Origin of the sequence: Stenotrophomonas veracruzanensis (genome assembly GCF_032911525.1) — a bacterium.
Taxonomy (GTDB): Bacteria; Pseudomonadota; Gammaproteobacteria; order Xanthomonadales; family Xanthomonadaceae; genus Stenotrophomonas; species Stenotrophomonas africana.
Map to the genome: position 1 here is coordinate 1 of NZ_JAWJTI010000014.1, position 57,553 is coordinate 57,553.

Consider the following 57,553-nt stretch of genomic DNA (forward strand, 5'->3'; position numbering starts at 1 on the left):
TGTTGGTAGGTGTCGACCTTGGTCGACACGGTAGATCCACGCCATGCGTGGATGGTTCTCGATTCCAATTCGAAATATTCGATTCCGATGGAGATTCATCCACGCATGGCGTGGATCTCCTGCAGATCGCGGGAAGCTGTCGAAGGCGGGGTGGGTCCGGTTGCGGGGGCGTGAGCCGCACGGATGCGGCGACCGAGCCTACATGGACGTATTTACGGCGTCCCCCGCAACCGGACCCACCCCGCCTACCCACAGGAAGCCCGCTTTTGCTTCGGCTGTTGCTGTTGCTCCAGCTCGCAGCGGGTGCAGGGCTGCACGCCCTGCCGATAAACCCCCTCCTGCGACGGTTCGTCGCACGAGCAACCCTGGACCCGCATCTACACTAGCGGGGTGACCCGCCTGTCCCGCCCGCAGCGCCTTCTGCTCCAGCTCGCCGTCCTGGCGACGCTGCTGATGGTGCTTGCGCCACTGGTCAGTCGCGCGCTGCAGGCGCAGCCGATGGAGCACGTCGCGATGGCAGGCATGGACCACGCTGCCATGGGCCATGACATGCACGGCATGGCCATGGCCGGGCACGATCAACACGGGTCCTCGCCGGTAGCGCCTGACCGTCCGCCCGACCCCCACGCCATGCACGGCGAAGCCTGCGAATACTGCGTGCTGGCGATGCGCCTGCTGCCATGGCTGGCGGTACTGGTGCTGCTGTTACCGCTGCTGTGGCGGCCGCGCCTGGTGTTCCCGTGGTCTCAGCAGGTTCTGCCCGCGCTGCGCTGGCCGGCGCATGCCGCGCGTGGGCCGCCGCGTTTCTCCATCGTTCGCTGATGTCCCTATCGAATCTGCCGCACGACGCCTGACCGGCGCCGTGCGCGCGTGCGTACCTTGGAGCTGTTCCGATGAAAATGACTTCCCGCCCCGCGGGCGCTTGCGCGCGCCTGCCGGTTGCCCTTGGCCTGGCCGTGGCTGCAACGCTGGCCCACGCTGCGCCCGCCGAAGAGGCGCGTACCCTCGACACGATGGTGGTCACCGCCGCCGCGCCCTCGTCGCCACTGCACTGGGTGACCGATCCGCGCCTGCCGCGGCAGCCGGTACCCGCCAGTGATGGCGCCGATTACCTGAAGACCGTTCCCGGCTTCTCCGCCATCCGCAACGGTGGCACCAACGGTGACCCGGTGCTGCGCGGCATGTTCGGTTCGCGCCTGAACATCCTCAGCAACGATGGCAACCTGATCGGCGCCTGCCCATCGCGCATGGACAATCCGCTGTCCTACATCGCGCCGGAGAGCTTCGACCGGTTGACCATCATCAAGGGCCCGCAGAGCGTGCGCTGGGGCGCCGGTGCCTCGGCCGGCACCGTGCGCTTCGAACGCGATACGCCGCGCTTCGAGGAGCCTGGCCTGCGGGCGGACGCCAGTGCGCTGGTTGGCTCGCGCAACCGCAACGACCAGGTGCTGGACCTGACCCTGGGCAATCCGACCGGCTATGTACGCGCCAGCGGCAACCGTTCCGAAGCTGACGACTACAAGGATGGCCACGGTGATGTGGTGCCCTCGAAGTGGCGCAAGTGGAATGGCGACGTGGCCGTTGGCTGGACGCCGGATGCCGACACGCTGCTGGAAATCTCCGCCGGTGCCGGTGATGCCATCGCGCGTTACGCCGGGCGCGGCATGGACGGTGCCGCGTTCGAACGCACCAGCTATGCCGCGCGCTTCGAAAAACGAAATCTTCCCGGTGCGTGGGACACGTTGCAGGCCAACGTGTACTACAACGAGGCCGACCACGTGATGGACAACTACACGCTGCGCACGCCGAACCCGCACAGCATGATGCCGATGCCGATGGCGTCGAACGTGGATCGCCGTACCCAGGGCGGCCGGGTCAGTTCCGAGTGGCGCTGGCAGGACGTGCAGCTTGTGGCCGGTGTGGATGGCGAGGACAGCCGCCATCGTGGCCGCATGGGCATGGGCCGCGACACCTACCGACAGGCCGCCTGGGAGACCGATGCCAACTTCCGCCGCTATGGCGTGTTCACCGAGTTGACCCTGGGCGCCGGCACCGACCAGCGCTGGGTCAGTGGCCTGCGCATTGACCGCGCCAGCGTGCGCGATGAGCGGCAATCGATCCGCGGCATGATGGGGAACATGCCCAATCCGACTGCGGGCCAGCGCCGCAAGGAATGGCTCGGCAGCGGTTTCCTGCGCTACGAGCAGGACCTGGCCGACGGTCTGACCTGGTATGCCGGTCTCGGCCACAGTGAGCGCATGCCCGACTACTGGGAGCTGTTCTCGCCCAACCATGGCCCGGCCGGCGCGGTGAACGCGTTCACCGGCGTGCAGCCCGAACGCACCACCCAGCTCGACGTCGGCCTGCAGTACAAGGGACCGCGCGTGCAGGCGTGGGTTTCGGCGTACGCCGGGCAGATCCAGGACTACATCCTGTTCACCTACCACGGCAGCGGCATGATGGGCATGAGCCAGGCCAGCAACGTCGATGCGCGCATCGCCGGTGCCGAAGCCGGTCTGGAGGTGAGCCTGGCCGAACAATGGAAGCTGGGCGGTACGCTGGCCTATGCCTGGGGCGAGAACCGCGACCAGCAGCGTCCGCTGCCGCAGATGCCGCCGCTGGAAGCACGCCTGAGCGCGAACTGGGAAGGCGAGCGCTGGAGTGCCGGTACGCTGCTGCGCGCGGTGACCCACCAGCATCGTGTCGCCGATGGCCAAGGCAATGTGGTTGCGCAGGACCTGGGGCCGAGTGCCGGCTTCGCCACCTTCGCGCTCAATGCGGCCTACCGCTTCAGTTCGCAGCTGCAGCTCAGCGCGGGTGTCGACAATCTGTTCGACCGTGCCTACAGCGAGCATCTGAACCTGGCCGGCAGCGCCGATTTCGGCTTCCCGGCCGATCCGGTGCGCATCAACGAGCCGGGCCGCAGCCTGTGGATGAAGGTGAACTACCGGTATTGATCCGCCGGGTGTAAAAAAACCGGGGCCGGATCCCCGCCAGGATCCGTCCCCGCCCGACGCCCTCTGCCGGGCAGCTTCGACTCTACGATGGCAACGCCTGCGTTGCGCGGCTGGATACACCTCGACACACGCCGACATCGCCACGACCCGCCTTGCACGGAACGGATTCAGGGCGCTATCACGGCACTGGTTCCACGCTGGTAAACGCTTGGCACATACCGCTTTTGCGGGCCCTTGCCTACACTCGGCGGCCGTGGATCAATCAGGACCATTCATGTTGGCTCGTATCGCTTCGACCCTGGCCCTTGGCCTCAGCCTGGCCGTGCTGGCCGGGTGCGCAGGCAAACAGGAGGCCGCCGTGCGTCGGCAGGGCGAAGCAGTGCCGGTGACGGCGCAGGTGGTGCAGCCTACGCAGTGGAACGACACCCTGCAGGCACTGGGCACGGCCAAGGCGCGCGAGTCGATCAGCGTCACCGCCAAGGTCAGCGAGATCGTCGAGAAGGTGCACTTCGAAAGCGGCCAGCACATCGCCGCCGGCGCACCGATCGTGACCCTGCGCGGCCAGGCCCAGGAGGCTGCGCTGGTGCAGGCGCAGGCCACCTTCCACGAGGCCGACCAGCTGTACAAGCGCCAGCGCGAGCTGGCCTCCCAGCGGTTGGTGTCCAGCGCCACGCTGGATACGCAGAAGTCGATCCGTGATGCCGCCGAGGCGCGTGTGGCGCAGATGCAGGCGGATATCGGCGACCGCCGCGTGCGTGCGCCGTTCGCTGGGGTCCTGGGTATCCGCCAGGTCAGCCCGGGCACGCTGCTGACGCCGACCACGGTGATCGCCACGCTCGACGACATCGAGCACATGCACATCGATTTCCAGGTGCCGGAAGTGGAACTGGCCGCGCTGGGCGTCGGTGACAAGGTCAGCGCCACCAGCGTGGCGTGGCCGGGCCGCACCTTCGAGGGCGTGGTCAGCACCATCGACGCACGCATCGACCCGGCGACCCGTGCGGTGACCGTGCGCGGCGATTTCGCCAACAGCGACCACGCGCTGCGCCCGGGCATGCTGCTGGACGTGCGCCTGTTCCGCCCCGAGCGTCCGGCGCTGGTGGTGCCGGAAATCGCCGTGGTGCAGGTGGGCCGCGACACGTTCGTGTACCGCATCAAGAGCGACGACAGCGTCGAGCGCGTGGACGTGGTGACCGGTGCGCGCCGCGCCGGCGTGGTTGAGATCAAGCAAGGCCTGGAAGCCGGTCAGCGCATCGTGGTCGATGGCACCGGCAAGCTGCGCCCAGGCCTGAAGGTCGCGGCCAAGGATGCGGCACCGGCCAGCGGTGCAAAGCCAGCTGACGCCGCTGCACCGGTCGCGGCCGAGGGCCACGGCGGATGAAGCTGTCCGACGTCTCCATCCAGCGGCCGGTGTTCGCCGTGGTGATGAGCCTGTTGCTGCTGGTGCTGGGCGTGATGTCCTTCACCCGCCTGACCCTGCGTGAGCTGCCGGCCATCGATCCGCCGATCGTCTCGGTGTCGGTGGACTACACCGGCGCCTCGGCAGCGGTCATCGAAAGCCGCATCACCCAGGTGCTGGAAGATGCGCTGGCCGGCATCGAAGGCATCGATACGATCAACGCGCGCAGCACCAACGGCCGCTCGCAGGTCAGCATCGAGTTCACCTCCAACCGCGATATCGAAGCGGCGGCCAATGACGTGCGCGACGCGGTCAGCCGTGTCGCCGACCGCATGCCGGAAGAAGCGCGGCCGCCGGAAATCGCCAAGGTCGAAAGCGATGCCGACCCGATCATCTGGTTCAACATGGTCTCCTCGACCATGGACACGCTGGAGCTGAGCGACTACGCCGACCGCTACGTGGTCGACCGCTTCTCCAGCCTCGACGGCGTGGCCCAGGTCCGCATCGGCGGCCGCCAGCGCTATGCAATGCGCATCTGGCTGGACCGTGACCAGCTGGCCGCGCGCGGGCTGACCACCGGCGACGTGGAAACCGCGCTGCGCAACGAGAACGTGGAACTGCCGGCCGGGCGCATCGAGTCGACCGACCGTGATTTCACCCTGCGCGTGGAGCGCAACTACATCAAGCCGGAAGACTTCGCGACCATCCCGCTGGGCAAGGGCCGCGATGGCTACGTGGTGCGCATGGGCGACGTGGCGAAGATCGAGCTGGCCTCGGCCGAACGCCGCGCTTACTACCGCAGTAACGGTGAGCCGGGCATCGGCCTGGGCATCGTCAAGACCTCCACCGCCAACTCGCTGGACGTGGCGCGCACTGCGCGTGCCGAAGCCGAGCGTGTGGCGCTGTCGCTGCCCAAGGGCACGCAGATCTTCGTTGCGTTCGACAACACCACCTTCATCGAAGCCGCCGTGGACCGCGTCTACGCCACGCTGGTGGAAGCGATGATCCTGGTGCTGGCGGTGATCTGGCTGTTCCTCGGCAGTTTCCGCGCCGCACTGATTCCGGCGGTGACGGTACCGGTGTGCCTGGTCGCGGCGTTCATCGCGCTGTATGCGTTCGACTTCTCGATCAACCTGCTGACCCTGCTTGCTCTGGTGCTGTGCATCGGCCTGGTGGTGGACGATGCGATCGTGGTGGTGGAGAACGTGCAGCGCCGCATCGACCTGGGCGAGCCGCCGCTGGTGGCCTCCAAGCGGGGTACGGCGCAGGTCGCCTTCGCGGTGATCGCCACCACCGCCGTGCTGGTGGCGGTGTTCCTGCCGGTCGGTTTCCTGGAAGGCAACACCGGGCGCCTGTTCCGCGAACTGGCAGTGGCGCTGGCCGCCGCAGTGGCGCTGTCGGCGTTCGTGGCGCTCACACTGACGCCGATGATGGCCTCCAAGCTGCTCAAGCCGCATACCGGGCAGGCACCGCGCGGCCTGCACGGCTTCATCAATCGCAACCTGGAACGCCTGGCGGGTGCCTATGGGCGGGTGCTCGATCATCATGTGGATCGCACCTGGATCTATCTGCTGGTGATGGTTGCTGCGTTGGCGGCCAGCTGGTTGCTGATCAAGGTGCTGCCGTCGGAACTGGCGCCGGCCGAAGACCGCGGTTCGTTCCAGATCATGATCGATGGACCGGAAGGCGCCGGCTACGACTACACCGTGCAGCAGGTGCAGCAGGTGGAAGCGCTGCTGGCGCCGCACGTGGGCGCGGACAAGCCGATCGTGCGCGCCAACCCGCGCGTGCCCGGCGGCTTCGGCGCCAGCGAGGAAATGCACACCGGCCGCGTCAGCGTGTTCCTGCAGCCGTGGCGTCAGCGCAGCGAAGGCACGCCGGAAGTCGCCAACGAACTGCAGAAGGAGCTGGACACCATCCGTGGCGTGCGCGTGCGCACCCAGGTGGGTGGCGGCCTGGTGCGCAGTGGCGGGCAGCCGTTCCAGATCGTGCTGGGTGGCCCGGAGTACGCCGAGATCGCGCAGTGGCGCGACCGCATTCTGCTGCGCATGGCCGACAATCCCGGCCTGGTCGGCCCGGACTCGGACTACAAGGAAACCCGGCCACAGATGCGGGTGAACATCGACCGCCAGCGTGCGGCCGACCTCGGCGTGCCGGTCACCGCGATCGGTTCGGCGCTGGAAACCATGATGGGTTCGCGCCGTGTCACCACCTTCGTCGACAACGGCGAGGAATACGACGTACTGGTGCAGGCCGGTCGCGATGGCCGTGCCAGCCCGGCCGACCTGGCCGCGATCCGCGTGCGCGCCACCTCCGGCGAACTGGTGCCGCTGTCCAACCTGGTCACACTGAGCGAAGTGGCCGAGGCCGGCACCCTGAACCGCTTCAACCGACTGCGTTCGATCACCATCAGCGCCGGCCTGGCGCCGGGCTATCCGCTGGGTGAGGCCATCGCCTGGGCGCAGCAGGTCACGCGCGAAGAGCTGCCGCAGTACGCGCAGGTGAACTGGAAGGGTGAATCGCGCGAGTACCAGAGCGCTGGCGGCGCGGTGCTGCTGACCTTCGCGATGGCCCTGCTGGTGGTCTACCTGGTGCTGGCCGCGCAGTTCGAGAGCTTCATCCACCCGCTGACCATCATGCTGACCGTGCCGCTGGGCGTGCTCGGCGCGTTGGTCGGGTTGTGGGTGAGTGGGGGCACGGTGAACCTGTTCAGCCAGATCGGCATCGTCATGCTGGTCGGCCTGGCAGCGAAGAACGGCATCCTCATCGTCGAATTCGCCAACCAGCTGCGCGACGACGGAAGAACCGTGCGCGAGGCGATCATCGAATCGGCGATGGTGCGCCTGCGCCCGATCCTGATGACCTCCATCGCCACCGTCGTCGGCGCGATCCCGCTGGTGGTGGCCGGTGGCCCGGGTTCGGCCAGCCGTGGCACGATCGGCATCGTGATCATCTTCGGCGTCACCCTGTCCACCTTCCTGTCGCTGTTCGTGGTGCCGGCGTTCTACGCGCGGCTGGCCCCTTACACCCGCTCGCCGGAAGCGGTGAAGCGCGAACTGGAGAAGCAGGAAGCGGAATCGCCCTCGGTGGGTGGCCATGCCTGATCCAACCACTCTGCCGTGGGGCGACGGCTTCCAGCTGCGCCCCTGGCGCCCGGATGATCTGGAATCGCTGCTGCGCCATGCCAACGACGCCGAAGTGTCGCGGGGCCTGCGTGATCGCTTTCCGTACCCGTACACGCGCGAGGATGGCGAGGCCTTCCTCGCGGGCCGCGTGCTGGCCCCCGGCACCCTGAACCTGGCCATCGAGATGGACGGCCAGGCCTGCGGCAGCGTCGGTGCCCAGCAGGGCGTGGCCGAACGTGGGCATACCGCCGAACTGGGTTACTGGCTGGGCCAGGCCTACTGGGGCCAGGGCGTGATGACCCGCGTGGTCGGCCAGTTCGCACCGTGGGTAATGGACGAACTGCGCCTGTTCAGGCTGTAGGCCACCGTGGTCGACTTCAACCTCGGCTCGGCCCGGGTGCTGGAGAAGAACGGCTTCCAGGAAGAAGGCGTGGAGCGCTGCGCGGTCTACAAGCGCGGCGTCCTGCACGACCTGCGCCGCTTCGCCCGGGTACGCACGCAGCTGCCCTGAAGACGCGGGCTGGCCGCTGTAGAGCCGAGCCCATGCTCGGCTGCCCTCGGGGCCCAAGCCGAGCATGGGCTCGGCTCTACAAAACAGCGCTACCGCAGCGGCCTTCGATCAGGGAGAATCGACCGGTCCCTTCCAGCCGACGGGACGTCCTTACAACCCGCCGACTGGAGAGAGCGCGCGTGGAAGCTACCGTACATTTCATCAACAGCATCATCTGGAGCAAGGCGCTGATCTTCATGTGCCTGGCCGCCGGCCTGTTCTTCAGCCTGCGCACGCGCTTCATGCAGATCCGCGGCTTCTTCGAGATGTGCCGCCTCACCGTCAAGGGTGAGAAATCCGACGCCGGCGTGTCCTCGTTCCAGGCCCTGGCCATGTCGATGGCCGGCCGCATGGGCATCGGCAACATCGCCGGCGTGGCCACCGCCATCGCCTTCGGCGGCCCCGGTGCCATCTTCTGGATGTGGGTGATGGGCTTCCTTGGCGCGTCCACGTCGTACGTGGAATGCACCCTGGCGCAGATCTACAAGACCAAGGACGCCGAAGGCCGCTACCGCGGTGGCCCGGCGTACTACATCGAAAAGGCCATGGGCCTGAAGTGGTACGCGCTGGCCTTTGCCATCGCCACGATCATCGCCGCCGGCTTCCTGATGCCGGGCGTGCAGGCCAACGCCATTGCCGACAGCATCATCAACGCCTGCCGTGGCACCGCACTGTGCGGCCCGCTCGATGGCCAGGCCTTCGGCATGGAATCGGTGCAGGCGCTGAAGCTGGGCATCGGCATCGTGGTCGCGCTGCTGCTGGGCGTGGTGATCTTCGGCGGCGTCAAGCGCATCGCCAACTTCGCCGAAGTGGTGGTGCCGTTCATGGCCGCCGGCTTCATCCTGATGGCCATCGTCATCATGATCATCAACTACGACCGCGTACCGGAAATGTTCGGCATCATCTTCAAGAGCGCCTTCGGCACCCACGCCGCGTTCGGCGCGATGATGGGCCTGGCGGTGGAGTGGGGCATCAAGCGCGGCATCTACGCCAACGAAGCCGGCCAGGGCTCGGGCCCGCACGCGGCAGCCGCCTCGGAAGTCTCGCACCCGGCCAAGCAGGGTTACGTGCAGGCTTTCGCCATCTACTTCGACACCATGATGGTGTGTACCGCCACCGCGTTCCTGATCCTGGCCAGCGGCACCTACAACGTGTACTCGCCCGTGGCCGGCGCCGAGCCGATCTTCCAGGGCCTGGCCGGCATTCCGGAAGGCGCGGGCTACGCGCAGGCCGGCGTGGAAGCGGTGCTGCCGGGCTGGGGTTCGGCGTTCGTATCGATCGCCATCTTCTTCTTCGCCTTCACCACCATCATGGCGTACTACTACATGGCCGAGACCAATCTGAGCTATGTGAACCACAACAAGAAGCGCCCGCTGACCGTGCTGCTGCTGCGCCTGGGCATCATCGGCATGGTGGTGTTCGGCGCGTTCCATAATGCAACCCTGGCCTGGGCGCTGGGTGACATCGGCGTGGGCCTGATGGCCTGGCTGAACATCATTGCCATCCTCATCATCCAGAAGCCGGCCATGCTGGCCCTGCGTGATTACGAACGACAGAAGAAGCTCGGCCTCGATCCGACCTTCGACCCCGATGCCCTGGGCATCAAGAACGCCGATTTCTGGCGTCAACGCAAGCTGGAGTTGTCCCGTAGTGAATGATCCCTGGAAGAACGCCCGCCGCCCGTCGTCGCGACCGCCGCGGGCCACCCCGCTGCCACCGCGTGAGGGCGGCACCCCGCCGCCACCGGGGCGCGGCAACGACGAACTGCGCCTGTATGGCTGGAACGCCGTGCAGGCCCTGTTCGCCAAGCGCCCGCAGGCGCTGCGCAAGCTGTATCTGGTGGACGCGCTGATTCCGCGCATGCAGCCGGTGCTGAAGTGGTGCGTGGCCAACCGCGTGGGCTATCGCGTGGTGGAGGAGGGTGACCTCAACAAGCTGGCCGCTACCACGCACCACGAAGGCCTGGTGGCCGACGTGCTGCGCGCGCCGGTCGTGCCGCTGGCGCAGTGGCTGGAGGATCTCGGCGAAGGCCCGGCGCTGGCGTTGTGGCTGGACGGCGTCGGCAATCCGCACAACTTCGGTGCGATCCTGCGCTCGGCCGCGCACTTCGGCGTCAAGGCGCTGCTGCTGCCGGCTGGCAGCACACTGGCGCTGTCCGGTGCCGCCGCACGCGTGGCTGAAGGCGGGGCGGAGTCGGTGCCGCTGGTGCAGTTGCCGGAGACCGCAGAGGCGATGGCACAGCTGCGCAGCGCCGGTTTTGGCCTGGCCGCAACCCTGGTCGAGGGCGGTGATGACGTGTTCCGCGCGTCCCTGCCAGACCGGCTGGTGTACGTGATGGGCGCCGAAGGCGAGGGCATGGACCGTGGCCTGGCGAGCCAGTGCGACCTGCAGGTCTCGATCCCCGGCAGCGGCGCGGTGGAAAGCCTGAACGTGGCCTCGGCCACGGCCGTGCTGCTGGCGCAGTGGGCGAGCCGCCGCAATGGCTGATCCTTCGATTTCGTTGCCTAGCTGATGTCAGGACCCGGCCCTCGTGGCCGGGTTTTTTTTGCGCGGCCTAAGAGTGCACGCAGTGCACGCGCAGCAAACTGGGTCATTTGCGCCAGCTTACGTTGCTTCAAACACGCTTGATGGGTAGGCAAGCGATTTTAGTATTTGTCTCATTGCTGGGCCGTTTCCTGCGCTCCACGGTGGAGTTCCTTCCAACGTCGTACAGGAGTGGTTCCATGCATCGAATCCAACGCCGCACACGTCGCACTTGCCTGGTTCTGGCACTCGCTGCGCTTGTGGCACCCACGGTGCAGGCCGGAGAACGCAGCCTCGACGGTGTCAATTTCACAGGCCCGTTGATCACGCCCAATCCGGCCGGCCTGCCGGAGGGCAACTGGTACATCGAGCCTTATCTGGTGCGGGTCGAGAGTCGCGACCACTACGACAACAGCGGGGATCGTCACCGCAGCACCGAGCGCAGTGGCGCGTGGGCGACTGTCGTGCCAATCATCTACGGCTTCAGTGACCGGGTGATGGGCCAGGTCAATCTCAGCGCCTCGCGCTCCGAATCCGGCAGTGCGCGCAGCAGTGGTTTCCGCGCCGGCGACACCACCGCCCGGTTGCAGTACCTGCTGCAGGCGCCCAATGCCGATGGCACCCGGCCGGCGGTGTCGGTGGCACTGGTGCAGCGCTTCAGTACCGGCAGCCACGACCGCATCACCGGCAACCCGCTGGATGCACAGGGCGACGGCGTGCAGCGCACCACCGCCGCACTGGGCATGCAGCAGGTGGTGTGGTTGGGCAACGATCGCCCGCTGCGCTGGCGCGCCCAGCTCAGTGCCGGTCCTGCTCCATCGCGCACCGCCATTTCCGGCACCAGCGTGTATGGCACCGACGACAGCTTCCAGGGGCACATTTCGCGCGGCTCGGTACTGGGGCTGTCGGTGGGCGCCGAGTACAGCTTCAACTCACGCTGGGTGGGCGTGATGGAAATGGCCGCAAGCCGCGAGACCGGCCAGCGCCTGAGCGGCTTCGCACGCAACAGCAGTGGTGTGATCGAACGGATTGAAGAGCATCGTCCGGCCAGCCGCAACGTCAGCCTGGCGCCGGCCGTGGAGTACCACTTCAGTCCGTCACTGGGCCTGATCGCCGGCGTCGAATTCACCGTGGCCGGGCGCAATGCAGGCCGCATCATCAGCCCCCAGGTCGCCCTGGGCATGTTCTTCTGAGGGGCAACCGATGAACATCGAATCCATCGTCAACACGATCCTCGGCGTCGTCTGGAGCCCGTACCTGGTGGTGCTGTGCCTGCTCGCTGGTCTGTACTTCAGCGTGCGCACCCGCTTCATCCAGTTGCGTGCGCTGCCGGACATGCTGCGCCTGATGCTGCGTCATGAGCGCTCCGATTCCGGCGTATCACCGTTCCAGGCCCTGTCGCTGTCGCTGTCCAGCCGGGTCGGAGTCGGCAACATCGCCGGCGTGGCGCTGGCCATCGCCTTTGGCGGCCCGGGCGCGATCTTATGGATGTGGATCGTCGCCTTCCTCGGCGCGTCCAGTGCCTTCGTCGAATCCACGCTGGCGCAGATCTACAAGGACCGCGATGCCAAGGGCCAGTATCGCGGTGGGCCCGCTTACTACATCGAAAAGGGCCTGGGCCAGCGCTGGTACGCGGTGCTGTTCGCACTGGTAACCGTACTGGCCGGCGCGATGCTGGCCGGCACCCAGTCCAACGCCATCACCAGTGCGGTGAACGAAGCCTGGAACGTGCCGGTGATGACCACTACGACGGTACTGCTGGTGGTGCTGGGCGCGATCCTGATCGGCGGCGTGCGCCGCATCGCGCGGGTTGCCGAATGGGTGGTGCCGCTGATGGCGGTGGCGTATCTGCTGGTGGCGGCGCTGGTGATGGTGCTCAATGCAGAGAAAGTGCCGGAGGTGATCATGCTGGTGCTGCGCAGTGCATTCGGTGTGGATGCAGCGTTCGGTGCAATGATCGGTACCGCCATCCAGTGGGGCGTGCGCCGTGGCGTGCTGTCCAACGAGGCCGGCATGGGCAGCGGTGCGCATCCGGCCGCTGCCGCCGAAGTTTCGCATCCGGTCAAGCAGGGCCTGGTGCAGTCGTTCTCGGTCTACATCGACACGATGGTGGTGTGCAGTGCCACCGCGTTCCTGATCCTGTCCACGGGTCTGTACAACGTCTACGACCCGGCAGTGAATGGCATTCCGGATGAGGCGCGCCTGCTGCTGGGCAATCTGCCCGGCGTCGAGGCGGGGCCGCGCTTTGTGCAGCATGCCGTGGAATCCGCGTTGCCGGGCTTCGGCCGCTCGTTCGTGGCGCTGGCGATCCTGCCGTTCGCGTTCACCACCATCCTGGCGCTGTACTACATGGCCGAGACCAACATCAGCTACCTGTGCCGTGATCGTCCCGCGCCGTGGGTGATGGGCGGGTTCCAGCTGCTGTTCCTGGCCGCGACCGGCTACTCAGCGGTGAACAGTGCAACGATCGCGTGGTCGCTTGGCGACATCGGCGTCGGCCTGATGAGCTGGTTGAACATCATCGCCATCCTGCTGCTGCAGAAGCCGGCGCTGGCGGCGCTGCGCGACTACGAACAGCATCGCCAGGCGGGCAAGGATCCACTGTTCAAACCGAAGCTGCTGGGGGTGCGCAACACCAGCGTGTGGGACGGGTAGCAGGATCGGGGATCCCTCGCCAACCGCGAGGGCACTGATCCCACGCTCTAAATCCCGCACTTTGCGAAGCCGACTAACAGTCGGCTCTACCAGAACTGCGCCGGGTCATGCCCGGCGCAGTTCAATGACGGCCCGTTGAGCCGTCATTCGTTCGGCGGCGTGGTCGCCTTGGCCTCGCTGCCGAAGCTGCCATCGGCTTCCGCCGCCAGGTAGGCGAACACAGTGTAGGCGGCCACGTTCTGTGCCAGCGCCTTCGGGTCGATCTTGTCCAGCGTGTCGTCGGCGGTGTGGTGCAGGTGGAAGTAGTCCGAGCCATCCTGCGCCAGCCACGCCCACGCACCGCCCTTGGCGGCCAGCGGGCCGACGTCCGGGCCCGGGCCACCCTTGTCGGCCTGGTACTCGATGCCCAGCGGCTTCATCACTTCGGCAATCTGCCTGGTCGCTTCGCGCGAGCCTTCCGGGTTCGGCGAACCGGTATTGAAGGCGTAGATGCGGCCTGCGCCGAAGTCGCTCTCGGCGGCCAGCTGGTGCAGGGCGACGTCCTTCGCGTGCGCTTCGGCATAGGCCTTGCCGCCATACAGGCCCTGTTCTTCGTTGGCGAAGGCGATCACGCGGATGGTGCGCTTCGGAGCCTGCTTCAGCTGGCCGATCAGGTGGCCGGCCGCCATGGTGATGCCCACGCCCGCGCCATCATCCACCGCACCGGTGCCCAGGTCCCATGAATCCAGGTGGCCACCGATCACCACCACTTCCTTCGGCAGGCTGCGGCCGGTGATCTCGCCGATCACGTTGTACGAGGTGGCAGTGCCATCCCAGCCGCAGTCCAGCGCCACCTTCACCGTGGTACTGCCACGGGCCAGCAGGCGCGCCAGCTGGTCGGCATCGGGCACCGACAGCGCCGCCGACGGCACCGGGGTCAGGCCCTCATCGAAACGGGTGATGCCGGTATGTGGCACGCGGTGCGAGTCGGTACCGGCCGAGCGCATCAGGAAGCCCACCGCGCCCTTGCGGATCGCCTCGGACGGGCCCTTGCTGCGGATCGCGCCGCCACGGCCATAGTCGCGGCCATCGCGGAACGGCAGCATCTGGTAATCAACGAAGGCGATCTTGCCCTTCAGCGAACCGGCCGGTGCGGCCTGCAGCGCGGCCAGGTCGGCGAAGCGCACCACTTCGGCTTCCACTGTGCCGCCCGGGCTGCCGCCCAGTGCGGTGATCTGCAGCGGCTGCGGGTTCCTGCCGGTCACGGCGGCGTGTTCGCTGCGGCGCTCCCACTTCGGGAAGGTCACCGGTTCTTTCCACACCTTGTCGAAGCCGAGCGCCTTGAACTTGGCTTCGGCCCAGGCCACCGCACGGGCGTCGGCTTCGCCGCCGGCGATGCGCGGGCCGATCTCGGTGGTGAGCGATTCGACCACCTTCCAGCCAGTGTCATCGGTCAGCGCCTGATCGCGCAGCTGCGCGGCGGTGGCCAGCGAGGCCGGGGGCAGGGTGGTGATGCGTGGCGCCGCGAAGGCCGGGGCGGCAAGCAGGGCGAGGGAGGATGCGATGGCAAGGACGCGGCGACGCATGGACAACTCCGGGAAGGGACCTAAGCCTTGGAGCTTAACAGTCGTTCAGCCGCGCGCATGGGCGGGAGGTCATGGCTGGCGCGAACGCTGTTTTCCGCCACGTCCGGCAAAGCGAAAGCCCCGCCGGGGCGGGGCTTTCGTGTGCTTCTGTAGAGTCGAGCCCTGCTCGACTGATTGTTCCGGGCAGTCGAGCAAGCTCGACTCTACGCACGAAGGCAGCCGAGCGTGGGCTCGGTTCTACAGGAAAGCGGGGCGCCCGTAGGCGCCCGATACCTTATTTCTTCAGGCTGTCGCGGATCTCGCGCAGCAGCACCACTTCCTCGGCCGGCGCAGCGGGAGCGGCTTCCTTCTTGCGCGACAGGCGGTTGATCACCTTGATCACCAGGAAAATGGCGAAGGCCACGATCACGAACTGTATCAGCGTGTTGATGAAGTCACCGTAGCCGATCACCACCGCCGGAATCTCCTTGCCGTCCGGCCCGATGCGGGCCGGCGACAGCGTCCACGCCAGCTGCGAGAAATCCACCTTGCCGATCAGCAGGCCCAGCGGCGGCATGATGATCTTCTCGACCAGCGCGGTCACGATCTTGCCGAAGGCCGCGCCGATCACCACGCCGACGGCGAGGTCGATGACGTTGCCGCGCATCGCGAATTCCTTGAACTCGGTGAGCATTCCCATTGTTGTTTTTCTCCGGTGGGGAAGTGGACAGCGCGCAGGGTAGCGCAGGTGATGTCAGCCGGCGATCACGCCGTGGCGCTCGGCCACGTTTTCCAGGCGGGCACTGAAGCGGTCGCCGGGCTTCAGTGCAGCCACCCCGGACGGGGTGCCCATGAACACCAGGTCGCCGGCACGCAGCTGCCACAGCTTGGACAGCTCATGCAGGATCTCCGGCACGTTCCAGATCATCTGGTCCAGCAGCGCCTGCTGGCGCACTTCGCCGTTGACCTCCAGCGACAGGTTCAGCGCGGCCAGGTCGCCCACTTCCTCGGCGTGCACGATCTCGCTGATCGGCGCGGAGGCATCGAAGCCCTTGGCTGCATCCCACGGGTGGCCCTTGTCCTTGGCCGCGGCCTGCAGGTCGCGGCGGGTCAGGTCCAGGCCAACGGCGTAGCCGTAGACCAGCGCGTCGGCGTCGGCCACGGCCAGCTCGCCCGCGGGTGCGTCACGGCCGATCGCCACCACCAGTTCCACTTCGTGGTGCAGGTTGGCGGTCGCCGGCGGGTAGGGAATGGCATCGTCGTGGCCGACCACGATCGCATCGGCCGGCTTGCTGAAGAACATCGGGCGGCCGCGATCATCGGCTGCCGGCACCGTCGCGCCCATTTCGCGGGCGTGGTCGGCGAAGTTGCGGCCGACGCAGTAGATGCGGTGCACGGGAAAACTGCCGCCACCGGCTACCGGCACACGCGGCAGGGCTACGGCAGGGATCACATCGGAGACATCGGACATGCGGGCATCCAGGAAGGGCGTGCCCGCAGTCTAGAACGCATGGCGCCCGCCGTCAGCGGGCGCGGATGGTGCAGGTCAGCGCGAGGCCGGCAGCACCGGCTTGCGCACCACGCGGTACTCGCCCTCGACCACGGTCGGGTCGACCGGACGGGCGACACCCGGCTTGCGCGAAGCCAGCAGCTTCCACGCCAGGCCGACCAGGATCATCGCCGCACCGACGAATACGCCGATGAACACCATCGCGGCCAGGATCGCCAAGCCGAGCAGGCCCACGGCCACGCGCACCAGCGGGTGACGCGGCTTGCGCGGCGCGAACAGGGTGCGGAACTGGTTGAAGGCGGATGCGCGATTGAACATGGCGGCTCGATAGGCTGGGATCAGCGAAACCAGAGTATCGGGACGCGCCACTGTCATTGAGTGAAAAACTCGTTAAATATAGCCTGTACTTATTACGAATCAATGACTTGTGTTCATGTTGCAGCCAGTCACCTGAGTGGGCGTGCGACAATGCGGGTTTACTGTCCGAGCCTTCGCCATGACTGCCGCTGCTGCCCTGATCGCCCTTGATGCCATTGCCGATGGCGCGTTTGCCGAGGTCGAAGCGGTGGTTGATGGCGATGCCGAGTCGCTGGTGCTGTACCGCGATGGCGCGCAGGTGCGTGCGTTCCTGAACATCTGCCCGCACGCCGGCCGCCGCCTGGACTGGGCCCCGGGCCAGTTCCTGAAGAGCCGCGAAGGCCACCTGGTCTGCGCCGCGCATGGCGCTTCGTTCGCGCTGGACAGCGGCGACTGCATCGCCGGCCCGTGCAAGGGGGACCGCCTGCGTGCGGTGCCGGTCGATATCCGCGATGGGCAGGTCTATCTGGCTTGAGGCCAGAAGCAGTCGAGCACGGCTCGACTCTACAAAAGCCGTGTCGACCAAGGTCGACACCCACCAGCAGCACAGAATGCCGTTTCGACAGTTCGCGGAAAACTGTCGAAGGCGGGGTGGGTCCGGTTGCGGGGGCGTGAGCCGCATGGATGCGGCGACCGAGCTTACATGGACGTACTTGCAGCGTCCCCCGTAACCGGACCCACCCCGCCATCCCACGGAATGCCAGCCTTTGACGTTGACGTTGATTCTGCGGGTGCAGGGCGCAGCCCTGCCAACAAACCCAACCCTCAGAACATCAGGTTGATCATCAGCACCACCACGCAGGTGTAGATCAGCGACAGCGGGCCGCCGACCCGCCACATCTCGCGCGGGGTGTAGTTGGCCGGGCCGGTGATCATCGAGATCACCGGGTTCGACGCCGTCATCAGGTTGTTGGACGCCGACAGCGCCACGATCAGCGCGAACGCGGTCGGGTTGCCACCCGCCGCCAGCGCCAGGTTCACTGCAATGGGCACCATCACGATGGTCGCGCCCACATGGCTGATCACCAGCGAGAACGCCGTGGTCAGCAGCGCCAGCGCCACCTCCAGCACCCACACCGGGATGCCGGTGGGCAGCTTGTCGATGGTATGGCCGGCCACCCATGCCGCCGCACCACTGGAGTCCATCGCCCAGCCGAGCGGAATCAGCCCGGCCATCATGAACACCGTCTTCCAGTTGATCGAGGCGTAGGCCTCGTCCATGCGCAGCACGCCGGTCAGCAGCATGCCGGCCACGCCGGTCATCAGCGTCAACGCCACCGGCAGCTTGCTGGTCAGTGCGATCAGGATGGTCAGCGCGAAGATCGCCATCGCGATCTTGAACTTGTGCGGGCGTTGTTCGCCGGTCGGGTAGTCGGTCACCACCACGAAGTCGCGGCTCTTGGCGGCCTGCGCCAGGTCGGTCCAGATGCTGTGGAAGACCAGCATGTCGCCCGCGCGCAGCTGCACGTCGCGCGCGTCCTCGCGGATCACCTGCTTGTCGCGGTTGATCGCCAGCAGGCTGATGCCGCGCTCCTTGCGCAGGCGCAGGTCGGCCGCGCTCTTGCCGATCACGTTCGAGGTCGGCGGCACCACCGCCTCGGAAATGCCGGCACGGCTGGGGTTGAACAGGTCGCCCAGGTGCTTCAGCCGCGAAGACATGCGCAGGAACTGGTTCTGCGCGAAGTCGTTGATCTGCTCGCGCGGGCCCATCGCGCCGAGCACGCTGCCCACCCAGATGCGCATCTCCGCCGGCGGCGCCAGGCGGGTGTCGTTGCCGGTTTTCAGGGCCAGCAGCAGCGGCGCATCGTGCAGGTTTTCGGCCTCGCCCAGGGTCATGCCCACCAGCGGGCTTTCGGCGGTCACCACCAGCTCGAACACATCGCCTTCGATGCCGTAGGTCTTGGCGAAATAGCTCTCGGTGCGTGCCGGGGTGACGCCGTCGTTGACCAGGCTTTCCTCTTCCACCAGCTTGCGGTCGCCGTAGTAGCGGAAGTACAGCAGCGAGGCGATCAGCAGGGCCACGCCGATCGGCAGCGGCGCGAACATGCGCAGCGGCTCGATGGTGGCCAGGCCCGAGGGCAGGTTGTTGTTGGCCGAGGCCAGCAGATCGTTCAGCAGGATCAGCGGCGAATTGCCGACCATGGTCAGCGCGCCGCCCATCACGATCGCCGCCGAGATCGGCAGCAGCAGGCGCTGCATCGTCAGCCCGGTGCGCGCCGCCAGTCGCGAGGCGACCGGCAGGTACAGCGCCATCACCGACGGATTCTGCATGAAGGACGAGTTCAGGCCGGCGATGGCGGTGGTCATCATCAGCAGCCGCTGCTCGACACCGTGGCCGCGCCGCAGCAGCCAGGCCGCCAGCCGGTTCAGCGCCCCGGTGCGGTCCAGGCCCGCACCGAGGATGGTGGTGGCGATGATGCTCATCACCGCGTTACCGGAGAAACCGCCGAAGATCTCCTCCGGCGCGATCAGGCCGGTGACACCGAGCACCACCAGCACCACCAGCGCGACCACGTCGGCGCGGATGCGCTCGAACAGGAACATCGCCATCGTGAAGCCGACCAGCCCGAGCACGAGCTTCATGTCGTTGGTCAGCGTCAGCGCGGTATCCATGTGGGGCGCGGCGTCCTCAGGCGATCGTCAGGTGCGGTCGTACAACAGGTCCCAGACACCGTGGCCGAGCTTCTGGCCGCGGGTCTCGAAGTGCGTCTGCGGGCGCCAGTCCGGGCGCGGCACGCTGCCACGCGGGCCGGCGCGGTTGACCAGCCCGGCGGTGGCATCAAGCACGTCCCACATCTGCTCGGCGTAGTCTTCCCAGTCGGTGGCGCAGTGCAGGCGGCCACCCGGGCGCAGCTTGCGCACCAGCAGCTCGGCGAACGCCGGCTGCAGCAGGCGGCGCTTGTTGTGGCGCTTCTTGTGCCACGGGTCCGGGAAGTAGATGCGCACTTCATCCAGCGCGCCGTCGGCGATCTCGTTCTGCAGCACTTCCACCGCATCGTGGTGGTACAGGCGCACGTGGTCGGCGTTGTCGTCGGCCAGCGCGTTAAGGAGGCGACCCACGCCGGGCGCGTGCACTTCGATGCCGATGTAGTCGCGCGACGGGTCGTGCTGGGCGGCGAAGCGCAGCGCGGCACCGTTGCCGAAGCCGATTTCCAGCACCTTGTGTGCCGGGCGCCCGAATGTGGCGTCCAGGTCACGCGGCTGGCCGGTGTAGTCGAGGCCGAAGCGCGGCCAGCGTTCGTCGAACGCGCGCTGCTGGGCGGGGGTGAAACGTCCCTGGCGCAACACAAAGCTGCGCACCTCGCGGCGGCCCTCGCTTACGGTGAAGGGCTTGGGCGGGGCCTTGGAACCGGCGCTGTCGAAAGGATTGGTCATCAGCCGATCAACCCATCCACCGGGGAGGAGGCGCTGGCGTAGCGCTTGCGCGGAATGCGCCCGGCCAGGAAGGCCTCGCGGCCGGCCTCGACCGCCTTGCGCATGGCGCTGGCCATCAGCACCGGGCTGCGTGCACCGGCAATGGCGGTATTCATCAGCACGCCGTCGCAGCCCAGCTCCATCGCGATTGCCGCATCCGACGCGGTGCCCACGCCAGCGTCGACGATGATCGGCACCTTGGCGTCTTCGATGATCTGCAGCAGGTTGTACTTGTTCTGGATGCCCAGGCCCGAACCGATCGGCGCGGCCAACGGCATCACCGCAGCGCAGCCGATCTCTTCCAGGCGCTTGGCCAGGATCGGGTCGTCGGAGGTGTAGACCATCACTTCGAAGCCGTCTTTGACCAGCTGCTCGGCAGCCTTGAGGGTCTGCACCACGTCCGGGTACAGCGACTTCTGGTCGCCCAGCACTTCCAGCTTGGTCAGGTTGTGGCCGTCCAGCAGCTCACGGGCCAGGCGGCAGGTACGCACGGCGTCTTCGGCGGTGTAGCAGCCAGCGGTATTGGGCAGGATGGTGAAGCGCTCCGGCGGCAGCACGTCCAGCAGGTTCGGTTCGCCCGGGTTCTGCCCGATGTTGGTGCGGCGGATGGCCACGGTGACGATCTGGGCGCCAGCAGCCTCGGTGGCCAGGCGGGTTTCTTCCAGATCCTTGAACTTGCCGGTGCCGGTCAGCAGCCGCGAGCCATAGGTCTTGCCGGCGATCACCAGCGAATCGGGGGAGACATGAACGTTCATGGCGCGATTATCGCTTATCCGCCTGAAGATGGGATCACGCAATGGCGTGCAGGCCGTGGATCGGTGTGGGTAGTGCCGGCCGCAGGCCGGCAAAGCCGGACAGGTCTCAGCCGCCGCCCAGTGCGTGCACGATCTCCACCACGTCGCCTTCGGACAGGACATGTTCGCCATGGCGGCTACGGCTGACGATCTCGCCGTTCACCTCCACCGCCACCCGGCGCTGCAGCAACTGCTCGGAGTCGAGCAGATCGTGGAGGGTCGCCGAAGCGGGCAGGGTGCGGGGTTCGCCGTTGAGCTGGATGTTCATCCCTGCATTGTCGCTGATGGCCCGCCAGGATCGGAACGTTTGCAATCTGCACCGGATGCCAGCTCCAGCACAGCAGGGCCTGGCGGGATGAGGCGACAATCCATGCGGCGGCGCAGCGTGAGCAAAAAGGCGGCACGGTGAAACCATTCACCGTGCGCCGGCGTACGTGTGCCGGGTCCTTCTCTTTTTTCCCCACAGGAGTTTCCAGATGCAGCTCAGCAAACACCCGATCCGCTCCCTGATGGCGGCCGCGATCGCGCTGGCCGCGCTTCCGGCCATGGCAGGCGAGTCCCCGTTCACGCGCACCGTGTTCTTCGGCGACAGCCTGACCGACAGTGGCTACTACCGCCCGCTGCTGCCGGCCGAAGTGCGTCCGGTCACCGGCCAGTCCACCACCAATCCGGGCTGGGAGTGGTCGCAGTTCGTCGCCGACTACTACGGCACCAACGCCAGCCCCAACGGCAACGGCCAGACCGGTGACAACTACGCCGTCGGTGGCGCCCGCGTGGGTGTCGACCTGACCCAGCCGGCGTTCGGCAACGTGCCGGTGCCGTCGCTGAAGACGCAGTTTGCCAACTACCTGGCCGCCAACGGTGGCAAGGCCGATCCGAACGCGCTGTACACCGTGTGGGGCGGCGCCAACGACCTGTTCTCGATCACCGCCCCGGCCCAGGCGCCGGCCGTGATCGGCGCAGCGGTCACCACCCAGATCGGCATCGTGGCCAGCCTCAAGCAGGCCGGCGCGCAGTACGTGATGGTGCCCAACCTGCCCGACGTCGGCATCACCCCGGGGTTCATCGACCGCGGCGCCGCCGGCCAGGCGCAGGGCACCGCCCTGTCCACCGCGTACAACAACGCCCTGTACGGTGGCCTGAAGCAGGCCGGCATCGAGTTCATCCCGCTCGATACCTACACCCTGCTGCACGAAATCATCGCCAACCCGGGCATGTACGGTTTCAGCAATGTCACCGGCCGCGCCTGCCTGGTGGCCTCGTCGCTGACCTGCAGCCCGCTGGCCTACGTCACCCCGGATGCGGCCAACAGCTATCTGTTCGCCGATGACGTGCACCCGACCTCGGCCGCACACCAGATGCTGGGCCAGTACGCCATCTCGATCCTGGAAGGCCCGCGCCTGCAGCAGGTGCTGAGCCACTCGGCACAGACCATCGGCCGTTCGCGCGCCGACCAGGTCAGCCTGCACCGCAGTGGTCGCCCGGCCGACGGTCTGTCCTGGTGGGGCGGCGTGCGCGGTGATCTGCAGCGCTACGACCACGCCGACCTGTACGACGGCATGGCGCCGGCCGGCCTGTTCGGCGTTGATTGGGCCCGCGACGGCATGGTCTTCGGTGGCTTCGCCGGCTTCGGCCGCCTCAATGCCGACTTCGGCAACAGCCGTGGCGATTTCACCCAGAAGGACACCAGCGCCGGTCTGTTCGCCGGTTGGTACGGCGACCGTATCTGGGTCAACGGCCAGGTCAGCTACACCTGGCTGTCGTATGACGTGAACCGCAAGGTCCAGCTGGGCCCGGCGACGCGCGAGCACAGCGGTTCGCCCGACGGCAGCAACCTGACCGCAGCACTGAACGCCGGCTACGAGTTCGGCACCGAAGGCGGCTTCCGCCACGGCCCGATCGCTTCGGTGATCTGGCAGAAGGTGAAGATCGACGGCTACACCGAAGGTGCCAGTGCCGGCACGATGGCCACCGCTCTGGGCTACGGCAAGCAGGACGCCGATTCCACCGTCGGCCGCATTGGCTGGCAGGCGCGCTTCGATGGCGGCACCATGAAGCCGTACGTGCAGCTGACCTACGACCACGAGTTCGAGGACACCAAGCAGGCCAGCGCCTGGGTGCAGAGCCTGCCGGCCGTCGGCATGTACCGTGTGCCGGGCATGGACTTCGACAAGAACTACGCCACCGCCATCCTCGGTGCCCGCATGGAGCTGTTCGGCCTGCAGAGCAACGTGGGCCTGAGCGCCACGGCCGGGCAGAAGCGTGCGCAGGACGCGACGCTGTTTGCCAGCTTCAGCGGCAGCTTCTAAGCAGAAACCAGGCGGGGTCGGATCCCTTTCGGCAACGAAAGGGCTCCGGCCCCGCTCTGATGCGGGGGCACCATTGCGCAACACCGGCCCCAGCGCATAGACTTTCCACTGCAACGCGGGCGTAGCTCAATGGTAGAGCTGTAGCTTCCCAAGCTACTGACGAGGGTTCGATTCCCTTCGCCCGCTCCATCCTGCGGTCCGGGCCAGTATCAGACGCTCCGGGGTTCCGCACAGCCCTGTGGTTCAACGTGTAGTTTCCACGTTGCTGCGCCACGCGGTCCTGCCACAGCTGCCCGTGATCGACGCTGTTTCATGCGTATGCGTCGCTCTGCACGTAATCGAGCTCTTCCCGCAGCGCATTGAGATTGAGCATCAGCAGTGTTGACGCCTGTCGGATGTCGCGACGGTCGTAGCGTGCCTGTGACTCGTGGTCGCGCGCCACCAGACCCGCTCCGGGCATCTGGTGCAGGCGCTGTGCGCGGCGCACCAGGCAGTCCAGCCCGAAGACCCGCGACAGCATCCGCCCCAGAACAACCCGGCCTGCCTGGTTGAGGTGCTGCGTATCGATGTCGTCGAACTGGGGTGCCTGAGCCGCAGCGAAGCGGCTGTAGGGGTTGGCCTGCAGGACGTCGCGCAGATTCGCGAACCCGCCAACATGCATCTCATGCAGGGCGATGTCTGCCAGGTGTTGGCACAGCAGATCATTGGTTCCATCGAAGATCGTGTACACCCGTGCATCCAGCAGGGCGTGTGCAGCGATGTTGTCCGCGCCGGTGCGGTAGCCTTCTCCGCCGCACAGCTGTTGGTAGTCGATGGCGGAATCCAGCATCAGTTCCGACGACAGCACCTTGGTGGCCAGGGAGGCGAACATGCTGCCGGAGATATCGCGGGTGTAGTCTTCTTCAAGCAGAAGGTGGTGGTAAAGCGCGTTGCAGATCACGTAGTGGTTGCGGATGCGCGACACTTTGTAGCGCACGTATCCGATGTCATACAGGGAGCCTTCGCCGATCTGTCGGTTCTGCGTCTGCGACAGCGCTTCCCGGTAGAGACGGCGCAGAAAGCCGCTGGACATGGCCGCCTTGCTGAACCTCGACGCGCACAGGATCTCGGCTGTATCCCCCAGTCCCGTGCGACGCTTGTCGAGCCGCCGGTGGGGGGCGACCCGGATATCGATTTCGTTCAGCCCGTATCCCAGGTTCTTCAGGCCAAGGCTGTCGTAGACCTCGGTGGTAACGAAGCCACCGTCCGAGCGCCGGTGCACGAAGTAGCCGAACTGTTTTCCGGCGTACTGGCGGGCGCACACGATCCACCAGTCTGCCTGTGCGCTGAAGGCCTGCCAATGCTTGCTGCCCCGCACGTAGTAGCTGCCATCCTGTTCTTCGTAGGTGGTCTTCATGCGCGACAGGCTCGAGCCATGCTCCGGCTCGGTGAAGGCGATGCCGCCGATCACGGGGTTTTCGAGGAAGTCCTCGAAGACCTCTGCCTGCAGCCGGGACGATCCGCTGAGCGCTACGTTGCGCAGGAAAAGCACGGTTACGATCATCGTGTACATGCCCAGCGGCAGGTTGTACTCCGACATCATTTCAATCACTTCGCACATTTCGCGGTGGTTGTGCCGCCCCTCGTGCGCCACCGGAATAGCGGGCAGGCAGATGCCCTCGTCCATCAGCTGCGCCCAGCGCTCCTTGGGTAGCGGCTCCTGCGGCAGCGTATTGCTGTCGAACACGGGCAGCACGTTCTGGATCTGCCGCAGGAAGCTCTCGGTGTCGCGGTGGGTCTTGTTCAGCATGATGGTTCCTTCATCGCAAGTGATTGGGCGTACTCCTCGGTGAAGAAGATCGACAGGGCGCGTCGTCGCGCGCCGTCGATCTCCTGCGCAGCGTTGGCGGTGTAGTCGAAATGGACCATCACGCAGCGTCCGCTGGCGACCTGCTGGCCGCATTGGAAGGCGTTCTGCACGATGGACAGGGACGACCGGCCGATCGCATCAATGCGGGTGTCGATCTCGACGTCGTGCTCTGCGCGGATCTGTTTCAGGAAGTCGATCTCGTAACGGCGCAGGATCAGACTGAGATCGCGCATGTTTCCGGTTTGGCTGAAATGCAGGAAGATCGGAAGGCGGCCATGCTCGAACCACACCGGCAGCGCGGTGTTGGTGACATGCCCGAGCACATCGACTTCGGAAAATCGCGGGGAGATGACAATGCGCACACGGAGCTCCTTGGAGGCTGGTGAGGTTCATCCGGCGCCGCGCGGGGCGCGTGCCGCCCACGGCAGGGCGACGGCGGCGACATGCAGCGCGGCACTGAGCCATAGCGCTCCATCCAGACCGGTACGATCGGCCACTGCGCCGGCGGCCACAGGACCGATGGCCTGGCCGGCGGCGAAGGCAAGGTTGAACAGGGCCATCGCGCGGCCTATGCGCGCCGCAGGCAGGTTCTGCCGGACAAGGACCGCGATGGCGGCTGCAGCGATGAAGACGCTTGAGCCGAACACCGCAGCGGAAACAAACAGGCCCGTCGTGCCGCCCAGCAACGGTGCCAGCGTGCCCAGCAGTGACACCGCGCAGCACGCTGACAGCACGTGCGCGCCAGGCCATGCGCCCAGCGCGCGCCGCCAGAGCATTCCCGAACACAGGATTGCGATGCCCAGCACCGTCCACACGGCGATGCCCTGCTGCCAGGACAGTCCGTGGTCGCGCAGCCACGCAAAAATGAAAGTGAGATAGATGATGTAGCCACCGGCCCAGCAGAAGTAGGCTGCCAGGCAGGCGCCCAGGTGCCGAAGTGGCAGCGGCGCAGGGTCGTGGCCTTCAGTGACGGCGGTTGATTCCTGTATCCGGCCGGCCAGTGTCATTGGCCATATCGAGGCGAGAAGCCCAACGGCTCCCAGCACCAGCCACGCCGTTGGCCAGGTTGCGGCCCCATGGATGGCCAGCAGCGGCGCCACGGCCAGGCCCGCGGCAATGATCCCGATGCCGGCGCCTCCGAAGAACAGACCGGTTGCCGCTCCGCGACGGTTGGGTGCATGCCGGTAGTGCAGCAGCACGAGCGTGCTGCCGCAGGCCGAGACCCAGGCAGCGCCGACGCCGTTGAGCACGCGTTGGGTGCTCAGCCAGGGCAGGGCACCGCTGGCGCCGGTCACGGCGAGAGTGAACACGCACAGCCCCAGGCCTGCCTGGAACAAGCGGCGTGCGCTGACCCGGTGCAGAAGCGCATAGGCGGTGCCTGCTCCAAGCACATAGCCGAGCGCATTTGCCGTGTTGAGCCAACCCGCCTGCGCATAGGTCCATTGCAGATCCTCGCGCATGGCGGGAAGCAGCAGTGCGTAGGCAAATCTTCCCAGGCCGTTGGCAACCGCCATCGACAGGCACAGGGCGAAGGCTGGCCACAGTGATGGCAGTACTGCAGGCGAGCCCATCAACACCGTGCTGCGTGGCTCTGCCTGCATTGCTCAAGCCCCCGATGTGATGACCGCGTGACTTATTAAAGCGTTGCTGGTCTACACTGCGAGGTGTCTTGATTGACAAAAAACAATCCAGAATGGACAAACCTGAGTTCATCATCGCGGTGCTCGACGGGACGTTGGCCGCCAGCGTGGGCGCGACACTCGATGTACTGGATTTCGCCAATCGCTCGGCCGAGCGCCTCGGTCAGCCGGCGCTGCGCTGGCGAGTAGCAGGCAGCCGTCGCCAGTTGCGGTTGAGCAATGGCATGACGCTGAAGGCCGATCCGCTGTCCAGCATCAGCGATGGGGCTGCCGGCGTACTGGTCATTCCCAGCCTGGGGCTGGACGGCATGCTCGATGCCAACGGGCACGAGCCATGTGGACTGGATGCCCGCTACACCGACGGTATTGCATTGCGCCGGTTGGCCATGCCGGATGCCCAGCATCTGGCACGCTTGGCTGCCCACTTCCACGCGAGCGGGGGCAGGGTGTGCGCCAGCTGTTCGGGGGTGCTGGTGCTGGGGGAGGCCGGATTGCTCGACGGCCGTCGTGTCACCAGTCATTGGGCATTGGCGGGCCTGCTGCGTCGGCGCTTCCCGCAGGCACGGCTGGATCCGGCCTGCATGGTGGCAGAGGAGGGTCGACTGACCACGGCAGGGGCAGCAATGGCACAGATGGATCTGATGCTGCACCTGGTGCGCCAGTACTCCGGGCGTGACGTGGCCGAGGCGGTCATGCGTTTCCTGCTGGTGGACAGCCGCACCACCCAGGCGCGCTACATGGCCTGGCAGGATGCCGACCACGATGACGACACCGTGCGCCGTTTCGAATCGTTGATCGAAACCAGCCTGCCGCATGCTCTGGGCATGGAAGAAGCGGCGCGGCGCCTGCACCTGACGGCGCGTACCCTGGCCCGACGCGTCCATCGGGTTACCGGCAGTTCGCCACGGGTGCTGGTGCAGACGGTACGGATGCGGATGGCTCAGCGGCTTCTGGAGCGGACAGATCTTTCGGTGGAGGATGTGGCCGAGCGGGTTGGCTATGCCAATGCAACGTCGCTGCGGAAGCTGACGTTGAAGATGACGCAGCTGACACCGGCACTGTTGCGCCAGCGGCTCTGAGTACATCCATCATCGCAGCGCCACACGCCCGCGCTATGCTGCGCGCCTGCCGCCCGATCCTGCCGCGATGAAGCTCGCCATCCTGTCCCGCAACAGCTCCCTGTATTCCACCCGCCGGCTGGTCGAGGCGGCGCGCGCGCGCGGCCACACCGTGCGCATCCTGGATCCGCTGCGCTGCTACATGCGCATCGCCGCCGATGGTTTCTCGATGCACTACAAGGGGCGGCCGATGACTGGCGTGGACATGGTCATCCCGCGCATCGGTGCCTCCATCACCCGCTATGGCACCGCGGTGCTGCGTCAGTTTGAATTGATGGGCGCGCGCACGCCCAACCCGTCCGATGCGATCCTGCGTTCGCGCGACAAGCTGCGCGCGCACCAGTTGCTGGCGGCCAAGGGGATCGACATGCCGGTCACGGTGTTTGGCGACAACCCCGATGACACCGTCGACCTGCTCTCCATGCTGGGCCCGCCGCCGCACGTGGTGAAGCTCAACGAGGGTACCCAGGGGCGTGGCGTGATCCTCACCGAGAAGGCCAGTGCTTCACGTGGCATCGTCGAGGCCCTGCGCGGGCTGTATGCCAATTTCCTGATGCAGGAGTTCATCGGCGAGGCCAAGGGCGCCGACCTGCGCTGCTTCGTGGTCGGTGACCAGGTGGTGGCCTCGATGCAGCGGCAGGCGCCGGAAGGTGACTTCCGCTCCAACCTGCACGCCGGCGGCACGGCGGTGGCCGCCAAGGCCAGCCGTGCCGAGCAGCAGGTGGCGGTGCGTTCGGCCAAGGCGCTGGGCCTGTCGGTATGCGGGGTGGACCTGATCCGCTCCGCCCGTGGCCCGCTGGTGCTGGAGGTCAACTCCACGCCGGGGCTGGAAGGGATCGAAGCCGCCTGTGGGGTGGACGTGGCGACACGCATCATCGAGCACGTCGAGAAGCTTAAAAAGCCCTGATTGTTCAATTGCTTGCGATTCTCACGGGCGAATGAGGCCTGGTTTAACACGCCTTTAATCGGCCCCGGCGTAGCCTTCAGCGAACCGCAGCTCTGCCTCTCAGCAGGATCGGTATCGGGATACAACTTCAGACCCAGGCGGGGGCACCGCCTGGGTCTTTTTTATGCCCGCCGCAGGCCCCTTGTGGAGGCAACGTGACGATCGTAGAGTGGCGCCCATCGTTCCTGGATGGATCCGGAGGCTGGCGATGTACCGCATCACGATGATCGCGTTGTTGCTGGGGTTGTCTGGTGCTGCCTCCGCCAGGCCGGAGAAGACCGCCATACAGATGGACGGGCAGGCACCGGTGGCCGAGCAGGTCCGGCGGGTTGAGAAGGCCCTCGATGACGGCGAATACAGCGAGATTTCCGCTGACGACCGTGCCCAGGTGCAGCAGGCCCTGGCGCGCATCACCCAGCGTATGGGGGACCACCGCACGCTTCAGGAGCTTCCGCCGCAGGTCCAGGCGGAGGTCTTCAACGACCAGGAGCGAATCAACACCGTTCTTGTCCGGGCGCATGAAGACAGCTGCCAGATCTGCCAGCACACCCGCACCACCGGCAGCAACATGCCCAAAAGCCGCTGCCTGACCGTGGCCGAGCGCCGCCGGATCGAGGAAAAGGGCAAGGCACTGCTGAACGACCAGCGCACCTTCAACAACTTCAACCCCGCTACCAACCGCTAGGCCGGCCGACGCCCCTGCGCATGGCACTTGCTGGCGTGAAGGTGGTGCGAATACAGTCAGCACTCAACTCAAACAAGGATTCGTTTGTCATGAAGTCCCTTCTGATGTCGGCGGTCCTGATCTCGGGCCTGACCCTGGCCACCGCCGCCTCCGCATCGAACCAGGCCGGTGAGGTCTTTATCCCGGGCAAGCCGCTGCAGCAGCAGATCGAGCGCATCGAAATCGAACTCAACGATGGCGAGACCTACAGCGAACTGAAGCAGACCGACCGAAGCCGCGTGCGCGAAGCGCTGGTGCGCATGCGTACGGCCGTCGAGCAGCATCCGAACCGTGATTCGATGCCTGAACAGGTACGAACCGATGTCTTCAACGACCAGCAGATCGTGAACACGGTTTTGACACAGGCACGTGAAGATAGTCGTCTAATATGCCAACGTGAAAAGGCCACGGGTTCGAACCGGGCTACGACGCAGTGCATGACCGTTGCCGAGCGCGCCCGGCGGAAGGACAAGGCACAGCGTGATATGGGCCAGGCCCAGCGCGTTGGCAAATTCGTCAATTAGAGGTGACAGTGAGAATCCTGGTAATCGAAGACAACAGCGACATTGCGGCCAACCTGGGCGACTACCTGGAAGACCGGGGGCACACCGTAGACTTCGCGGCTGACGGGGTTACCGGTCTGCATCTGGCCGTGGTGCACGAGTTCGACGCGATCGTGCTGGATCTCAACCTGCCCGGCATGGACGGCATCGAAGTCTGCCGCAAGCTGCGCAATGAAGCGCGCAAGCAGACCCCGGTACTGATGCTGACCGCCCGCGATTCGCTGGACAACAAGCTGGCCGGCTTCGATTCCGGCGCGGACGACTACCTGATCAAGCCGTTCGCGCTGCAGGAAGTGGAAGTGCGTCTGAACGCCCTGTCGCGTCGCGGCAAGGGCGTGCAGACCCGCGTGCTGGAAACCGGCGACCTGGAATACAACCTGGATACGCTGGAAGTGCGCCGCCAGGGCAAGCTGCTGCAGCTCAACCCGACCGCGCTGAAGATCCTGCAGGCACTGATGGAAGCGGCGCCCGCCGTGGTGACCCGCCAGGAACTGGAAACCCGCGTGTGGGGCGAAGAACTGCCCGACTCGGACTCGCTGCGCGTGCACATCCATGGCTTGCGTGCGGTGGTCGACAAGCCGTTTGAAGTGCCGCTGATCCAGACCCGCCATGGCATCGGATACCGCATCGCCACCCCGGAAGCCTGATTCGGTGGCAACCAAGGGGGAGCGCCGGCGCACGCCCTATCGGAGGCGCCTGCGCAGCCGCATCATCGTGTCGTTCGTGTTGTTGGGCTTCTGCCTGACAACACTGTTCGCGTTCGCCACCAACTGGGCCCGCATGCGGGTGGAGAACCAGTTGGTGGAAGACGTGATCAACCACAACATCGAAGAGTACGCGCGTCGCTTCTACGAGCATCCGGGGCGCAATCCGGCGGTGCCCGTGCAGCAGATCCGGGCGTACGCCTACTCGGCGGACAAGTTCGACAAGGCCCGCGAATCCTGGCCGCAGTGGGCCGACCTGCAGAATGGCAACTACAACCTGAGCGGCACCGACGAGCAGGGGCAGCCGTACGCCTACAAGCTGGCGGTGCGCAAGGCCGACGACGCCTGGTTCTTCCTCGCCTATGACATGACCGACAGCGTGCGCGGCGGCAAGCAGCTCAACCGCGCGCTTGTGCTGTCGGTGCTGGTGTTCAGCGTGCTGTCGCTGGTGCTGGGTTGGTGGTCGGCATCGAAGGTGATGAAGCCTGTGTCGGATCTGGCCGCGCGGCTGCGCGCCTACCGCGGCGGCACCAGTGATCCGGAACCCCTGGCGCCGCGCTTCCCCGACGACGAAGTGGGGCAGCTGGCACAGGCACTGGACGACTATTCGTCGCGGCTGACCGAGGTGGTGCAGCGCGACCGCGAGTTCAATGCAGACGTCAGCCACGAGCTGCGCACGCCGCTGGCGGTGATCCGGGGTGCCACCGAGCTGCTGCTGACCCGGCCCGGTCTGGACGAAAAGGTGCTGCAGCGCCTGCAGCGCATCCAGCGCGCCGAGCAGCAGTGCAGCGATCTGATCGGTGCGCTGCTGCTGCTGTCGCGCAACGAGCGCGGGCAGGGCACCAGCAACGTCGCCCGCGTGGCGGAACAGCTGCTGGACGCACACCGCGCGCAGCTGGGCGGCAAGCCGCTTGAGCTGGCGCTGGAAGGCGAGCGCAACCTGGTGATCGATGCGCCCGAGGCGGCGCTGTCGGTGGCACTGGGCAACCTGATCGGCAACGCCGTGAAGTACTCGCAGGATGGCGAGGTACGCGTGTTCGTCGGCACCAATTCGGTGTCGGTAACCGACAGTGGCCCGGGCCTGAGCGAGGAAGATGCAGCCAAGCTGTTCCAGCGCGGGTACCGCGGCACCCATGCCGGGCACTCGCAGGGCGGCGGTATCGGCCTGTCGATCGTCAGCCGCCTGTGCGATCTGTACGGCTGGCAGGTGAGCGTGCGCCCCGGTGGCGAGCGTGGCGTGATCGCCACCCTGACGTTCTCGCCGAAGCCCTTGTAAAGGGCACCTGAGCCCTTGTAAAGGGCACCTGCTTTGGTGGGTGCCGACCATGGTCGGCACGAACCCTGCCGACCTTGCATCGCGCCCTAGTGTCGCTTGTGCCACTGAATCCCCCGCAAGCGAGCATCGCATCACTGGCCCAACACGACACCACCGTGATCGCTGCCGCGCCCCGCGCGTGTTCCCGCGCACGCATTGGCAAGCCCGCGCCGCACTTGGGCTTGATGGTCGCAGCCGAGCATGGGCTCGGCTCTACAGCAGATCCCCAGATCCACGCGAGGATTCGCTTCGGTAGTGCCGGCCGCTGGCCGGCAACCAGGCCTCAACCCCTGGCCAACCCCAGATACCGCGCATGCAACTGTTCCATCTGCACCTGCAGGTCCTCCGGCTGCCCATCATTGACCACCACGTCGTCGGCCAGCGCCAACCGCTGTGCGCGGCTGGCCTGCGCAGCAATCATCCGGTCGGCCAGTGCGGCATCAATGCCATCGCGCTGCATCAGCCGGGCGTGCTGCACGGCCTCCGGCGCATCCACCAGCAGCACCCGGTCCAGCCACGGGTAGGCCTTCCGTCCACCCACCTCGGTCAGCAGCGGAATGGCCGCAATCGCATAGGGGCTCTCAGCCTGCTCGCACTGCTGCTGCATCAGCAGGCGGATGGCCGGGTGGGTAATGGCTTCCAGTGCCGTCCGCTCGGCCGGGTCGGCAAACACATGGGCGCGCAGGCGGGCCCGGTCCAGGCCGCCATCGGCCAGCAGCATGTCGGCGCCGAAACGCTCGGCAATGCGGGCCAGCGCCGGGCTGCCGGCGGCCACCACGGCGCGGGCGGCCAGATCGGCGTCGGCCACCACGATGCCCAGCGCCTCGAAGCGCCGGGTTACTTCACTCTTGCCCGAGGCGATGCCACCGGTCAGGCCAACCACATAGCGGCTCATGGGGACTCCCCTCAGCGCAGCCCGCTCATCACCATGTACTGCTCCACCAGCGGCGCACCCCACATGAAGTACAGCCAGCCGGCAACGGCCAGGTAGGGGCCGAACGGGATGGGCGTGGCGCGGTCACGGCCCCGGCTGTACAGCCAGATCGAGCCGATGATGGCGCCCAGCACCGACGACAGCAGGATGATCGGCAGGATGCCCTTCAGGCCGCACCAGGCACCCAGCGCCGCCAGCAGCTTGAAGTCGCCGTGGCCCATGCCTTCCTTGCCGGTCAGCTGCTTGAACAGCCACCAGACCGTCCACAGCGACAGGTAGCCCACCGCCGCGCCTACTAGGGCAGGCTTGGCCGGCATGTACAGGTTGTCGATGCTGCCTATCAGCCCCAGCCACATCAGCGGCAGGGTGAGCTGGTCGGGTAGCAGCTGCGTGCGCAGGTCGATGCCGGACAGGGCAATCAGGAAGCAGGTCAGCACGATGGCGCCGAAACCCTGCCAGCCGAAGCCGAACTGCCAGACGCAGGCCAGCACCAGCACCGAGGTCAGCGCCTCCACCAGCGGGTACTGCAGCGAGATCGGCGCCTTGCAGTGGCGGCATTTGCCACCCTGGATGATCCAGCTGAACAGCGGGATGTTCTCGTACCAGCTCAGCTTGTGCTTGCAGTGCGGGCAGTGCGACGGCTCGACCACGATCCCCGGTGGGGGTGGTTCATAGAAGTCCGGTTCCTCCAGGACCTCGCGCGCATCGCGCTTCCACTGCCACTCCAGCCGCTTGGGCAGCCGCAGGATGACGACGTTCAGGAAACTGCCCAGCAGCAGTCCCAGGGCGGCCGCGGCGGGATAGCCGAGGCCAGGGTGCTGGTCGAGAAATGCCATTGATACCTTTAGCCGACGACGGCGCCGAGTTTGAAGATGGGGAGGTACATGCCGATCACGATGCCACCGACAATGGTACCAATGAACACCATGATCATCGGCTCCAGCAGGCTGCTCAAGGCGTCCACGGCATTGTTGACCTCCTGCTCATAATACTCGGCCACCTTGAAAAGCATGGTATCCAGCGCGCCGGCCTCTTCGCCGATGCCGGTCATCTGGATGACCATGTGCGGGAACAGGTTCAGCTGCTTCATGGCCATGTTGACCGGATAGCCGACCGACACGTCGTCGCGCATCCGCAGCACGCCTTCTTCGTAGACCTTGTTGCCGGTGGCGCCAGCCACGATGCCCAGGGCCTCCACCAGCGGCACACCGGCCTTGAAGGTCACCGCCGTGGTGCGGGCGAAACGAGCAATCGCGCTGTTGTTCATGATCTGCCCTATGACCGGCACTTTGAGCACCAAACGGTCAAAGGTGTGCTGCATCTTGGGAGAGCGCTTGTAGGCCATGAAGAAGCCTACAGAACTGCCCACAAGGACAATCAGCAGCAACCACCACCAGGAGAGCATGAATCGCGAGGCAGCCACGATCATCTGAGTAAACGCAGGCAACTCGGCGCCGAAGCTCTTGAAAACCTCTTCAAACTGCGGAACCACAAACATCAGCAGGATGGCTGACACTACAAAGGCCACAAGGACGATCATGGCCGGGTAGAACATGGCCTTTTTGATCTTGCCCTTCAGGGCTTCCATGTTCTCTTTGTAGGTCGCAATGGTTTCCAGCACAGTTTCGAGCACACCTGCGCCTTCACCCGCACGTACAAGGTTGCGGTAGAGCTCGTCGAACTGCACCGGGTGACGGCTGATCGCCTCGTGCAGCGAAGAGCCGCCTTCGATGTCGGTACGGATCGTCTCGACCAGCTTCTTCATCCGGGGATTCTTGTGGCCCCCGGCAATGATCTCCAGTGACGAAACGATCGGGACGCCGGACTTCATCATCGTGGCCATCTGCCGGCTGAAGAAGGCGATGTCTTTCGGCTTGACGGCACTTCCCGCTGCGCCGAACAGCGGCTTCGGCTTGGCTTTGACCTGGCCGGGGTTGATCCCCTGCTTACGTAGCTCCGCACGCAGCAGATTGGCGTTCTTTGCCAACTGCTCGCCTTTCATCTTCACGCCCCGTTTGTCGGTCCCCTCCCAGACAAACGGCAGCAGTTCCGTGGTCGCGCGGGCCACGGGCTCTTTCTTGATCGCACTGCGACTGACAGACATGTTGGCTCCCCAAGGCCCGCCATCCCCAGGCGGGCATCATGACCGGCGATGGTAGCCGGTTCAGGGGCTTCCGGGGAGCCTGCTGGCGTGACGCCGCGCAGGGTTTTCGACCTGACGAGACGAAAGGTGACGTACCGCGTCACATTGCCGCGTCCATCGCAGATTCGTATCAGGGGGGTTCCCATCCGTGAATTTGCTGCCATCATTGGCGCGGGGAAATCGGGGAGACGCTGCCATGGGAGATTGGCACGTAACCTGCGTTGATCCACCCGCGGGGACGGACTGCCTGCTCATCCGGTCATTTGGCCGGCCGGCACCCCCCCCGACATCAACCACCACTTATCTTGGGGATGTACCACCATGAAGAACCAGAAGGGCTTCACCCTGATCGAACTGATGATCGTCGTTGCGATCATCGCCATCCTGGCCGCCATTGCGCTGCCGGCGTACCAGGACTACACCATCCGCGCCAAGGTGTCGGAAGGTATTGTCCAGGCTGATGCTGCCAAGCTGGCAGTTGCTGAGACCGCTCAGTCGCAGGGTATCTTGGCGACCAAGGTAACCAACGAAGAAGCTGCGGGTTATGTCAGCAAGGCGACCACCAATGTGAAGTCGGTTGGCATCGCAAATGGCGTGATCACCGTCACCACTCAGGCGACGGGCGCGACGGCTGATCCGGTTCTGGTCCTGACCCCGACCCAGACTGACCTGGACTCGCCGATTACTTGGGCTTGCACCTACACTGCGGGTGAAGCTAAGCACGTTCCCGCCAGCTGCCGCACCAAGGGCGCTAAGCCGTCGGGCAGCTAATAGCGAGTTGTCAGAAAGCAAAGGCCCCGCAATGCGGGGCCTTCTTTCTTTGGCCGTTTGCCCAGAGGGGAGCGATGGGAAGGCTTGATAGAGGTTTCGCCCTCATCGAGATGGTGATCGTCATTGCGATCATCGGCGCACTCGCGGTGATGGCATTTTCTGCTTATCGGGATTACACCGTTCGGGCGCGCGTTGCAGAGGCAATTGTCGCTGCGGCGCGCTACAAGGCAGCTGTTGCCGAGAATTTGGAAGGCCAAGTTGCGCTTGATGCGAGGGCATGCAGCAACGTCGATACATTATCCGCATCCACATCCAACATTCAGAGCATTACGTGCCACGATGCAGGCGTCCTGCGAGTTGAGACGACTGCATATGCTGGTGGTGTGATCCTCGAGTTCAGCCCTGCGTTCAGCAAGGAAGGGGCACTCATTTGGGCTTGTGGTTTATCGAGAGGAAGAGCCCGTCACGTTCCAGCGGCCTGCCGTCCCGCTTGATCTGGCTGTTGCATGCGATTGCAGGTGTTCCAAGCTCGAGGTGTGCGGTAACCTGCTGAAGGGAGTAGGAGCTTTCGATGAATACCGTAACCACCGCCAACCTCGTCGGCATCACCGGCCTGGCCCGCCGCCTGGTCCAGGACGGCGCCCTCGACGAGGCCACCGCCCGCGACGCGATGGCCAAGGCCACGGCCGCCCGCCAGCCGCTGCCCACCTGGTTCGCCCAGAACAAGCTGGTCAGCGCCTCGCAGCTCGCCGCCGCCAACGCTGTCGAGTTCGGCATGCCGCTGTTCGACGTGTCCACGTTCGACGCCAGCCAGAATGCGATGAGCCTGGTCAGCGAGGAACTGCTGCGCAAGCACAACGTGCTGCCGCTGTTCAAACGCGGCGGCAAGTTGTTCGTGGGTACCAGCAATCCGACCCATGCGCTGGACGAGATCAAGTTCCACACCAATCTGGTGGTGGAGCCGATCCTGGTTGATGAAGACCAGATCCGCCGGACGCTGGAGCAGTGGCACGCCAGCCACGACACCATCGGCGACGCGCTCGGTGGCGATGACGAGGGTATGGCCAACCTCGATGTCGGGTTGGGTGACGAGGACAATGCCGGCGGCGACTCCGGCATCGACGCCAAGGGTGACGACACCCCGGTGGTGAAGTTCGTCAACAAGGTGCTGGTCGACGCGATCCGCAAGGGCGCATCGGACATCCACTTCGAACCCTACGAAGACGATTACCGCGTGCGCCTGCGCATCGACGGCTTGCTGAAGATGGTGGCGCGCGCGCCGGTGAAGTTGAACCAGCGCATTGCCGCGCGCCTGAAGGTGATGGCGCAGCTGGACATCGCCGAGAAGCGCGTGCCGCAGGACGGTCGCATCAAGCTCAACCTGTCCAAGACCAAGCAGATCGACTTCCGCGTCAGCACGCTGCCGACCCTGTTCGGCGAGAAGGTGGTGCTGCGTATCCTCGATGGCAGCGCGGCCAAGCTGGGTATCGACAAGCTGGGCTACGAGCCGGACCAGCAGAAGCTGTTCCTGGAGGCCATCCACAAGCCGTACGGCATGGTGCTGGTGACCGGCCCCACCGGTTCGGGCAAGACGGTGTCGCTGTATACGGCGCTGGGCATCCTCAACGATGAGACGCGCAACATCTCCACTGCCGAAGACCCGGTGGAAATCCGCCTGCCCGGCGTCAACCAGGTACAGCAGAACAACAAGCGCGGCATGACCTTCGCCGCGGCACTGCGCTCGTTCCTGCGACAGGATCCGGACATCATCATGGTCGGCGAAATCCGCGACCTGGAGACGGCCGAGATTGCGATCAAGGCGGCGCAGACCGGCCACATGGTGCTGTCCACGCTGCATACCAATGATGCGCCGCAGACCATCGCGCGCCTGATGAACATGGGCATCGCGCCGTACAACATCACCAGCTCGGTGACGCTGGTGATCGCGCAGCGCCTGGCGCGCCGGCTGTGCGGCAACTGCAAGCGCCCGGCGAATCTGCCGGAGCATGCGCTGCTGGCCGAAGGCTTCACCCAGGCGCAGCTGGACGCAGGCATTGAGCTGTACGAGGCGGTGGGGTGCGATGAGTGCACCGAAGGCTACAAGGGCCGTACCGGTCTCTACCAGGTGATGCCGATGACCGATGAGATCGCTACGATCGTGCTGGCCGGTGGCAATGCACTGCAGATTGCCGAGGCGGCGCAGCAGATCGGGGTGAATGATCTGCGGCAGTCGGCGTTGAAGAAGGCGGCGGCGGGTGTGACCAGCCTGGCCGAGATCAATCGCGTTACCAAGGATTGAGGTAGAGCCGAGCCCATGCTCGGCTGAGGGACCGAAGAGCAGCCGAGCGTGGGCTCGGCTCTACAGTAGATCCACGCCATGCGTGGATGGCGCGGTCCCGACCGCTTACTCCATCCCCAGCTTCTTCAGCTTGTAGCGCAGTGCGCGGAAGGTAATCCCCAGCTGCGCAGCGGTGCGGGTCTTGTTCCAGCGGTTCTCTTCCAGCGCGCGCTGGATGGCGCTGCGCTCCAGCTGCTCGATGTACGAGGGCAGGGCGGCGCTGCCGGGCTGCAGGTCGGCCACGGCTTCGGCGGGCGCGGCACTGCCCGGCGCACGCGGCGCGTGTTGCGGCAGGCGCAGGTCATCGGCGCCGATGCAGTCTTCCTCGGCCAGGGCCAGCGCGCGTTCCAGGATGTTCTCCAGTTCGCGCACGTTGCCGGGGAAGGCGTACTGCGCCAGTGCCTCCAGCGCCGAAGGCGCCAGCAGCGGGGTAGCACGGCCGTGGCTGCGGGCCAGGCGTGCCAGTACCGCGGCGGCCAGTTCCGGCAGGTCCTGGCGGCGCTCGCGCAGCGGCGGCACCCTCAGTTCGATCACGTTGATGCGGTAGTACAGGTCGTGGCGGAAGCGCCCATCCTCGACCAGCTCGGCCAGGTCCTTGTGGGTGGCCGAGAGGATGCGTACGTCCACCGGCTCCTCATTGGCCGCACCGACCGCGCGCACCGACTTTTCCTGGATCGCGCGCAGCAGCTTGACCTGCATCTGCAACGGCAGCTCGGCCACTTCGTCCAGGAACAGGGTGCCGCCGTGCGCAGCCTGGAACAGGCCGGGCTTGTCGGCATGGGCGCCGCTGAAGCTGCCCTTGCGATGGCCGAAGAACTCGCTCTCCATCAGTTCGCCGGGAATGGCGCCGCAGTTGACCGGTATGAACGGTCCGGCCGCACGTGCGCCCTGGGCATGGATGGTGCGCGCGACCAGTTCCTTGCCCACGCCCGATTCACCGAGGATGTAGACCGGTGCCTGGCTGCGCGCAACCTTGCCGATGGTGGTGCGCAGCACGTCCATGGCCGGCGAAGCACCCAGCAGGCGTGCGCCTTGTTCGGCAGCAGGGCCGGGCACGGGACGTTCGGTGTTGTTGAGTTCCAGCGCATGCTTGACCAGGCCGCGCAGCACCGAGATGTCCACCGGCTTGCTGACGAAGTCGAAGGCGCCGGCCTTCAGTGCTTCCACCGCCAGGTCCATGCTGCCGAACGCGGTGATCATCGCCACCGGCGTGCGCGGGTAGTGCTGGGCGATCTCGCTGACCAGCTCGATGCCGTTGCCGTCCGGCAGCCGCATGTCGGTGATGCAGAGATCGTACGGATTGCTGGCGAGCAACTCGCGTGCTTCGGCCAGGTTGGCGGCAGTACTGATGCGCAGCCCCATGCGGCCGAGGGTCAGTACCAGCAGTTCGCGGATGTCGCGTTCATCGTCGACGACGAGGGCGCTGCGGGTTTCATTCATGGGCGTGAAAGATAAACGAGGGGGCTGGAAGCGACAAATGTTTGACGCACAGATCTGGAATCAGGTGGGCAACAGCGTGTGCGGGCCGGGCAGCACCAGACGGAAGCAGGAGCCGCCAGCCGGCACCGGGATGTAGTCGAGCCGTGCCTGGTTGGCGCGGCACAACTCGCGGGCGATATACAGGCCCAGGCCCGTGCCATGCTCGGAGGTAGTGAAGAACGGGCGGAACAACTGCGCCGCCACGGTCTCGGGAATACCGGGGCCACGGTCCATCACGTCGATCACCGCGCTGCGCTCGTGCTGCGCCACGCGCAGGCGCACGCGCGCCGGCTGCTGGCCGACGCGGCCGTATTTCAGTGCGTTGTGCACCAGCACGGTCAGCACCTGGTAGAGGTGCTTAGTGTCGACCTGCGCCATCACCGCCGTGTCACTGATGATCGGCTCGATGCTGTCGGTCTCCAGCGTCTGGCCCTGCTTGTACTCCAGCACGAAGCGTCGCACGAAGGCGACCAGGTCCACGTTCTCGGGCGTGGCACGCTCACGGCGGGCGAGGCCAAGGACGCTCTCGACGATGCCGTTGGTGCGCTGGCACTGCTGGCGGATGATCTGCAGCAGGCGGCGGTCGCTTTCGTTGAAGCCAGTGCCTTCCTCGAGCAGCTGCACGGCATAGTTGATCGCCGCCAGCGGGTTGCGGATCTCATGGGCGAGGCTGGCCGAGAAGCGGCCCATCGCTGACAGGGTGAGCGATTCGGCGCGGCGCGAGACCACGCTGGAGTCGTCCAGGAACACCAGGGCCAGCTCGCTGCCGGCCAGCAGGCGCGCAAAGCGTGGCTGCACTTCGGGTTGGTCGGGGTTGAGCTGCAGCGGCAGTTCGTCCTGCGCCCAGCCGTTGCGCCAGCGCTGCAGGCGGCGCGCCAGTTCCGGCGCGGCGCTGGCCAGGTCCAGGCGTCCCGTCTCGCCAATGCCGTCGTTGTCGCCGAGCAGCATCGAGGCCGCTTCATTGGCCAGGGTGATGCGGTTGTCGGCGTCCACCACCAGCACGCCGGTGCGCATGCGGCGGATGATCAGTTCGTTGATCTGGAACAGGTTGGCCACTTCGTCGCCGCGCTGGTTGGCCAGCTGCTGGTTGCGACGGGCGCGACTGCCCACCTGGTAGCTGATGAAGGCCAGTGCCAGGTAGCTGGTGGCGAACATGGCCAGCTCGGCCAGGGTGCGGGTGGGGTCGCCGCCTTCGAGCACCTTCCAGAGGTATTCGGTACCGGTGGCCAGGCTGGCAGCGACCGCCAGGCCCAGGCCCCAGGTCAACGGCAGCAGGGTGGCGGCAGCGGCGATGTTGAACAGCAGCGACATCGAGATACCGGCGCTGGCGCCGGGCAGGGCGTGTGCCAGCAGGGTGGCGGCGATGATGTCCACCAGCACGCTGCTGACCACGATCGGGCGCAGCCAGCGTTCGTTGCGGCCAATCACCAGGGCCAACAGCGAAAGCACGAGATAGATGGCCGCGACGGTATCGGCCAGGCGCGGGTGATGGGCCTCGCCGACCATGCCCGACAAAGGGCTGTAGAGCAGGCCGGCGATGACCGCGGCGATCAGCACCCGGTACAGCGCAAAGAAGTACAGCTCACGCCGCGGGATCGATTCGATGCGGTCGATCAATGAAGCACTGGGTGACACGCCGGAACTCCCCTTCTGGCTGCCTGGGTCTGGAATCTGCGGCGGGCCTGCCTGGCATCCCCTGAAGCCGGGCGGGTTCGTCGCTTCGATGTGGCCTGCGGTGGAAGCGGTCGAGCAACCTCGACTCTACACACCCTGGCTGACCAGTATAGGGCCCACGGACAGGTGCCGCCGGAGCGCTCTGGATCGCGCATTTGGCCCGCTGTGGATACCGGTGGCCAACCGCGGCCCGGGCGCAACTGCCTGAATGACGGTGGAAATCTGGCCGGCTGTGGCGTTTTGTACAGACTTCTTTGCGCCCCGGCGCTGGCTCGGCCACAATAGTGGGCCCGCCGCGGTCCATGCCGGCGCCCCGCCGGGGCCCTGAGGAATTGCGTGCGGTCGTTCCTATTCCCACGGTGACGCATGAATTTCCACGAATACCAGTCAAAACAACTGCTTGCCGAGTACGGCATCCCGGTCCCGGCCGGCAAGGTCGCTGCGACCCCGGACGAAGCGGTTGCCGCTGCCAACTCCCTGGGCCAGGGCCCCTGGATGGTCAAGGCGCAGATCCACGCTGGCGGCCGCGGCAAGGCTGGCGGCGTCAAGTTCTGCAAGACCACCGACGACGTGAAGGCCGCTGCGGCCAAGATGCTCGGCACCAAGATGGCCACCTACCAGACCGCTGGCGTTGAACTGCCGGTCAACCTGGTGCTGGTGACCACCGCCGGCGAGATCGTCAAGGAACTGTACCTGTCGGTGCTGGTTGACCGTGGCACCAAGACCATCACCTACATCGCCTCTTCGGAAGGCGGCGTGGAGATCGAGCAGGTCGCCGCTGAAACCCCGGAGCTGATCCACTCGCTGAACGTCGACTTCGTCGAAGGCGTGCAGGGTTACCACGGCCGTGATTTCGGCTTCAAGCTGGGCCTGACCGCCAAGCAGGCCGGCCAGTTCGCCAGCATCATGGTGAATCTGTACCGCCTGTTCAACGAAAAGGACCTGGCCCTGGTTGAAATCAACCCGCTGGCCATCCTGGACGACGGCAACCTGTACGCGCTGGACGGCAAGTTCGACAGCGACGACAACGCCGCGTTCCGCCAGAAGGCCCTGGTCGCCATGCGCGACAAGACCCAGGAAGATCCGACCGAAGTGATCGCTTCGGAGCTGGACATCAACTACGTCACCATGGACGGCAACATCGGCTGCATGGTGAACGGCGCCGGCCTGGCCATGGCCACCATGGACGTCATCAAGCTCAACGGCGGCGAGCCGGCGAACTTCCTGGACGTGGGCGGCGGTGCCAACAAGCAGCGCGTCATCGAAGCGTTCAAGCTGATCCTGTCCTCGGACAAGGTTGAAGGCATCTTCGTCAACATCTTCGGCGGCATCGTCCGCTGCGACATGATTGCCGAAGGCATCATCGCCGCCGTGAAGGAAGTAGGCGTCAAGGTTCCGGTCGTGGTGCGCCTGGAAGGCACCAACGTGGAAGAAGGCAAGCAGCTGCTGCGTGACAGCGGCATGGCCATCATCCCGGCTGACAACATCAACGATGGCGCCAAGAAGATCGTTGAAGCTGTCAAGAACGCTGCCTGATCCGACACCAAGGAATTCCCATGTCTGTTTTGATTAACAAGAACACCAAGGTGATCGTGCAGGGCTTCACCGGCCAGCAGGGCACCTTCCACGCCACTCAGATGATCGAGTACGGCACCCAGGTTGTTGGCGGCGTGACCCCGGGCAAGGGTGGCACCACCCATATCGACCTGCCGGTCTTCAACACCGTTGCCGACGCCGTGCAGAGCACCGGCGCCAATGCTTCGGTCATCTACGTGCCGCCGCCGTATGCGGCCGACGCGATCCTGGAAGCCGCTGCTGCCGGCATCAAGGTCATCGTCTGCATCACCGAAGGCATCCCGGTGCTGGACATGCTGCGCGTCAAGAACGTGCTGACCCGTTCGCATCCGGACACCGTGCTGATCGGGCCGAACTGCCCGGGCGTCATCACCCCGGGTGAGTGCAAGATCGGCATCATGCCGGGCCACATCCACCAGCCGGGCAAGATCGGCATCGTGTCGCGTTCGGGCACCCTGACCTATGAAGCGGTCAAGCAGACCACCGAAGTCGGCCTGGGCCAGTCCACCTGCATCGGCATCGGTGGTGACCCGATCAACGGCCTGAACTTCGTCGACTGCCTGAAGCTGTTCAACGAAGACCCGCAGACCGAAGGCATCATCATGGTTGGCGAAATCGGCGGCGACGCTGAAGAAGCCGGTGCCGAGTACATCAAGAACCACGTGAAGAAGCCGGTCGTCGGTTTCATCGCGGGTGCTTCGGCTCCGGCCGGCAAGCGCATGGGCCACGCCGGTGCGATCGCCTCGGGCGGCAAGGGCACTGCCGAAGGCAAGTTCGCTGCCATGGAAGCGGCCGGTGTCGTCACCGTGCGCTCGCCGGGCGACCTGGGCGCTGCCATCGCCAAGCTGGTGAAATAAGATCGACTGCCTCCGGCAGACGATGCTGTAGAGCCGGCCGCTGGCCGGCTGCTGAAACAGAAAGGCCGCCCCCGGGCGGCCTTTCTGCGTCTGGTGCCCGGCCATCCCGGTAACCCCATCCACGCATGGCGTGGAGTTACTGAGCCAGGGCTGTCCACGCAGGGAGCGTGTCCGGCGCGCGCATGGCGCAGCGCTACAATGGCGGCATTGCAACCACAGGCTGGATTCCCATGGCTTCGATCCGCATCGCGATGGCGCAGTTCGATTTCCCGGTCGGCGATGTCGCCGGCAACACCGAGCGCATCATCGAGATGATCGGCCAGGCGCGCGACGAGTACGGTGCCGAGCTGGTGATGTTCCCCGAGCTGGCGGTGAGCGGCTACCCGCCGGAAGACCTGCTGCTGCGTCCCGGCTTCCTGTACGAATGCGAGCAGGCGATCGGTCGTATCGCCGCCGCCTGCCGTGGCATCACCGCCGTGGTCGGCTGGCCGCAGGCCGCCGGCGCGGTGGTCTACAACGCCGCCAGCGTGCTGCGTGACGGCCTGGTGGAGCAGACCTACCGCAAGCGCGAGCTGCCCAACTACGCGGTGTTCGATGAGCGCCGCTACTTCGATGTCGATCCGGATGGCGGCAGCTGCGTGTTCGAGATCAACGGCATCCCGGTGGGCCTGCTGATCTGCGAGGACCTGTGGTTTGCCGAGCCGATGGCCGACACCATGCGCGCTGGCGCGCAGTTGGTGGTGGTGCCGAATGCTTCGCCGTACGAGCGTGGCAAGCACGCCCAGCGCGACGCCGTGTTGGCGGCGCGCACCCGTGAGAGCGGGGCAGCGATTGCCTACCTCAACGTGGTCGGTGGCCAGGACGCGCTGGTGTTCGACGGCGCCTCGGTGGTGGCCGATGGCGACGGTACCGTGCACCCGGCCGCCGCCGCCTTCGTCGACCAATGGCTGGTGGTGGAGTACGACGGTGAAACCCGCCGCTTCATGCCGCACGTGTGGATGGACGACGGCGACGAGAGCATGGACGCGCTGGCCTGGCGCGCGGTGACCCGTGGCATCCAGGACTACTGCCGCAAGAACGGCTTCAAGAAGGTGTGGCTGGGCCTGTCCGGCGGCATCGACTCGGCGATCGTGCTGGCCATGGCCGTGGACGCGATGGGCGCCGATAACGTCACGGCGGTGCGCCTGCCGTCGCGCTACACCGCCGGCCTGTCCAATGATCTGGCCGCGGAACAGTGCCAGGCACTGGGCGTGAAGCTGGAGGCGGTGTCGATCGAACCGGCCTTCAAGGGCCTGATGGAATCACTGGCGCCGATGTTTGAAGGCACGACCCCGGACGTGACCGAGGAAAACCTGCAGTCACGCAGTCGTGGCGTGATCCTGATGGCGCTGGCCAACAAGTTCGGCGGCCTGCTGCTGACCACCGGCAACAAGAGCGAGTACGCGGTCGGCTACGCCACGATCTACGGCGACATGTGTGGTGGCTACGCGCCGCTGAAGGACCTGTACAAGACCGAGGTGTTCGGGCTGTCCAAGTGGCGCAACACCGTGGGTGGCGCGCCGGTGATCCCGCCAGCGGTGATCAGCCGTCCGCCGTCGGCCGAGCTGCGCGAGAACCAGCTGGACCAGGATTCGCTGCCGGCCTATGACGTGCTGGACGGCATCCTGTACCGCTACATCGACCAGGAGCAGTCGCGCACGGAGATCGTGGCCGCCGGTTACGACGCGGCCGTAGTCGACCGCGTGCTGCGCCTGGTGCGCATCAGCGAGTGGAAGCGGCATCAGGCCGCGCCGGGGCCGAAGGTCTCGCGCCGGGCGTTCGGCCGTGAGCGTCGTTACCCGATCAGCAACGGCTACAAGGGCTGAGGCAGCGGGCGGTGGGCCTTGGCCCGCCGCTACCGGGCCCTCCACGCGTGGGCGTGGATCTGTTGTAGAGCCGAGCCATGCTCGGCTCAGAGACAGTCGAGCGTGGCTCGACTCTACATTTCGGGCTGTCCACGCATGGCTTGGATTTACGGGGACTCGTCCAGTACCTGTTCCAGATGGGCGGTCTCGGCCGCTTCATTGAAGTGCGCATCCCCCAGCCGTGCGCGCACGAACGCCAGGCCATCCGCAGCGGCCGCGTCCAGCGTGCCGCGGTGGTCGACCGGGTAGCGTCGGAACGCGACCGGCTCACCACGCAGGGCCAGGCCTGCGGCATACAGCAGGGTGGTCAGATAGGGCACGTCGCGGTCCTCGCTGCCGTGGCCCAGCATCAGCGGTTGGCTGAAACCGCGGCGCGGTATGCCGAGATAGTCGTACAACACCGCCCAGATGCCCGGCACGCTGGTCAGCGGTGCAGTGAACATGCTGCCGGTATTCGTACCGTCCAGCGTGGCGGCCAGTTCGCCCAGGCACTGCTCGCGTGCCACTGCCACGCGGGCGCGGCCGGTGTCGCTGAGGACGCGGTCGATCTGCGGCGCGACCTGCAGCAGGCCATCGAGCAGATACGCGTGATACGCATTGAGCGCGCCAGGATTGGCGGTGCGGTTGTCCGGTTTCATCACCAGCGCGGTCAGCTCGACCGCGGTGGGCGTACCAGTGGTGAAGCTGCCGCGGTAGTGCAACGCCGGCCCGCCATAGGTGGGGGCGATGTGGCCTGCCGTGAGCGCGGCGGCGCCGCCCTGCGAATGGCCGACCGAGACCCACCGCGGCGACAGCGTTGCGGTGCCCAGGTACTGGCGGCTGGCTTTGATAAGGTCGATGGCGTTGCGCGCGGCAGTGCGCACATGCAGATAGGCATGGTCACCTGGATTGCCGAGGCCCTGGTAGTCTGCGGCCACCACCGCATAGCCCTGTGCCAGGAACTGATCGAGGAAGCGTCCGTCGCGTTCGGGTTGGTAGGGGCCGGACACTGAAGGCGCACAGCGGTCCGCGATGCCCTGGGTGCCATGTGCCCACGACACCACCGGCCAGCCACCTGCAGGAGCCGCGCCGGCGGGCAGGTACAGCAGGCCGGTGCCTTCGGCCAGCCGGCCGCGATGGTCCGGGGTGCGGTAGTGCAGCTTGTAGGCCTGCGCGGCCTTGGACGGTACCCATGACGCGCGATAGGGGGCCGCGGACAGCAGATCGCCCGGTGCATCCGGTGCGGCAGCCAAGGGGCCGGAGGACAGCGTCAGCAGGGTGGTGGCGAGGAGGCAGGCCAGGGGGCGGATACGGCGGGGCGGTGGGGTCATGGGGCGCTCCTTCACGGCCGGGATGGCCATTGCGCCGCAGTGTGGAGGGCCTCGCCAGAGCAGGCTGCGACCGGCGTCGCATCCGCCGGGGATTCGTAGAATTCCTAGACGGGATGCGGGATGCCGCCGATGAAGGAGCGTCGTGCGTGGTGCGTCTTGCGAAGAGCAGTCGAGCATGGCTCGACTCTACAAAAGGGAAGGGCCCCTTGCGGGGCCCTTTTCTTACTTCTTTTCCAGTCGCGCGTTGCGCTGGCCGGTGCTGGCGGACTTCTCGCCGGCGAACGGGTTCAGCTTGCGGATCATCCACGGGTACTTCGGCCACTTGCCTTCCAGCCACGGGTGGTCCGGCTGGTTCAGCTGCAGGACGCGGCGGGCGTCGTCGGCCAGGGTCTTGTTGCCCAGGTGGGTGTAGGAATCGGCCAGCACAGCTACGGCGTCGTACTGGAAGGCGCTCTGCGGGTAGGTTTCCAGCAGGTAGTTGGCGCGACCCACGGCCGAGACCCAGGCGCCGCGGCGCATGTAGTACAGGGCGTTGTCCAGCTCGTGCTGGGCGAACACGTCACGCAGCTCCAGCATGCGCTGGCGCGCATCGGCGGCATAGCGGCTGTTCGGGTAGCGCTCCACCACGATGTTGAAGTCCGAATACGCCTGGTGCGGCGTGGACAGGTCGCGGCGGCTTGCATCCAGCGACCATACGCGGCGCAGGAAAACCGTACTGCGATTGGAGTTGGCCAGGCCGCGCAGGTAGTACATGTACGCGATGTTGCGGTGGGTCGGGTAGGTACGGATGAAGCGGTCGATGCTGGACACCGCGTCATCGTGCTTGCCGGCCTTGTACTGTGCGTAGGCGGTTTCGATCATCGCCTGTTCGGTGTACGGGCCGTACGGATACTGGGCCACCAGGCGGCGGAAGCTGGATTCAGCCCCGCTCCAGTTGCCACCCTGCATCAGCTTGTGGCTCTTCTCGTACAACTGTTCGACCGGCGTCCCTTCATCGGGGCGATCGCCCTTCTTGGCACCACGGTGGCAGCCAGTGGCGGCGATGACCAGCACCAGCAGCAGGGCGGTGAGGCGGACGGGCGCGGAGAGCATGGCGGAGCGTCGGATCATGAGGTCGAGGCGGGACGCGGCTGGAATACGAAGGGTCGATGATAGCCTAGTGTCCTGTCCAGCGACTGAAACCGGCCGCCGGGACCCCAAAATTTCAAAGAATCCCCCCTGCCATGTCTGAACAACCCTCTGAATCGGCCCGCCAGGCCATCGTCCCCGACACCGCCGCCGGCCGTCGTTTCGACGCCGTGGTGGCCGAATTGTTCCCCGAATACTCGCGTTCGCGCCTGACCGAGTGGATCAAGACGGGCGACGTCCTGCTGGATGGTGCCCAGGTGCGCCCGCGCGATCCGCTGCGCGGCGGCGAGGTCGTGACCCTCAACGTGGTGCTCGAAACCCAGACCGACGCCCAGCCGGAGGACATCCCGCTGGACGTGCTGTTCGAGGACGAGCACCTGCTGGTGATCAACAAGCCGGTGGGCCTGGTGGTGCACCCGGGGGCCGGCAACCACAGCGGCACCCTGGTCAACGCCCTGCTGTTCCGCGACCCGTCGGTGGCGGTGCTGCCGCGCGCCGGCATCGTGCACCGCCTGGACAAGGACACCAGCGGCGTAATGGTGGTGGCCAAGACCCTGGAAGCGCAGACCGCGCTGGTCGAGCAGCTGGCCGCACGCGACGTGCATCGCCAGTACCTGGCCATCGTGATGGGTGCGCTGGTGGCCGGCGGTACCGCCGATGCCCCGATCGACCGCCACCCGCGTGACCGCCTGAAGATGGCGGTGCGCGAAGACGGCAAGGAAGCGATCACCCACTACCGCCTGCGCGAGCGCTTCCGTGCGCACACCGCGCTGGAGTGCCGCCTGGAGACCGGCCGTACCCACCAGATCCGCGTGCATATGGCGCACGTGCGCCATCCGATCATCGGCGACCCGCTGTACGGCGGTGCACTGAAGCTGCCCAAGGGCGCCAGCGACGAGCTCGTGGCCGCGCTGCGTGGCTTCAAGCGCCAGGCCCTGCATGCCGAGACGCTTGAGTTCACCCATCCGATCACCGGTGAGCCGGTGCGCAACACTGCGCCGGTGCCGGACGACATGCTGCACCTGATGAAGGTGCTGCGCGAAGACAGCGAAGCGTTCGCTGCGCGCGAGCGGGATCGCTGGTGATGGCGGCCGCGCTGCCGGTGCTGCAGGCGGACTGGCCGGCGCCTCCGGGCATCCATGCGCTGACCACGCGTCGGCACGGCGCGGGCATTTCGCCGGCACCGTTCGCGCAGTTCAACCTGGGCAACCGGCACGCGGCCGATGGTGACACCCCGGCCAACGTCGAGCACAACCGCCAGCTGCTGCAGCAGGGGCTGGCGCTGCCGTCAGCACCGCACTGGCTGCGCCAGGTGCACAGCAGTACGGTGCTGCGCTTCAACGCACCACCTGTGGAAGGAGCGAGCGAGCCGGTGGCCGATGCCGCGGTGACCTCGGTGCCGGGCGTGGTGCTGGCGATCCTGACCGCGGACTGCCTGCCGGTGGTGTTCGCCGCTGTCGATGGCAGCGAGGTGGGCGCCGCCCATGCCGGTTGGCGCGGGCTGGCCGACGGCATGCTGGAGGCCACCGTGGCCGCCATGCAGACCCCAACGGCGCAGCTGCGGGCCTGGCTGGGCCCCGCCGCCGGGCCGGCTGACTACGAGATCGGCGAGGAGGTCTACCACGCCTTCGTCGGGCACGATCCGGCTGCCGAGGCGGCCTTCGTGGCGACCCGGCCGGGCCACTGGAAGGTGGACCTGTTCGCCCTGGCACGGCAGCGCCTGCAGGCGGCGGGCATGGACCCGGCGCAGGTGCATGGCGGTACGGTGTCGACCATGGCCGATCCGGACCTGTATTCGCACCGGCGCGACCGTCGCACCGGGCGCATGGCGACGCTGGCCTGGATCGCGCCCTGACCCTGCCGCTGTTCGCGCGCGTGCTGGGGCCGGCCTTCGCCAGCCTGGCGGCGCCGGTGCAGGCGCTGCATGCCGCACCACTGCCGTGCCGCTACGCAGGGCAGGCACGGATCAAGCGTGGGCCGCACTGGCTGGTACCCGTGCTGGCCGCGTTGGCGCGGCTGCCGAAGGACGGCGATGCGCTGCCGACCGAGGTGGCGTTCAATACACGCGGGCAGGGCGAGCAATGGGCGCGGCGTTTTGGCCGCTGGCCGATGGCGTCGCGGCTGTGGGGCCACGAGGGATACCTGCGCGAGCAGTTGGGCGCGGTGCGCTTCGAATTTGATCTGCAGGCGCACGAGGGTGGCATCGACTGGTCGGTCCGTCGGGTCTGGGCCTTCCGGCTGCTGCCGCTGCCGAGGCGCTGGTTTGGTGGCGTGCGTTGCCGTGAAGCCTGGCAGGGTGAGCGTTACACTTTCCTGGTCGATGTGACGCTGCCCTGGGTGGGAGCCCTGATCCGCTATGAAGGCTGGCTCGAACCGCACTGAGGCTGGCGTCGAGGCCGGCAATGCGGTGATCGTGTTCGATGGCGTATGCGCGCTATGCAACCGCTGGGTGCGTTTCCTGCTGCGTTTCGACCGCAGGGGGCGCTACCGCTTTGCGGCGATGCAGGGGGCGCAGGGCAGTGCGATGCTGCGCACGCACGGGCTGGATCCGCAGGACCCGATGTCATTCCTGTTGCTGGATGCGCAGGGCGCCTGGACCGATACCGATGCGATCCTGCGTGTGCTGGCGGGATTAGGCGGCGCCTGGCGCCTGAGCGGCGTGCTTCGGTCAGTGCCGCGCGGCTGGAGAGATGCCGCGTATCGCGCGCTGGCGCGCAACCGTTATCGCTGGTTCGGGCGGCACGACGCCTGTTACCTGCCCGCACCGGAGCAGGCCGCGCGGTTCCTGGATTGATCGCCTGTCTTCTGTAGAGTCGAGCCATGCTCGACTTGCTTTTTCTCCTGCTAATAGCAGTCGAGCATGGCTCGGCTCTACAGGAACGCGTGCTTCAGCCCTCCAGCGCGTCCAGGTAGCTGCGGCGCCAGTGGTTGATGTCATAGGTCCGCAGGTGATCCATCATCGCGTGCCAGCGTTCCTTGCGCTTGCGCAGCGACATCGTTGCTGCGGTGGCGATGGCATCGGCCACGCCGTCCAGATCATGCGGGTTCACCAGCAGTGCCTGCTTCAGTTCGTCGGCGGCGCCGGCCAGCAGCGACAGCACCAGCACGCCGGGATCTTCCGGGTCCTGCGAGGCGACGTATTCCTTGGCCACCAGGTTCATGCCATCGCGCAACGGCGTGACCAGGCCGACCGCCGCCGCCCGGTAGAAGCCGGTGAGGGTGGCATGGGTGAAGTTCTGGTTGACGTAGCGCAGCGGTGTCCAGTCAGGTTCGGCGTGGCCACCGTTGATGTGCCCGGCGATCTGTTCCAGCTGGCTGCGCAGCTGCCGGTACTCGGTGACATCGCCGCGCGAGACCGGGGCGATCTGCAGGTAGGTCAGCGAGCCGCGCTGGTCGGGATGGCGCTCAAGATACCGTTCGAAGCCGAGGAAGCGCTCGGGCAGGCCCTTAGAATAATCCAGGCGGTCGACGCCGATCGCCAGCTGGCGGTCACGCAGGCTGTTGCGCAGGTTCTTCACCGCAGCCTTAGTCGCGGCGGTGCCGGCCTGGCGTGCGATCAGCTCGGTGTCGATGCCGATCGGGAAGGCAGCGGCACGGAAGCGGCGCCCGCCCGGTGCTTCCAGCTCGCCGTTGTCGAGTACGCGACCGCCACCGAACAGGCGCAGGTAAGTCTGGAAGCGATCGGCGTCGCGTTGGGTCTGGAAGCCGACCAGATCGTAGGCATACAGCGCGGAGAACAGCCGCAGGTGGTCGGGCATCGCCTGCAGCAGGTCGGCCGACGGCATCGGGATATGCAGGAAGAAGCCGATGCGGCAGCCGATGCCACGCTCGCGCAGCAGTGCGCCGAGCGGGATCAGGTGGTAATCGTGGATCCAGACGATGTCGTCCTCGCGCAACAGTGGCGCCAGCTTGTCAGCGAACAGCGCGTTGACCTTGTGGTAGGTCTCGCGCGTGCCACGGTCGTAGTCGACCAGATCCAGGCGGAAGTGCAGCAGCGGCCACAAGGTGCGGTTGGCGAAGCCGTTGTAGTAGCCGTCCACCTCGCGCTTGCTCAGGTCGAGGGTGACGAATTCAATGTCACCGTCTTTCTGTGTGTGCAGCGTGCCGCTGCCGTCGCGCACGCTCTTGCCACTCCAGCCGAACCACATGCCACCGCGTTCCTTCAGCGCGGCCAGCAGGCCCACCGCCAGGCCGCCGGCGCGGTTCTCGCCCGGCACGGCCACGCGGTTTGAAACCACCACCAGACGACTCACGATGCCTCCTGCCAGGACCGCGACAGGCGCATCGCGGCTGTGATCAGGCCAACGTGCGAATAGGTCTGCGGGAAGTTGCCCCAGGCTTCGCCACTGTCGAAGGCCAGATCCTCCGACAGCAGGCCCAGGTGGTTACGCTGCTTCAGCAGCAGCTCGAACATCTCGCGCGCTTCGTCCATGCGCCCGATTGCCGCCAGCGCATCGATGTACCAGAAGGTGCAGATGGTGAAGCTGGTTTCAGGCTCGCCGAAGTCATCCGGTGCGACATAGCGGTAAAGCGAATTGCCATGCTTGAGGTCGCGCCCTATGGCATCGACGGTGGCAATGAAGCGTGCATCCATCGCGTCGATGAAACCGATGTCGGCCAGCAGCAGCAACGAGGCATCCAGCCGATGGCCGCCGAAGGTATCGGTGAAGTGGCCCAGCTCCTCGCTCCAGGATTCGGCCATGATGCGGGCGTGGATGGTGTCGGCGCGCTCGCGCCAGTAGCGTGCGCGGTCATCACGCTTCAGCCGCACGGCGATCTTGCACAGGCGGTCGCACGCCGCCCAGCACATCGCGCTGGTGTAAGTGTGCACTTCAGTGCGGCCGCGGAACTCCCAAAGGCCGGCATCGGGTACGTCGTGCAGGGCAAATGCCTGTTCGCCCAGCGGTTCCAGGCGGGCGAAGGTGTGCGCATCGCCCGGGTCCTGCAGGCGCCGGTCGAAGAACAGCTGGGTGGAAGCCAGCACCACGCTGCCGTAGACATCGTGCTGGCGCTGCACCCAGGCCAGATTGCCGCGCCGTACCGGGCCCATGCCACGGTAGCCGGACAGGCTGGGAACCTCATCCTCGTCCAGCTTGGCCTCGAAGCCGATGCCATAAAGCGGCTGCAACGTGCCGTCGGTGGTGGCCAGGTTGAAGATGTAGCCGAGGAACTGTTCCATCGTGCGCGTCGCGCCGAGGCGGTTCAGCGCACGCACCACGAACGCGGCATCACGCAGCCAGCAGTAACGGTAGTCCCAGTTGCGCACGCTGCCGGGGGCTTCCGGAATGGAGGTGGTCATCGCCGCGATGATCGCGCCGCTGTCCTCGTACTGGCACAGCTTCAGGGTGATCGCACTGCGGATCACCGCGTCCTGCCATTCCAGCGGAATGGACAGGTAGCGCACCCATTCGCGCCAGTAGTCGCGGGTACGCTGGAAGGCTTCCTGCACGTAGCCGCTGATCGAGCGGTTGAGGGATTCATCCACGCCCAGGATCAGGTGGACGGGATGGTTGAGTACGAATGGCAGGCCGTCGCGTACGAAGCGCACTGGCACGTCGGTGGTCAGCCGCAGCACATGCTCCGGCAGGATCCAGCGCACGTGGTTGCTGCCCCAGGTGGACTCGGGCACGCGTGCGCCCCAGTCCGCCAGCGGGCGTGCGCGTACGGTGATGCGGGGGCTGCCGGCCAGCGGACGCACCTGGCGGATCAGGCTGACCGGGCGGTAGAAACGGTCATTCTGGCGCCAGCGGGGGGCGAAATCGAGGATTTCCAGTTCACCACCATGCGCGTCGCGCAGGACGGTGCGAAGGATCGCGGTGTTGGTCAGATATTCCTGCTCGCTGCTCGCGAAGTCCTCCAGCTCGATGGCGAAGTCGCCACCGGTCTGCTGGTTGGGGCCGAGCAGGGCACAGAAGGTGGGGTCGCCGTCGAAGGTGGGCAGGCAGCTCCAGACAACGCGGGCACGTTTGTCGACCAGGGCGCCGAAGCTGCCGTTGCCGACCACGCCCAGATCAAGATCGGGTTGGGTCATCACGCGGTACATCTCGGTTGCGGCCGTGGGGTGGCCGGGTCAATAGGCATTCTCACGCAGCCAGGCGTGCACGCTGCGTATGTCGGGCAGCGCGAACACCGCCTTGCTGGGTTCACGTTCGCCCACCAGCACGCTCCAACCATGCTGGCCGTTGGCGGCGTCGAAGCCGAATTCGTCGGTGAGGTCGTCACCGAGGAACACCGGCAGGCGGCCACGGAAGGGCAGGTACTGCATCATCCGGCGCACGGCACGGCCCTTGTCGGTGCCGACGGGCACGAACTCGACGACATGGTCGCCAGGTTGCAGGCGGTAGCTGGCACGGCCGCGCACGTGGCGGTCGGCGAAGGCGCGGACATCGCTGGCGGCGTGCGGCGCGCCGCGCCAGTGCAGGGCCAGGCCGACGCCCTTGTCTTCCACCAGTACGCCGGGATACCCGTGGGCAAAGCGCATCGCCTGCTGGTGCAGTGCGTGCAGCCACTCGGCGGTATCGTCGTCGTGTTCGTCGCGCAGCACACGACCGTCCTCGCCACGCAGTTCGTGGCCATGCAGGCCGGCGGCGGGCAGCTTCAAAGGCGCGAACAGTTGATCCAGCTGTTCAAGCGGGCGACCACTGACCAGTGCCACGGCACCTTCCAGGCGGTCGCTGATGCGGCCGATGGCTTCACGCACATCCGGCAGCAGCTGCACGGCGTCCGGGCGTGCAGCGAATTCGATCAGGGTGCCATCGACATCGAGGAACAACGCGCACGCGTCGTCCAGCAATGGCGGTGGCGGGCGCAGGGGGAGCGGTTCAGCCATGACGCGCAGCTTGCCAGCGTGCGCGTGTACGTGGGGTCGAGGGCAGGCTACGAATCAGGGTAGTGCTGGCCGCTGGCCGGCAACTTCATGGTTCATGGATGCAGCCTGCGGTTGCCCGCCAGCGGCCGGCACTACCGTGTCGTGCGGATCAACGGTCCGCACCCAACAAGAGCGATCAGAACGTATAGCGGACGCGGCCGTAGTAGTAGGCGCCGTTGCTGCCGATCGGCGACAGCACGTCGTACGGCAGGTTGCCGAAGTAGTGGATATCGCTGTTGGATCGATCCGGATAGTTGTCGGTCAGGTTCTGGCCGCCGATGGCCACGCTCCACTGCGGCGTGATGCGGTACTCCACTTCGGCATCCAGCTGCCATTCGGCCTGGTAGGTCTGGCGCGGGATGTAGCCGTCACCGAAGTTGAACACGCGGGTGGCGCTGCCGTAGCGGTTCACGCGGGTGCTCAGCGACCAGTGGTCGTTGCTCCATGCCGCCGAGAAACTGCCGCGCGTACGCGGTGTGGCATCGGTGAGCGTGTTGGTCTCTTCGATGCCAAACAGCACGTAGTCCGGATTCAGCGCACGCAGCTGTGCCGGCGTGGCCAGCACGTTCTTCAGCGTGGTCTTGGTATACGCATAGGTGCCGGTCAACAGCAGCTGGCCATCGCCCAGCGACTGGCGCCAGTTGCTTACCAGCTCGGCGCCTCGGGTACGGGTGTCGGCGGCATTGACGAAGAAGCTGGCGCTCTGCAGGCCGCTGACGCCGTAGTTGGCCGCCACGTAATCGGTCAGTGCATCGCCAGTGATGCTCTCCGACAGCGCGATGCGATCGTCGATGTCGATCTGGAAGAAGTCCAGTGACAGGTCGAAATGCTCGCCGATGCGGCTGGTGAAGCCCAGCGAGGTGTTCAGCGATTTCTCCGGCTTCAGATTCTGCGCACCCAGGCCACGCGCGATTGGATTGTTGACCGACAGCAGGCGGCCCTGCACCAGCTGGCCGCCAGCGTTGTAGCCGGTGGAGGTGGACTCGTAGCCGATCTGCGCCAGCGACGGCGCGCGGAAGTTGTTGGAGATGGCGCCACGCAACGCGAACGCCGGGGTGAATTCGTAGCGCAGGCCGAGCTTGCCGGTCAGTTCGCCACCGAAATCGTCGTTGTGCTCGTAGCGGGCGGCCAGATCGGTGGAGAACTTCTCACCGAACTGGCTGGACAGGCTGGCGTAGGCGCTGGCGACATCGCGCGAAAGGCGCGCCGCATCCTGCGGGGTCAGGCCACCACCGGCCTGCGAACCGGTCGGGCGGTCGGTGTACGGGCCGGCGGCGTAGCTGGCCGGGTCGCCGGGACGGGTCTGGTAGCGCTCATGGTGCGCTTCCACGCCCAGGCCCAGGGTGTGGCTGATGCTTTCGCTCTGGGTGTACACGCGGCTCAGGTCGAGGTTGCCCACGGTCTGCGCGTACTCGTAGTCGGCGGTCTTGAAGCGGGTCGGGCTGGTCGGGCCAAGCGACGCGTTGAGCGAATCACGCAGGCGGTAGGTGAAGTCGTTCTGGCCGTAATCCAGGCTGCCGTCGTAGCTCCATTCGCCCCACTGCCCACGCACGCCGGCCACGGCCTGCACGTCGCGGTTCTCGCCCTCGGAGATCGGCCGGTAGCCGTTCGGATAGACCTGCTTCCAGTTGGCATCGCCATCGGGGTAGCGGAAGTAGTTTGCGCCTTCGGTATCGCGCTGGTTGAAGGTGCCGAACGCGTAGAACGTCGAGGTCTGGCCCACCGGGATATCGGTGTTCAGCCACAGGTTGATGTCCTTGCTCTTGCCATCGCCCAGCACATAGTTGCGCTTGCCCTGCAGCGCCAGGTTGCCCGGGGTCTGGTCCCACGGGGGAATCTGGTCGAAGCCGGCGCGGTTGGTGCCGTTGCGGTGCTTGTACTCCAGGCCGACGCGCAGGAAGCCGCCGTCCTCGCCCAGCGAGGTGCCGACCTTGGCGCTGATGTTGCCGGTCTGGCCGTCGGTAAGGGTACGCCCGATCGGGTTCAGGTCGGTGTGGTTGGCACCGTAACTGGCCTCGATCTCGCCACCGTCGCCGCCGTTGTCGAGGATCACGTTGATCACACCGGCCACCGCATCCGAGCCGTAGAGTGCGCCGGCGCCGTCGCGCAGCACTTCGATGCGCTTGATCGCGCTGACCGGGATCGAATTGAAATCAACCGGGGTGGTGCCCTTGCCGATCTTGCTGTCGGTGTTGACCAGCGCGGTGTGGTGGCGGCGCTTGCCGTTGACCAGCACCAGCACCTGGTCCGGCGACAGGCCGCGCAGCTGTGCCGCGCGCACGTGGTCGGCGCCACCGGAGTTGGACTGGCGCGGGAAGTTGAACGACGGCAGCAGCGCCTGCAGCGCGCTGCCCAGTTCACCGTTGACCACGCCGGCCTTGCGGATGTCCTCGGCGGTGAGCACGTCTACCGGCGAGGTGGATTCGAGCACGGTGCGGTCGGCGGCACGGGTGCCGGTGACGATCACCGTGTCCAGGTTGGTGGCGTCCTGGGCCAGGGCCGGGACGGCGGCGGAGGAAAGCGCAAGGGCGATGGCGAGGCCGAGCGGCGACGCGGGCAGGCGGACGGACATGGGG

General features: G+C 66.3%; 48 protein-coding genes, 1 tRNA gene and 1 pseudogene. 28 read left to right on the plus strand and 22 right to left on the minus strand.

Annotated features, from left to right (window positions below; all coding sequences use genetic code 11):
* Positions 1-390 precede the first annotated feature (390 nt).
* The 9 genes and pseudogenes from R1H25_RS10960 to R1H25_RS11000 all read left to right on the plus strand — a co-directional run bounded on the left by R1H25_RS10960 (position 391) and on the right by R1H25_RS11000 (position 13,209).
* Positions 391-822 carry a DUF2946 domain-containing protein gene (locus tag R1H25_RS10960; RefSeq protein WP_057499467.1) on the plus strand — a complete coding sequence of 144 codons (432 nt, stop codon included), beginning with the start codon at positions 391-393 and terminating at the stop codon, positions 820-822.
* A gap of 71 nt (positions 823-893) precedes the next feature.
* Positions 894-2,957: a TonB-dependent copper receptor gene (locus R1H25_RS10965; RefSeq protein ID WP_317223583.1), complete on the plus strand. Its 2,064-nt coding sequence runs from the start codon at positions 894-896 to the stop codon at positions 2,955-2,957.
* 274 nt (positions 2,958-3,231) lie between these two features.
* A complete protein-coding gene (locus R1H25_RS10970; protein ID WP_317223584.1) occupies positions 3,232-4,338 on the plus strand; it encodes an efflux RND transporter periplasmic adaptor subunit in 1,107 nt (368 codons plus the stop codon).
* Entirely contained in the window at positions 4,335-7,460 is a 3,126-nt protein-coding gene (locus R1H25_RS10975; protein ID WP_049447386.1) for an efflux RND transporter permease subunit, read from the plus strand. The genes R1H25_RS10970 and R1H25_RS10975 overlap by 4 nt, the downstream gene beginning before the upstream one ends.
* Positions 7,453-7,992, plus strand: a pseudogene (locus R1H25_RS10980) (GNAT family N-acetyltransferase). The gene R1H25_RS10975 and the pseudogene R1H25_RS10980 overlap by 8 nt, the downstream one beginning before the upstream one ends.
* A gap of 179 nt (positions 7,993-8,171) precedes the next feature.
* Positions 8,172-9,689 carry a sodium:alanine symporter family protein gene (locus R1H25_RS10985; protein WP_049447388.1) on the plus strand — a complete coding sequence of 506 codons (1,518 nt, stop codon included), beginning with the start codon at positions 8,172-8,174 and terminating at the stop codon, positions 9,687-9,689.
* A complete protein-coding gene (locus tag R1H25_RS10990; protein ID WP_317223585.1) occupies positions 9,682-10,518 on the plus strand; it encodes a TrmH family RNA methyltransferase in 837 nt (278 codons plus the stop codon). Before R1H25_RS10985 ends, R1H25_RS10990 begins: the two co-directional genes overlap by 8 nt.
* Positions 10,519-10,754: 236 nt before the next feature.
* The gene (locus R1H25_RS10995; protein ID WP_317223586.1) at positions 10,755-11,747 is read left to right on the plus strand and encodes a hypothetical protein; all 993 of its coding nucleotides are present in this window, start codon (positions 10,755-10,757) and stop codon (positions 11,745-11,747) included.
* A 10-nt stretch (positions 11,748-11,757) separates the two neighbouring features.
* Positions 11,758-13,209 (plus strand): alanine/glycine:cation symporter family protein, encoded by a 1,452-nt coding sequence (locus tag R1H25_RS11000; protein ID WP_317223587.1) that lies wholly within the window; start codon positions 11,758-11,760, stop codon positions 13,207-13,209.
* A 143-nt stretch (positions 13,210-13,352) separates the two neighbouring features.
* Here R1H25_RS11000 and R1H25_RS11005 read toward each other — a convergent pair whose 3' ends face one another.
* The 4 genes from R1H25_RS11005 to R1H25_RS11020 all read right to left on the minus strand — a co-directional run bounded on the left by R1H25_RS11005 (position 13,353) and on the right by R1H25_RS11020 (position 16,581).
* Complete coding sequence (locus tag R1H25_RS11005; protein ID WP_317223588.1) at positions 13,353-14,774, minus strand: M28 family peptidase; 1,422 nt, start codon at positions 14,772-14,774, stop codon at positions 13,353-13,355.
* A gap of 274 nt (positions 14,775-15,048) precedes the next feature.
* Positions 15,049-15,453 (minus strand): large-conductance mechanosensitive channel protein MscL, encoded by a 405-nt coding sequence (gene mscL / locus R1H25_RS11010; RefSeq protein WP_049447393.1) that lies wholly within the window; start codon positions 15,451-15,453, stop codon positions 15,049-15,051.
* A 54-nt stretch (positions 15,454-15,507) separates the two neighbouring features.
* Positions 15,508-16,224 carry a fumarylacetoacetate hydrolase family protein gene (locus R1H25_RS11015; RefSeq protein WP_317223589.1) on the minus strand — a complete coding sequence of 239 codons (717 nt, stop codon included), beginning with the start codon at positions 16,222-16,224 and terminating at the stop codon, positions 15,508-15,510.
* A gap of 75 nt (positions 16,225-16,299) precedes the next feature.
* Positions 16,300-16,581, minus strand: a complete 282-nt coding sequence (locus tag R1H25_RS11020) for a hypothetical protein (RefSeq protein ID WP_005410817.1) — start codon at positions 16,579-16,581, stop codon at positions 16,300-16,302.
* Positions 16,582-16,759: 178 nt separating this feature from the next.
* Between R1H25_RS11020 and R1H25_RS11025 the strand changes: the two genes are divergently transcribed.
* Complete coding sequence (locus R1H25_RS11025; RefSeq protein ID WP_099589901.1) at positions 16,760-17,095, plus strand: Rieske (2Fe-2S) protein; 336 nt, start codon at positions 16,760-16,762, stop codon at positions 17,093-17,095.
* A 290-nt stretch (positions 17,096-17,385) separates the two neighbouring features.
* On the opposite strand, the gene R1H25_RS11030 is transcribed toward R1H25_RS11025, so the two are convergent.
* From R1H25_RS11030 to thiS, 4 genes are all read right to left on the minus strand, one after another.
* Positions 17,386-19,233 carry an SLC13 family permease gene (locus R1H25_RS11030; protein ID WP_049447494.1) on the minus strand — a complete coding sequence of 616 codons (1,848 nt, stop codon included), beginning with the start codon at positions 19,231-19,233 and terminating at the stop codon, positions 17,386-17,388.
* Positions 19,234-19,260: 27 nt separating this feature from the next.
* On the minus strand, positions 19,261-19,995 hold the full coding sequence (gene trmB, locus R1H25_RS11035) for a tRNA (guanosine(46)-N7)-methyltransferase TrmB (protein WP_005410814.1): 735 nt from the start codon (positions 19,993-19,995) through the stop codon (positions 19,261-19,263).
* Entirely contained in the window at positions 19,995-20,789 is a 795-nt protein-coding gene (locus R1H25_RS11040; RefSeq protein ID WP_049447493.1) for a thiazole synthase, read from the minus strand. Before R1H25_RS11040 ends, trmB begins: the two co-directional genes overlap by 1 nt.
* A 106-nt stretch (positions 20,790-20,895) precedes the next feature.
* Entirely contained in the window at positions 20,896-21,096 is a 201-nt protein-coding gene (thiS, locus tag R1H25_RS11045; RefSeq protein WP_317223590.1) for a sulfur carrier protein ThiS, read from the minus strand.
* A 208-nt stretch (positions 21,097-21,304) separates the two neighbouring features.
* On the opposite strand from thiS, the gene R1H25_RS11050 reads away from it, so the two are divergent.
* Positions 21,305-23,137: an autotransporter outer membrane beta-barrel domain-containing protein gene (locus tag R1H25_RS11050; RefSeq protein WP_107380271.1), complete on the plus strand. Its 1,833-nt coding sequence runs from the start codon at positions 21,305-21,307 to the stop codon at positions 23,135-23,137.
* Between the two features lie 115 nt (positions 23,138-23,252).
* A tRNA-Gly gene (locus R1H25_RS11055) sits at positions 23,253-23,326 on the plus strand.
* A 121-nt stretch (positions 23,327-23,447) separates the two neighbouring features.
* Here R1H25_RS11055 and R1H25_RS11060 read toward each other — a convergent pair.
* The 3 genes from R1H25_RS11060 to R1H25_RS11070 are packed head-to-tail and all read right to left on the minus strand — an operon-like array spanning position 23,448 to position 26,557.
* The gene (locus R1H25_RS11060; RefSeq protein WP_317223591.1) at positions 23,448-24,926 is read right to left on the minus strand and encodes an acyl-CoA dehydrogenase family protein; all 1,479 of its coding nucleotides are present in this window, start codon (positions 24,924-24,926) and stop codon (positions 23,448-23,450) included.
* On the minus strand, positions 24,920-25,348 hold the full coding sequence (locus R1H25_RS11065) for an acyl-CoA thioesterase (RefSeq protein WP_049447489.1): 429 nt from the start codon (positions 25,346-25,348) through the stop codon (positions 24,920-24,922). Before R1H25_RS11065 ends, R1H25_RS11060 begins: the two co-directional genes overlap by 7 nt.
* A gap of 27 nt (positions 25,349-25,375) precedes the next feature.
* A complete protein-coding gene (locus tag R1H25_RS11070) occupies positions 25,376-26,557 on the minus strand; it encodes a YbfB/YjiJ family MFS transporter (RefSeq protein WP_049447488.1) in 1,182 nt (393 codons plus the stop codon).
* A 122-nt stretch (positions 26,558-26,679) separates the two neighbouring features.
* Between R1H25_RS11070 and R1H25_RS11075 the strand changes: the two genes are divergently transcribed.
* The 6 genes from R1H25_RS11075 (at position 26,680) to R1H25_RS11100 (ending at position 31,957) form a co-directional block, all read left to right on the plus strand.
* Positions 26,680-27,705, plus strand: a complete 1,026-nt coding sequence (locus R1H25_RS11075; RefSeq protein ID WP_099589897.1) for a GlxA family transcriptional regulator — start codon at positions 26,680-26,682, stop codon at positions 27,703-27,705.
* A gap of 67 nt (positions 27,706-27,772) precedes the next feature.
* Positions 27,773-28,651: a 30S ribosomal protein S6--L-glutamate ligase gene (gene rimK / locus R1H25_RS11080; protein WP_005410807.1), complete on the plus strand. Its 879-nt coding sequence runs from the start codon at positions 27,773-27,775 to the stop codon at positions 28,649-28,651.
* Between the two features lie 247 nt (positions 28,652-28,898).
* A complete protein-coding gene (locus R1H25_RS11085; RefSeq protein WP_317223592.1) occupies positions 28,899-29,375 on the plus strand; it encodes a hypothetical protein in 477 nt (158 codons plus the stop codon).
* 89 nt (positions 29,376-29,464) lie between these two features.
* Positions 29,465-29,938, plus strand: a complete 474-nt coding sequence (locus R1H25_RS11090) for a hypothetical protein (protein WP_049447485.1) — start codon at positions 29,465-29,467, stop codon at positions 29,936-29,938.
* 8 nt (positions 29,939-29,946) lie between these two features.
* Complete coding sequence (locus R1H25_RS11095) at positions 29,947-30,624, plus strand: response regulator transcription factor (RefSeq protein WP_005410804.1); 678 nt, start codon at positions 29,947-29,949, stop codon at positions 30,622-30,624.
* A 4-nt stretch (positions 30,625-30,628) separates the two neighbouring features.
* Positions 30,629-31,957: a HAMP domain-containing sensor histidine kinase gene (locus R1H25_RS11100; protein ID WP_080354893.1), complete on the plus strand. Its 1,329-nt coding sequence runs from the start codon at positions 30,629-30,631 to the stop codon at positions 31,955-31,957.
* Positions 31,958-32,279: 322 nt separating this feature from the next.
* Here the strand turns inward: R1H25_RS11100 and coaE are convergent, their stop codons facing one another.
* The 3 genes from coaE to R1H25_RS11115 are packed head-to-tail and all read right to left on the minus strand — an operon-like array spanning position 32,280 to position 35,034.
* Positions 32,280-32,891 carry a dephospho-CoA kinase gene (coaE, locus tag R1H25_RS11105; RefSeq protein ID WP_317223593.1) on the minus strand — a complete coding sequence of 204 codons (612 nt, stop codon included), beginning with the start codon at positions 32,889-32,891 and terminating at the stop codon, positions 32,280-32,282.
* Positions 32,892-32,902: 11 nt separating this feature from the next.
* Entirely contained in the window at positions 32,903-33,766 is an 864-nt protein-coding gene (locus tag R1H25_RS11110; RefSeq protein ID WP_049447482.1) for an A24 family peptidase, read from the minus strand.
* An 8-nt stretch (positions 33,767-33,774) separates the two neighbouring features.
* Positions 33,775-35,034 carry a type II secretion system F family protein gene (locus R1H25_RS11115; RefSeq protein ID WP_099589893.1) on the minus strand — a complete coding sequence of 420 codons (1,260 nt, stop codon included), beginning with the start codon at positions 35,032-35,034 and terminating at the stop codon, positions 33,775-33,777.
* 360 nt (positions 35,035-35,394) lie between these two features.
* Here R1H25_RS11115 and R1H25_RS11120 point away from each other — a divergent pair, with 360 nt between their 5' ends.
* The 3 genes from R1H25_RS11120 (at position 35,395) to pilB (ending at position 38,143) form a co-directional block, all read left to right on the plus strand.
* Entirely contained in the window at positions 35,395-35,844 is a 450-nt protein-coding gene (locus R1H25_RS11120; RefSeq protein ID WP_317223594.1) for a pilin, read from the plus strand.
* 74 nt (positions 35,845-35,918) lie between these two features.
* Positions 35,919-36,338, plus strand: coding sequence for a prepilin-type N-terminal cleavage/methylation domain-containing protein (locus tag R1H25_RS11125; protein ID WP_317223595.1), 420 nt, complete (start codon positions 35,919-35,921; stop codon positions 36,336-36,338).
* A 77-nt stretch (positions 36,339-36,415) separates the two neighbouring features.
* Entirely contained in the window at positions 36,416-38,143 is a 1,728-nt protein-coding gene (gene pilB, locus R1H25_RS11130; RefSeq protein WP_164158864.1) for a type IV-A pilus assembly ATPase PilB, read from the plus strand.
* A gap of 105 nt (positions 38,144-38,248) precedes the next feature.
* Here the strand turns inward: pilB and R1H25_RS11135 are convergent, their stop codons facing one another.
* Entirely contained in the window at positions 38,249-39,622 is a 1,374-nt protein-coding gene (locus tag R1H25_RS11135; protein WP_049447478.1) for a sigma-54 dependent transcriptional regulator, read from the minus strand.
* 60 nt (positions 39,623-39,682) lie between these two features.
* A complete protein-coding gene (locus R1H25_RS11140) occupies positions 39,683-41,296 on the minus strand; it encodes an ATP-binding protein (protein ID WP_317223596.1) in 1,614 nt (537 codons plus the stop codon).
* 405 nt (positions 41,297-41,701) lie between these two features.
* On the opposite strand from R1H25_RS11140, the gene sucC reads away from it, so the two are divergent.
* The 3 genes from sucC (at position 41,702) to R1H25_RS11155 (ending at position 45,632) form a co-directional block, all read left to right on the plus strand.
* Positions 41,702-42,871, plus strand: coding sequence for an ADP-forming succinate--CoA ligase subunit beta (sucC, locus tag R1H25_RS11145; protein WP_004154430.1), 1,170 nt, complete (start codon positions 41,702-41,704; stop codon positions 42,869-42,871).
* 20 nt (positions 42,872-42,891) lie between these two features.
* Positions 42,892-43,767: a succinate--CoA ligase subunit alpha gene (gene sucD / locus R1H25_RS11150; RefSeq protein WP_005410793.1), complete on the plus strand. Its 876-nt coding sequence runs from the start codon at positions 42,892-42,894 to the stop codon at positions 43,765-43,767.
* Positions 43,768-43,997: 230 nt separating this feature from the next.
* On the plus strand, positions 43,998-45,632 hold the full coding sequence (locus tag R1H25_RS11155) for an NAD+ synthase (protein WP_317223597.1): 1,635 nt from the start codon (positions 43,998-44,000) through the stop codon (positions 45,630-45,632).
* A gap of 146 nt (positions 45,633-45,778) precedes the next feature.
* On the opposite strand, the gene R1H25_RS11160 is transcribed toward R1H25_RS11155, so the two are convergent.
* Entirely contained in the window at positions 45,779-46,981 is a 1,203-nt protein-coding gene (locus R1H25_RS11160; protein ID WP_317223598.1) for a lipase family protein, read from the minus strand.
* A 222-nt stretch (positions 46,982-47,203) separates the two neighbouring features.
* Positions 47,204-48,091: an outer membrane protein assembly factor BamD gene (locus R1H25_RS11165; protein WP_317223599.1), complete on the minus strand. Its 888-nt coding sequence runs from the start codon at positions 48,089-48,091 to the stop codon at positions 47,204-47,206.
* A 113-nt stretch (positions 48,092-48,204) separates the two neighbouring features.
* Between R1H25_RS11165 and rluD the strand changes: the two genes are divergently transcribed.
* Genes rluD through R1H25_RS11185 form a run of 4 tightly spaced genes read left to right on the plus strand, consistent with a single transcriptional unit; the run spans position 48,205 to position 50,903 of the window.
* A complete protein-coding gene (rluD, locus tag R1H25_RS11170; RefSeq protein ID WP_049447468.1) occupies positions 48,205-49,194 on the plus strand; it encodes a 23S rRNA pseudouridine(1911/1915/1917) synthase RluD in 990 nt (329 codons plus the stop codon).
* On the plus strand, positions 49,194-49,964 hold the full coding sequence (pgeF, locus tag R1H25_RS11175; protein WP_317223600.1) for a peptidoglycan editing factor PgeF: 771 nt from the start codon (positions 49,194-49,196) through the stop codon (positions 49,962-49,964). Before rluD ends, pgeF begins: the two co-directional genes overlap by 1 nt.
* Positions 49,965-49,966: 2 nt before the next feature.
* Positions 49,967-50,491, plus strand: a complete 525-nt coding sequence (locus tag R1H25_RS11180; RefSeq protein WP_317223618.1) for a DUF4166 domain-containing protein — start codon at positions 49,967-49,969, stop codon at positions 50,489-50,491.
* On the plus strand, positions 50,466-50,903 hold the full coding sequence (locus tag R1H25_RS11185) for a thiol-disulfide oxidoreductase DCC family protein (RefSeq protein WP_317223601.1): 438 nt from the start codon (positions 50,466-50,468) through the stop codon (positions 50,901-50,903). The genes R1H25_RS11180 and R1H25_RS11185 overlap by 26 nt, the downstream gene beginning before the upstream one ends.
* 94 nt (positions 50,904-50,997) lie before the next feature.
* Here R1H25_RS11185 and otsA read toward each other — a convergent pair whose 3' ends face one another.
* From otsA to R1H25_RS11205, 4 genes are all read right to left on the minus strand, one after another.
* The gene (gene otsA / locus R1H25_RS11190) at positions 50,998-52,362 is read right to left on the minus strand and encodes an alpha,alpha-trehalose-phosphate synthase (UDP-forming) (protein WP_154349547.1); all 1,365 of its coding nucleotides are present in this window, start codon (positions 52,360-52,362) and stop codon (positions 50,998-51,000) included.
* Entirely contained in the window at positions 52,359-54,140 is a 1,782-nt protein-coding gene (locus R1H25_RS11195; RefSeq protein ID WP_317223602.1) for a glycoside hydrolase family 15 protein, read from the minus strand. Before R1H25_RS11195 ends, otsA begins: the two co-directional genes overlap by 4 nt.
* Positions 54,141-54,179: 39 nt before the next feature.
* Positions 54,180-54,938 carry a trehalose-phosphatase gene (gene otsB, locus R1H25_RS11200; protein WP_049447463.1) on the minus strand — a complete coding sequence of 253 codons (759 nt, stop codon included), beginning with the start codon at positions 54,936-54,938 and terminating at the stop codon, positions 54,180-54,182.
* 175 nt (positions 54,939-55,113) lie between these two features.
* A complete protein-coding gene (locus R1H25_RS11205; RefSeq protein WP_317223603.1) occupies positions 55,114-57,549 on the minus strand; it encodes a TonB-dependent receptor in 2,436 nt (811 codons plus the stop codon).
* Positions 57,550-57,553 lie beyond the last annotated feature (4 nt).

Excerpts from the sequence above, each read along its gene's own strand:
- R1H25_RS11005 (WP_317223588.1), bottom strand. The coding sequence starts at position 14,774 with ATGCGTCGCCGCGTCCTTGCCATCGCATCCTCCCTCGCCCTGCTTGCC.
- coaE (WP_317223593.1), bottom strand. The coding sequence starts at position 32,891 with ATGAGCCGCTATGTGGTTGGCCTGACCGGTGGCATCGCCTCGGGCAAG.
- sucD (WP_005410793.1), top strand. The coding sequence starts at position 42,892 with ATGTCTGTTTTGATTAACAAGAACACCAAGGTGATCGTGCAGGGCTTC.
- R1H25_RS11110 (WP_049447482.1), bottom strand. The coding sequence starts at position 33,766 with ATGGCATTTCTCGACCAGCACCCTGGCCTCGGCTATCCCGCCGCGGCC.
- R1H25_RS11040 (WP_049447493.1), bottom strand. The coding sequence starts at position 20,789 with ATGAACGTTCATGTCTCCCCCGATTCGCTGGTGATCGCCGGCAAGACC.
- R1H25_RS10970 (WP_317223584.1), top strand. The coding sequence starts at position 3,232 with ATGTTGGCTCGTATCGCTTCGACCCTGGCCCTTGGCCTCAGCCTGGCC.
- R1H25_RS11070 (WP_049447488.1), bottom strand. The coding sequence starts at position 26,557 with ATGGGCTCGCCTGCAGTACTGCCATCACTGTGGCCAGCCTTCGCCCTG.
- R1H25_RS11120 (WP_317223594.1), top strand. The coding sequence starts at position 35,395 with ATGAAGAACCAGAAGGGCTTCACCCTGATCGAACTGATGATCGTCGTT.
- R1H25_RS11060 (WP_317223591.1), bottom strand. The coding sequence starts at position 24,926 with ATGCTGAACAAGACCCACCGCGACACCGAGAGCTTCCTGCGGCAGATC.
- R1H25_RS10975 (WP_049447386.1), top strand. The coding sequence starts at position 4,335 with ATGAAGCTGTCCGACGTCTCCATCCAGCGGCCGGTGTTCGCCGTGGTG.
- R1H25_RS11185 (WP_317223601.1), top strand. The coding sequence starts at position 50,466 with ATGAAGGCTGGCTCGAACCGCACTGAGGCTGGCGTCGAGGCCGGCAAT.
- R1H25_RS11030 (WP_049447494.1), bottom strand. The coding sequence starts at position 19,233 with ATGGATACCGCGCTGACGCTGACCAACGACATGAAGCTCGTGCTCGGG.
- mscL (WP_049447393.1), bottom strand. The coding sequence starts at position 15,453 with ATGGGAATGCTCACCGAGTTCAAGGAATTCGCGATGCGCGGCAACGTC.
- R1H25_RS11160 (WP_317223598.1), bottom strand. The coding sequence starts at position 46,981 with ATGACCCCACCGCCCCGCCGTATCCGCCCCCTGGCCTGCCTCCTCGCC.
- R1H25_RS11000 (WP_317223587.1), top strand. The coding sequence starts at position 11,758 with ATGAACATCGAATCCATCGTCAACACGATCCTCGGCGTCGTCTGGAGC.
- R1H25_RS11015 (WP_317223589.1), bottom strand. The coding sequence starts at position 16,224 with ATGTCCGATGTCTCCGATGTGATCCCTGCCGTAGCCCTGCCGCGTGTG.
- otsB (WP_049447463.1), bottom strand. The coding sequence starts at position 54,938 with ATGGCTGAACCGCTCCCCCTGCGCCCGCCACCGCCATTGCTGGACGAC.
- R1H25_RS11050 (WP_107380271.1), top strand. The coding sequence starts at position 21,305 with ATGCAGCTCAGCAAACACCCGATCCGCTCCCTGATGGCGGCCGCGATC.
- pgeF (WP_317223600.1), top strand. The coding sequence starts at position 49,194 with ATGGCGGCCGCGCTGCCGGTGCTGCAGGCGGACTGGCCGGCGCCTCCG.
- R1H25_RS11165 (WP_317223599.1), bottom strand. The coding sequence starts at position 48,091 with ATGATCCGACGCTCCGCCATGCTCTCCGCGCCCGTCCGCCTCACCGCC.
- R1H25_RS11155 (WP_317223597.1), top strand. The coding sequence starts at position 43,998 with ATGGCTTCGATCCGCATCGCGATGGCGCAGTTCGATTTCCCGGTCGGC.
- R1H25_RS11205 (WP_317223603.1), bottom strand. The coding sequence starts at position 57,549 with ATGTCCGTCCGCCTGCCCGCGTCGCCGCTCGGCCTCGCCATCGCCCTT.
- trmB (WP_005410814.1), bottom strand. The coding sequence starts at position 19,995 with ATGACCAATCCTTTCGACAGCGCCGGTTCCAAGGCCCCGCCCAAGCCC.
- rimK (WP_005410807.1), top strand. The coding sequence starts at position 27,773 with ATGAAGCTCGCCATCCTGTCCCGCAACAGCTCCCTGTATTCCACCCGC.
- R1H25_RS11090 (WP_049447485.1), top strand. The coding sequence starts at position 29,465 with ATGAAGTCCCTTCTGATGTCGGCGGTCCTGATCTCGGGCCTGACCCTG.
- R1H25_RS10995 (WP_317223586.1), top strand. The coding sequence starts at position 10,755 with ATGCATCGAATCCAACGCCGCACACGTCGCACTTGCCTGGTTCTGGCA.
- sucC (WP_004154430.1), top strand. The coding sequence starts at position 41,702 with ATGAATTTCCACGAATACCAGTCAAAACAACTGCTTGCCGAGTACGGC.
- pilB (WP_164158864.1), top strand. The coding sequence starts at position 36,416 with ATGAATACCGTAACCACCGCCAACCTCGTCGGCATCACCGGCCTGGCC.
- R1H25_RS11195 (WP_317223602.1), bottom strand. The coding sequence starts at position 54,140 with ATGACCCAACCCGATCTTGATCTGGGCGTGGTCGGCAACGGCAGCTTC.
- R1H25_RS11125 (WP_317223595.1), top strand. The coding sequence starts at position 35,919 with ATGGGAAGGCTTGATAGAGGTTTCGCCCTCATCGAGATGGTGATCGTC.
- R1H25_RS11020 (WP_005410817.1), bottom strand. The coding sequence starts at position 16,581 with ATGTTCAATCGCGCATCCGCCTTCAACCAGTTCCGCACCCTGTTCGCG.
- R1H25_RS10965 (WP_317223583.1), top strand. The coding sequence starts at position 894 with ATGAAAATGACTTCCCGCCCCGCGGGCGCTTGCGCGCGCCTGCCGGTT.
- R1H25_RS11135 (WP_049447478.1), bottom strand. The coding sequence starts at position 39,622 with ATGAATGAAACCCGCAGCGCCCTCGTCGTCGACGATGAACGCGACATC.
- thiS (WP_317223590.1), bottom strand. The coding sequence starts at position 21,096 with ATGAACATCCAGCTCAACGGCGAACCCCGCACCCTGCCCGCTTCGGCG.
- R1H25_RS11085 (WP_317223592.1), top strand. The coding sequence starts at position 28,899 with ATGTACCGCATCACGATGATCGCGTTGTTGCTGGGGTTGTCTGGTGCT.
- rluD (WP_049447468.1), top strand. The coding sequence starts at position 48,205 with ATGTCTGAACAACCCTCTGAATCGGCCCGCCAGGCCATCGTCCCCGAC.
- R1H25_RS11025 (WP_099589901.1), top strand. The coding sequence starts at position 16,760 with ATGACTGCCGCTGCTGCCCTGATCGCCCTTGATGCCATTGCCGATGGC.
- R1H25_RS11115 (WP_099589893.1), bottom strand. The coding sequence starts at position 35,034 with ATGTCTGTCAGTCGCAGTGCGATCAAGAAAGAGCCCGTGGCCCGCGCG.
- R1H25_RS11075 (WP_099589897.1), top strand. The coding sequence starts at position 26,680 with ATGGACAAACCTGAGTTCATCATCGCGGTGCTCGACGGGACGTTGGCC.